The sequence below is a fragment of the Streptomyces kanasensis genome, from assembly GCF_043077165.1.
Lineage (GTDB): Bacteria > Actinomycetota > Actinomycetes > Streptomycetales > Streptomycetaceae > Streptomyces > Streptomyces changanensis.
Genome location: NZ_JBIBSF010000010.1, coordinates 77,162 through 133,281, shown reverse-complemented (window position 1 = coordinate 133,281; position 56,120 = coordinate 77,162). Strand labels below are relative to the sequence as shown.

The 56,120-nt window shown below is 75.2% G+C and carries 52 protein-coding genes and 1 pseudogene (1 of these 53 cut by a window edge); 38 read left to right on the top strand and 15 right to left on the bottom strand.

The window, feature by feature from the left end:
* Positions 1-638, top strand: the 3' portion of a protein-coding gene (gene prcA / locus ACF053_RS24150; protein WP_391955859.1) for a proteasome subunit alpha. 130 nt of this gene lie to the left of the window's left edge; the window shows 638 of its 768 coding nt (coding positions 131-768); the start codon falls outside the window, past its left edge; the stop codon is at positions 636-638.
* Positions 639-1,191: 553 nt separating this feature from the next.
* Here the strand turns inward: prcA and ACF053_RS24145 are convergent.
* Positions 1,192-2,217 (bottom strand): LacI family DNA-binding transcriptional regulator, encoded by a 1,026-nt coding sequence (locus tag ACF053_RS24145; protein ID WP_391955983.1) that lies wholly within the window; start codon positions 2,215-2,217, stop codon positions 1,192-1,194.
* Positions 2,218-2,371: 154 nt separating this feature from the next.
* Here ACF053_RS24145 and ACF053_RS24140 point away from each other — a divergent pair, with 154 nt between their 5' ends.
* From ACF053_RS24140 to ACF053_RS24090, 11 genes are all read left to right on the top strand, one after another.
* Entirely contained in the window at positions 2,372-3,655 is a 1,284-nt protein-coding gene (locus ACF053_RS24140) for an MFS transporter (protein ID WP_391955858.1), read from the top strand.
* Positions 3,656-3,664: 9 nt separating this feature from the next.
* Entirely contained in the window at positions 3,665-5,026 is a 1,362-nt protein-coding gene (gene pafA, locus ACF053_RS24135; protein WP_391955857.1) for a Pup--protein ligase, read from the top strand.
* 266 nt (positions 5,027-5,292) lie between these two features.
* The gene (locus tag ACF053_RS24130) at positions 5,293-6,276 is read left to right on the top strand and encodes an FKBP-type peptidyl-prolyl cis-trans isomerase (protein WP_391955856.1); all 984 of its coding nucleotides are present in this window, start codon (positions 5,293-5,295) and stop codon (positions 6,274-6,276) included.
* Positions 6,277-6,318: 42 nt separating this feature from the next.
* Complete coding sequence (locus ACF053_RS24125) at positions 6,319-6,690, top strand: FKBP-type peptidyl-prolyl cis-trans isomerase (protein WP_058941665.1); 372 nt, start codon at positions 6,319-6,321, stop codon at positions 6,688-6,690.
* Between the two features lie 207 nt (positions 6,691-6,897).
* Positions 6,898-7,884, top strand: coding sequence for a helix-turn-helix transcriptional regulator (locus ACF053_RS24120; protein ID WP_391955855.1), 987 nt, complete (start codon positions 6,898-6,900; stop codon positions 7,882-7,884).
* Positions 7,885-7,926: 42 nt separating this feature from the next.
* Positions 7,927-8,886 carry a helix-turn-helix transcriptional regulator gene (locus ACF053_RS24115; RefSeq protein ID WP_391955854.1) on the top strand — a complete coding sequence of 320 codons (960 nt, stop codon included), beginning with the start codon at positions 7,927-7,929 and terminating at the stop codon, positions 8,884-8,886.
* 65 nt (positions 8,887-8,951) lie between these two features.
* On the top strand, positions 8,952-9,224 hold the full coding sequence (locus ACF053_RS24110) for a hypothetical protein (RefSeq protein WP_391955853.1): 273 nt from the start codon (positions 8,952-8,954) through the stop codon (positions 9,222-9,224).
* A gap of 39 nt (positions 9,225-9,263) precedes the next feature.
* Entirely contained in the window at positions 9,264-9,467 is a 204-nt protein-coding gene (locus tag ACF053_RS24105) for a hypothetical protein (protein WP_391955852.1), read from the top strand.
* Between the two features lie 177 nt (positions 9,468-9,644).
* Complete coding sequence (gene tatA / locus ACF053_RS24100) at positions 9,645-9,917, top strand: Sec-independent protein translocase subunit TatA (protein WP_391955851.1); 273 nt, start codon at positions 9,645-9,647, stop codon at positions 9,915-9,917.
* A gap of 86 nt (positions 9,918-10,003) precedes the next feature.
* Positions 10,004-10,957: a twin-arginine translocase subunit TatC gene (gene tatC, locus ACF053_RS24095; RefSeq protein WP_391955850.1), complete on the top strand. Its 954-nt coding sequence runs from the start codon at positions 10,004-10,006 to the stop codon at positions 10,955-10,957.
* A gap of 223 nt (positions 10,958-11,180) precedes the next feature.
* Complete coding sequence (locus tag ACF053_RS24090; RefSeq protein WP_391955849.1) at positions 11,181-14,009, top strand: DEAD/DEAH box helicase; 2,829 nt, start codon at positions 11,181-11,183, stop codon at positions 14,007-14,009.
* Positions 14,010-14,538: 529 nt separating this feature from the next.
* On the opposite strand, the gene ACF053_RS24085 is transcribed toward ACF053_RS24090, so the two are convergent.
* Positions 14,539-15,600 carry a hypothetical protein gene (locus tag ACF053_RS24085; protein ID WP_391955982.1) on the bottom strand — a complete coding sequence of 354 codons (1,062 nt, stop codon included), beginning with the start codon at positions 15,598-15,600 and terminating at the stop codon, positions 14,539-14,541.
* A gap of 177 nt (positions 15,601-15,777) precedes the next feature.
* Between ACF053_RS24085 and ACF053_RS24080 the strand changes: the two genes are divergently transcribed.
* Entirely contained in the window at positions 15,778-16,419 is a 642-nt protein-coding gene (locus ACF053_RS24080; RefSeq protein WP_391955848.1) for a MerR family transcriptional regulator, read from the top strand.
* A gap of 211 nt (positions 16,420-16,630) precedes the next feature.
* On the opposite strand, the gene ACF053_RS24075 is transcribed toward ACF053_RS24080, so the two are convergent.
* Together ACF053_RS24075 and ACF053_RS24070 are read right to left on the bottom strand one after the other, a co-directional pair.
* On the bottom strand, positions 16,631-17,479 hold the full coding sequence (locus ACF053_RS24075) for a siderophore-interacting protein (RefSeq protein WP_391955847.1): 849 nt from the start codon (positions 17,477-17,479) through the stop codon (positions 16,631-16,633).
* A 47-nt stretch (positions 17,480-17,526) separates the two neighbouring features.
* The gene (locus ACF053_RS24070; protein ID WP_391955981.1) at positions 17,527-18,435 is read right to left on the bottom strand and encodes a 5'-3' exonuclease; all 909 of its coding nucleotides are present in this window, start codon (positions 18,433-18,435) and stop codon (positions 17,527-17,529) included.
* A 135-nt stretch (positions 18,436-18,570) separates the two neighbouring features.
* Between ACF053_RS24070 and ACF053_RS24065 the strand changes: the two genes are divergently transcribed.
* Both ACF053_RS24065 and ACF053_RS24060 read left to right on the top strand, forming a co-directional pair.
* On the top strand, positions 18,571-19,128 hold the full coding sequence (locus tag ACF053_RS24065; RefSeq protein ID WP_391955846.1) for a helix-turn-helix domain-containing protein: 558 nt from the start codon (positions 18,571-18,573) through the stop codon (positions 19,126-19,128).
* A gap of 40 nt (positions 19,129-19,168) precedes the next feature.
* A complete protein-coding gene (locus ACF053_RS24060) occupies positions 19,169-19,891 on the top strand; it encodes a helical backbone metal receptor (RefSeq protein ID WP_391955845.1) in 723 nt (240 codons plus the stop codon).
* On the opposite strand, the gene ACF053_RS24055 is transcribed toward ACF053_RS24060, so the two are convergent.
* Positions 19,818-20,924 (bottom strand): SLAC1 family transporter, encoded by a 1,107-nt coding sequence (locus tag ACF053_RS24055; protein WP_391955980.1) that lies wholly within the window; start codon positions 20,922-20,924, stop codon positions 19,818-19,820. The genes ACF053_RS24060 and ACF053_RS24055 overlap by 74 nt on opposite strands.
* A gap of 214 nt (positions 20,925-21,138) precedes the next feature.
* Here ACF053_RS24055 and ACF053_RS24050 point away from each other — a divergent pair, with 214 nt between their 5' ends.
* Positions 21,139-22,041 carry a LysR family transcriptional regulator gene (locus ACF053_RS24050; protein ID WP_391955844.1) on the top strand — a complete coding sequence of 301 codons (903 nt, stop codon included), beginning with the start codon at positions 21,139-21,141 and terminating at the stop codon, positions 22,039-22,041.
* Between the two features lie 127 nt (positions 22,042-22,168).
* Here ACF053_RS24050 and ACF053_RS24045 read toward each other — a convergent pair whose 3' ends face one another.
* The 3 genes from ACF053_RS24045 to ACF053_RS24035 form a co-directional block, all read right to left on the bottom strand.
* Positions 22,169-22,855, bottom strand: coding sequence for a gamma-glutamyl-gamma-aminobutyrate hydrolase family protein (locus ACF053_RS24045; RefSeq protein WP_391955843.1), 687 nt, complete (start codon positions 22,853-22,855; stop codon positions 22,169-22,171).
* A 58-nt stretch (positions 22,856-22,913) separates the two neighbouring features.
* Entirely contained in the window at positions 22,914-24,368 is a 1,455-nt protein-coding gene (eat, locus tag ACF053_RS24040; RefSeq protein ID WP_391955842.1) for an ethanolamine permease, read from the bottom strand.
* 99 nt (positions 24,369-24,467) lie between these two features.
* Entirely contained in the window at positions 24,468-25,193 is a 726-nt protein-coding gene (locus ACF053_RS24035) for a FadR/GntR family transcriptional regulator (protein WP_391955841.1), read from the bottom strand.
* 76 nt (positions 25,194-25,269) lie between these two features.
* Between ACF053_RS24035 and ACF053_RS24030 the strand changes: the two genes are divergently transcribed.
* From ACF053_RS24030 to ACF053_RS24015, 4 genes are all read left to right on the top strand, one after another.
* Positions 25,270-26,646 carry a glutamine synthetase family protein gene (locus ACF053_RS24030; protein ID WP_391955840.1) on the top strand — a complete coding sequence of 459 codons (1,377 nt, stop codon included), beginning with the start codon at positions 25,270-25,272 and terminating at the stop codon, positions 26,644-26,646.
* A gap of 73 nt (positions 26,647-26,719) precedes the next feature.
* Positions 26,720-28,072 carry an aldehyde dehydrogenase family protein gene (locus ACF053_RS24025; protein WP_391955979.1) on the top strand — a complete coding sequence of 451 codons (1,353 nt, stop codon included), beginning with the start codon at positions 26,720-26,722 and terminating at the stop codon, positions 28,070-28,072.
* A 4-nt stretch (positions 28,073-28,076) separates the two neighbouring features.
* Positions 28,077-28,868 (top strand): 3-oxoacyl-ACP reductase, encoded by a 792-nt coding sequence (locus ACF053_RS24020; RefSeq protein ID WP_391955839.1) that lies wholly within the window; start codon positions 28,077-28,079, stop codon positions 28,866-28,868.
* 20 nt (positions 28,869-28,888) lie between these two features.
* The gene (locus ACF053_RS24015; protein WP_391955838.1) at positions 28,889-29,830 is read left to right on the top strand and encodes a DUF2510 domain-containing protein; all 942 of its coding nucleotides are present in this window, start codon (positions 28,889-28,891) and stop codon (positions 29,828-29,830) included.
* A gap of 113 nt (positions 29,831-29,943) precedes the next feature.
* On the opposite strand, the gene ACF053_RS24010 is transcribed toward ACF053_RS24015, so the two are convergent.
* A complete protein-coding gene (locus ACF053_RS24010; protein ID WP_391955837.1) occupies positions 29,944-31,146 on the bottom strand; it encodes an alanine racemase in 1,203 nt (400 codons plus the stop codon).
* A 957-nt stretch (positions 31,147-32,103) separates the two neighbouring features.
* On the opposite strand from ACF053_RS24010, the gene ACF053_RS24005 reads away from it, so the two are divergent.
* From ACF053_RS24005 to ACF053_RS23995, 3 genes are all read left to right on the top strand, one after another.
* Complete coding sequence (locus tag ACF053_RS24005; protein ID WP_391955836.1) at positions 32,104-32,850, top strand: hypothetical protein; 747 nt, start codon at positions 32,104-32,106, stop codon at positions 32,848-32,850.
* Positions 32,847-34,028, top strand: a complete 1,182-nt coding sequence (gene mycP / locus ACF053_RS24000; protein WP_391955835.1) for a type VII secretion-associated serine protease mycosin — start codon at positions 32,847-32,849, stop codon at positions 34,026-34,028. Before ACF053_RS24005 ends, mycP begins: the two co-directional genes overlap by 4 nt.
* 145 nt (positions 34,029-34,173) lie before the next feature.
* Entirely contained in the window at positions 34,174-34,908 is a 735-nt protein-coding gene (locus ACF053_RS23995) for an SseB family protein (protein ID WP_391955834.1), read from the top strand.
* 134 nt (positions 34,909-35,042) lie between these two features.
* Here ACF053_RS23995 and ACF053_RS23990 read toward each other — a convergent pair whose 3' ends face one another.
* A complete protein-coding gene (locus ACF053_RS23990) occupies positions 35,043-35,405 on the bottom strand; it encodes a DUF1844 domain-containing protein (RefSeq protein WP_058944937.1) in 363 nt (120 codons plus the stop codon).
* 293 nt (positions 35,406-35,698) lie between these two features.
* Here ACF053_RS23990 and infC point away from each other — a divergent pair, with 293 nt between their 5' ends.
* The 10 genes from infC to ACF053_RS23940 all read left to right on the top strand — a co-directional run bounded on the left by infC (position 35,699) and on the right by ACF053_RS23940 (position 46,733).
* On the top strand, positions 35,699-36,421 hold the full coding sequence (gene infC / locus ACF053_RS23985) for a translation initiation factor IF-3 (protein ID WP_391955833.1): 723 nt from the start codon (positions 35,699-35,701) through the stop codon (positions 36,419-36,421).
* Positions 36,422-36,538: 117 nt separating this feature from the next.
* Positions 36,539-36,733, top strand: a complete 195-nt coding sequence (gene rpmI / locus ACF053_RS23980) for a 50S ribosomal protein L35 (protein WP_010476245.1) — start codon at positions 36,539-36,541, stop codon at positions 36,731-36,733.
* Between the two features lie 91 nt (positions 36,734-36,824).
* Positions 36,825-37,211, top strand: a complete 387-nt coding sequence (rplT, locus tag ACF053_RS23975; RefSeq protein WP_058944927.1) for a 50S ribosomal protein L20 — start codon at positions 36,825-36,827, stop codon at positions 37,209-37,211.
* A gap of 158 nt (positions 37,212-37,369) precedes the next feature.
* Positions 37,370-38,227 (top strand): TrmH family RNA methyltransferase, encoded by an 858-nt coding sequence (locus ACF053_RS23970; protein ID WP_058944938.1) that lies wholly within the window; start codon positions 37,370-37,372, stop codon positions 38,225-38,227.
* A 54-nt stretch (positions 38,228-38,281) separates the two neighbouring features.
* Positions 38,282-39,412 (top strand): sensor histidine kinase, encoded by a 1,131-nt coding sequence (locus tag ACF053_RS23965; protein WP_391955832.1) that lies wholly within the window; start codon positions 38,282-38,284, stop codon positions 39,410-39,412.
* Between the two features lie 140 nt (positions 39,413-39,552).
* A complete protein-coding gene (gene pheS, locus ACF053_RS23960) occupies positions 39,553-40,680 on the top strand; it encodes a phenylalanine--tRNA ligase subunit alpha (RefSeq protein WP_391955831.1) in 1,128 nt (375 codons plus the stop codon).
* Positions 40,680-43,208 (top strand): phenylalanine--tRNA ligase subunit beta, encoded by a 2,529-nt coding sequence (pheT, locus tag ACF053_RS23955; RefSeq protein WP_391955830.1) that lies wholly within the window; start codon positions 40,680-40,682, stop codon positions 43,206-43,208. Before pheS ends, pheT begins: the two co-directional genes overlap by 1 nt.
* Before the next feature lie 201 nt (positions 43,209-43,409).
* Positions 43,410-44,492 (top strand): PP2C family protein-serine/threonine phosphatase, encoded by a 1,083-nt coding sequence (locus tag ACF053_RS23950; RefSeq protein ID WP_391955829.1) that lies wholly within the window; start codon positions 43,410-43,412, stop codon positions 44,490-44,492.
* Between the two features lie 297 nt (positions 44,493-44,789).
* A complete protein-coding gene (locus ACF053_RS23945) occupies positions 44,790-46,142 on the top strand; it encodes a transcriptional regulator (RefSeq protein ID WP_391955828.1) in 1,353 nt (450 codons plus the stop codon).
* Positions 46,143-46,202: 60 nt separating this feature from the next.
* A complete protein-coding gene (locus ACF053_RS23940; RefSeq protein WP_391955827.1) occupies positions 46,203-46,733 on the top strand; it encodes an NUDIX domain-containing protein in 531 nt (176 codons plus the stop codon).
* 95 nt (positions 46,734-46,828) lie between these two features.
* On the opposite strand, the gene ACF053_RS23935 is transcribed toward ACF053_RS23940, so the two are convergent.
* The gene (locus ACF053_RS23935; RefSeq protein ID WP_391955826.1) at positions 46,829-47,689 is read right to left on the bottom strand and encodes a 3-hydroxybutyryl-CoA dehydrogenase; all 861 of its coding nucleotides are present in this window, start codon (positions 47,687-47,689) and stop codon (positions 46,829-46,831) included.
* A 244-nt stretch (positions 47,690-47,933) separates the two neighbouring features.
* Between ACF053_RS23935 and ACF053_RS23930 the strand changes: the two genes are divergently transcribed.
* On the top strand, positions 47,934-49,256 hold the full coding sequence (locus ACF053_RS23930; protein WP_391955825.1) for a glycoside hydrolase family 10 protein: 1,323 nt from the start codon (positions 47,934-47,936) through the stop codon (positions 49,254-49,256).
* A gap of 55 nt (positions 49,257-49,311) precedes the next feature.
* Here ACF053_RS23930 and ACF053_RS23925 read toward each other — a convergent pair whose 3' ends face one another.
* Together ACF053_RS23925 and ACF053_RS23920 are read right to left on the bottom strand one after the other, a co-directional pair.
* Positions 49,312-49,521: a DUF1918 domain-containing protein gene (locus tag ACF053_RS23925; protein WP_058944934.1), complete on the bottom strand. Its 210-nt coding sequence runs from the start codon at positions 49,519-49,521 to the stop codon at positions 49,312-49,314.
* Between the two features lie 113 nt (positions 49,522-49,634).
* A complete protein-coding gene (locus ACF053_RS23920) occupies positions 49,635-50,240 on the bottom strand; it encodes a DUF6461 domain-containing protein (RefSeq protein WP_391955824.1) in 606 nt (201 codons plus the stop codon).
* Between the two features lie 57 nt (positions 50,241-50,297).
* Here ACF053_RS23920 and ACF053_RS23915 point away from each other — a divergent pair, with 57 nt between their 5' ends.
* Both ACF053_RS23915 and ACF053_RS23910 read left to right on the top strand, forming a co-directional pair.
* Complete coding sequence (locus ACF053_RS23915; protein WP_391955823.1) at positions 50,298-50,732, top strand: GNAT family N-acetyltransferase; 435 nt, start codon at positions 50,298-50,300, stop codon at positions 50,730-50,732.
* Positions 50,733-50,952: 220 nt separating this feature from the next.
* Complete coding sequence (locus ACF053_RS23910) at positions 50,953-52,116, top strand: methyltransferase (RefSeq protein ID WP_391955822.1); 1,164 nt, start codon at positions 50,953-50,955, stop codon at positions 52,114-52,116.
* Between the two features lie 13 nt (positions 52,117-52,129).
* Here the strand turns inward: ACF053_RS23910 and ACF053_RS23905 are convergent, their stop codons facing one another.
* Positions 52,130-52,744 carry a CGNR zinc finger domain-containing protein gene (locus tag ACF053_RS23905; RefSeq protein WP_391955821.1) on the bottom strand — a complete coding sequence of 205 codons (615 nt, stop codon included), beginning with the start codon at positions 52,742-52,744 and terminating at the stop codon, positions 52,130-52,132.
* Between the two features lie 29 nt (positions 52,745-52,773).
* Here ACF053_RS23905 and ACF053_RS23900 point away from each other — a divergent pair.
* A pseudogene (locus ACF053_RS23900) lies at positions 52,774-53,916 on the top strand (MFS transporter); the annotation flags it as partial.
* A 142-nt stretch (positions 53,917-54,058) separates the two neighbouring features.
* Here ACF053_RS23900 and ACF053_RS30255 read toward each other — a convergent pair.
* A complete protein-coding gene (locus tag ACF053_RS30255; protein ID WP_449336541.1) occupies positions 54,059-54,520 on the bottom strand; it encodes a hypothetical protein in 462 nt (153 codons plus the stop codon).
* Positions 54,521-54,947: 427 nt separating this feature from the next.
* On the opposite strand from ACF053_RS30255, the gene ACF053_RS23895 reads away from it, so the two are divergent.
* The coding region (locus ACF053_RS23895; protein ID WP_391955819.1) for a trypsin-like serine protease at positions 54,948-56,120 on the top strand (1,173 nt) is incomplete at its 3' end.

Sequence of the window (56,120 nt, the reverse complement as noted above, 5' to 3'; positions counted from 1 at the left end):
AGAACCCGTCCCGCGCACTGCACAAGTTCAGCGAGATCTACGACCGGATCGGCTTCGCCGCGGCCGGCAAGTACAACGAGTACGAGAACCTCCGCATCGGCGGCGTCCGCTACGCCGACCTGCGCGGCTACACCTACGACCGGGACGACGTGACGGCCCGCGGCCTGGCGAACGTCTACGCGCAGACGCTCGGCACGATCTTCTCCAGCGCGGGGGAGAAGCCGTACGAGGTGGAGCTGGTCGTCGCCGAGGTGGGCACGTCCCCCGAGGGTGACCAGATCTACCGTCTGCCGCACGACGGGTCGATCGTCGACGAGCACGGGTCGGTCGCCGTCGGGGGCAACGCCGAGCAGATCAGCGGTTTCCTGGACCAGCGGCACCGCGACGGGATGTCCCTGGCGGAGGCGCTGAAGCTCGCCGTACAGGCGCTGTCCCGGGACACCAACGGCACCGAGCGGGAGATCCCCGCCGAGCGGCTGGAGGTGGCGGTGCTGGACCGGACGCGGCCGCAGTCGCGGAAGTTCAAGCGGATCGTGGGCCGGCAGCTGGCGCGGCTGCTGGCGGCGCAGGAGCCGGCGACGGCCCCGACGGACGCCGCCGGTGACGAGTCGGAGGGCCCCGAGGCCCCGCAGGAGTAGGAGCCCGCCCCGGCGCGCCCGCACGAACGCCCCGGTCCGCCCGCGAGGGAGGGCCGGGGCGCCGTCGTGTGCGCGGACGGCGGGGTCCCCGGCCGGGGTACGGCGCGGGGCGCGGGGCGGGGTCGGCTCCCCGCGGGGGGCGGGGCCCGGCGTGAGTCGCCTGTCGCGCTGCGCAGGCCGGGTGTGACCTGCCTGCCGCGCTCCGCGGGCGGGGCGTGACCTGCCTGCCGTACGCCGCGGGGCCGGGGGTGGGCTGCCTGCCGTACGGCGCGGGGCCGGGGCCGGGGCCGGTTTCCCGCGGGGGGCGGGGCCCGGCGTGAGTCGCCTGTCGCGCTCCGCAGGCCGGGCGTGAGCCGCCTGCCGCACGCCACGGGGCCGGGGGTGAGTCGCCTGCCGCGCCCCGCGGGGCCTCCACCCGGGCGGTTCGACGGACGCAACCGCGCCGTGCCCGACCTCCTCGCCCGGGGCCCCCGGGCCGGGCGGCAGCCGGCGTGAGCCGCCCGGGGCCCCGGGCGCCCCGGCCTGGTCCCGTGCGACGTCGACGCGGGCGTGGTCAGGTGGGCGGTGGGGCCGTGGAGGCGCGCACCCGGAGGGTGACGGGGAGGTCGGCGGCATCGGGCGTGCGGCCGTCCAGGACGGCGAGGAGGGCCTCCATGCCGCGCTCGCCGACCCGTTCGGCCGGGAGGGCGACGGTGGTCAGCTCCGGTTCGACGGCGGTCGCGAGGGCCAGGTCGTCGAACCCGGTGACGGAGACGTCCTCGGGGACGCGCAGGCCCAGGCGCCGTACGGCCTTGCAGGCGCCCGCGGCGATGAGGTCGTCGTCGCAGACCAGCGCGGTGGGCCGGGTGCCGGGCCCGGCGAGGGCCCGGGCGGCGGCCTCGCAGGCGCCCGCCACCTCCAGGGGGGCGGGCACGGTGCGGACCTCCACGTCCGGACGGACGGCGAGGGCCGAGGCCACGGCCCCCGCCCGGACGTCGAAGGTCCAGGAGGGAACCGCCGACGCCAGGTGCACGAAGCGGCGGTGGCCGAGGGCGAGCAGATGGTCCGTCACCTGCCGCATGCCGTCGGCGATGTCGAGGTTCACCTGGGCCGCGGAGCCGGGGTCCGCGGGATCGCTGTCGAGCATGACGAGCGGCAGGTCGGTGCCGCGGAACGCGGCGAGGGCGCCGGTGGCCATGGACGAGGCGATGACGCCGTCCAGTGAGGCGCGGGCCGAGGCGAACGGGTCCCTGGCGGGGCCCACGCCCTCGGGCGAGGGGTAGAGGACGACGCCGAAGTCGTGACGGGCGGCGACGGCGGCGGCACCGGTGTAGACGCGGGCGAAGAACTCGTTGGTGAGGGCGGGGACGACGAGGAGCGCGGTCCGGGTGCGGCCCAGGCGCAGGTTCCGGGCGGCGAGGTTGGGCCGGTACCCGAGCCGACCGGCGGCGTCGCGGACCAGGCCTGCGGTGCGCTCGGAGACGCGGCCGCGCCACTTGTCGCCGAGGACCAGGGAGACGGTCGCCTGCGAGACGCCGGCCTCCCGGGCGACGTCCCGGCTGGTGGGGCGGGTCCCGCCGAGCGGTTCGGGGGCCTTCACTCGCTTCCGCCTCCGTACGGTGCGCGTGACCGCGCCGGGGGTGCGGGCGGTCACCGTGGTGCCCGGGGTGGACCCCCGGCTGTCCGACATGGTACGTATGACGGGACGACGTTATACGTAAAACCTCGGCATGAGGCCGGGGGGAGGAGCAGGCATGGGCGCGGCAGGCGGCGGATACGCCGACATCTTCAGGGCTCCGCACGTCGTGCGGCTGCTCGTCGGCACGCTGGTCGGCAGGCTGCCCAACGGCACGGCCCACATCGCCATCGCCCTGTTCACCCGCGCCGAGGGCGGCAGCTACACGCTGGCCGGCGCCCTGGCCGCCGTGTACGGCCTCGCCACCGCCGCCGGGCAGCCGCTGCTGGGCCGCGCCGTCGACCTGTACGGCCAGCCGCGCGTACAGCTCCCCGCCGTGGTGGTCTCGGCGCTGGGCATGGCGTGGCTCGCCCTGGCCGGCACCGCCTCGCTGCCGGTGGCGTTCACGGCGGTGGTCGTGGCCGGGTTCTTCACCCCGCCCCTGGAGGGCGGGCTGCGGGCGCTCTGGCCGACCGTCCTCGGCCGGGGCGACCGGGTGCACCGGGCGTACGCGCTCGACGCCGTGGCGCAGGAGGTGATGTACACGGTCGGTCCGCTGCTGGTGACGCTGCTGGTGTGGCTCTGGTCGCCCGCCGCCGCGCTGCTCGTGATCAACGTCGCCGGTGTGGCGGGCGCCCTGGCGGTGGTCTCCTCGGCGCCGTCGCGTGCCTGGCGGTCCGAGCCGCGCGAGGCGCACTGGCTGGGCGCGCTGCGCTCGCGCGGGCTGCTGGCGCTGCTCGGCGCGTTCTTCTTCGTCGGCCTGGCGATGGGCTCCATCACGGTCGCCGCGCTGGCCTACGCGGACGGACACGGCGGCGACGGTGTGTACGGCCTGCTGATGGCCGCCCTCGGCCTCGGCGCGCTCGCCGGCGGCGTGGTGTACGGGGCCCGGCCCTGGGCGGGCGCGCCCGAGGCCCGGCTGCGGGTCCTGGTCGGCCTGCTGGCCCTGGGGTACCTGCCCCTCGTCCTCGTGCCGGACGTCGCGGCGATGACGGTGCTGGCCGCCGTGGCGGGCGTGTTCCTCGCGCCGGCCATCGCCTGCGCGTTCCTCGTCGTGGACCGGCACGCGCTGCGGGGGACGGTGACGGAGGCGTTCTCGTGGCTGGTGACCACCTTCGGTGTCGGCGCCGCGCTGGGATCCGCGGCGGCCGGCCCCGCGGTGGAGCTCGCGGGCGTGCCGTACGGGTTCGGGGTGGCCGGCGCCGGGGGAGCCGCGGCACTGCTGGTGCTGATGGCGACCCGGCGGGTCCTCGCCGCCGCGCCGCATTCCGGGCGTCCGGCCGTCGAAACCCCCGCGCACGTATCGGAAAATGATCGGAACGGTACCGTCGAACCCGGTTTCAGCACGGGCCGTCAGGCGTAATGTTCCTTCATGGACCGCCGCATTTTCGGGCTGGAGAACGAGTACGGCGTCACGTGCACGTTCAGGGGACAGCGCCGACTGTCTCCTGACGAAGTGGCGCGCTACCTCTTCCGCCGTGTCGTGTCATGGGGCCGCAGCAGCAACGTCTTCCTGCGGAACGGCGCCCGCCTCTACCTCGACGTGGGATCGCATCCGGAATACGCGACGCCGGAATGCGACAACGTGACCGAGCTGGTCACGCACGACAAGGCGGGCGAGCGCATTCTCGAAGGCCTTCTCGTGGACGCCGAACGCCGCCTGCACGAGGAGGGCATCGCGGGCGACGTCTACCTCTTCAAGAACAACACCGACTCGGCCGGGAACTCCTACGGCTGCCACGAGAACTACCTCGTCGCGCGGCACGGGGAGTTCTCGCGGCTCGCGGACATCCTCATCCCGTTCCTCGTCACCCGCCAGCTGCTGTGCGGCGCGGGCAAGGTGCTCCAGACCCCGCGCGGCGCCGTGTACTGCGTGAGCCAGCGGGCCGAGCACATCTGGGAGGGGGTCAGCTCCGCGACGACCCGCTCCCGCCCCATCATCAACACGCGCGACGAGCCGCACGCGGACGCCGAGCGCTACCGCCGCCTGCACGTCATCGTCGGCGACTCGAACATGTCGGAGACGACGATGCTGCTCAAGGTCGGCGCCACCGACCTCGTGCTGCGGATGATCGAGGCGGGCACCGTCATGCGGGACCTCACCCTGGAGAACCCGATCCGGGCGATCCGCGAGGTCAGCCACGACATCACCGGCCAGCGCAAGGTCCGCCTGGCGAACGGACGCGAGGCATCCGCCCTGGAGGTGCAGCGCGAGTACTACGAGAAGGCCGTCGACTTCGTCGACCGGCGCGGCATCCGCACCGGCACGGTCGCGCAGGTCCTGGAGCTGTGGGGGCGCACGCTCGACGCGATCGAGGCGGAGGACCTCGACCGCATCGGCACCGAGATCGACTGGGTCATGAAGTACAAGCTGCTGGAGCGGTACCGCGCCAAGCACAACATGACCATGTCGAACCCGCGCATCGCGCAGATAGACCTCGCCTACCACGACATCCACCGCCGGCGGGGGCTGTACTACCTGCTGGAGAAGAAGGGCCAGGCCGCCCGGATCTGCAACGACCTGAAGATCTTCGAGGGCAAGTCGGTGCCCCCGCAGACCACCCGGGCGAGGCTGCGCGGCGACTTCATCCGCCGCGCGCAGGAGCAGCGCCGGGACTTCACGGTGGACTGGGTCCACCTGAAGCTGAACGACCAGGCGCAGCGCACGGTCCTGTGCAAGGACCCCTTCCGGTCGGTCGACGACCGCGTGGAGAAGCTCATCGCCGGCATGTGAGCGCCCCGGCGCCCGCCGGTCCCCGGGCCCCGCACCGGACCACCGGTGCGGGGCCCGGGCGCGTCCGGCCCCGCCCGCGAGGGCGCCCGGGCCGCTCCCGCGCCCACCCGCCCCCGGCCGGCACACGGTGGCGTACGGGGCCGTGCGCGGTCGGGGGGAACGCGGGCGGCAGGGGCGCACGTTCCTCGTACGGCGCCTCTCGCACGCCGTAGAGTGGCGCGCACGCCAACCACAAGATCGATCCCCGACCAGATACGAGGCTTCCCGTGCGTCGTCGCTCCCTCCTCCTCGCTGTGCCCGCCGGCCTGCTCACCCTCTCGGCCTGCGGCGACGACAAGTCAGACCAGAAGAAGGACCAGGTCGGCGAGAGCCCGTCGGCCCCCCAGCCCAGCTCGTCCGCGAAGGTCGTCGACGGTCCGCTGCCCGCCATCACGGCCGGCACCAAGTTCGGCGAGAAGCCGACCGTCGCCAAGGGGTCGGGCCGGCCCTCCTCCGACCTCGCGGTGAAGACCGTCGTCGCGGGCTCCGGCACGGCCGTCGCCGAGGGCGACTACGTGCGGGCGCACTACCTGGGCCAGATCTGGGACACGGCGAAGGTCTTCGACAACTCCTACGACCGCAAGCAGCCGCTGGTCATCCAGCTCCAGCAGGGCGCGGTCATCGACGGCTGGCGGGTCGGCCTGGCCGGGCGCAAGGCCGGCAGCCGCGTCGAGATGGCCGTCCCGCCGGCCCTGGGCTACGGCTCCGAGGGCCGCGGCGACATCAAGGGCACCGACACGATGGTCTTCGTCATCGACATCGAGGAGACCTTCAACGGCAAGAGCTCCGCCAAGGGCAAGGAGGTCCCGCAGGACGACGCGGCCCTCCCCAAGGTCGGCACCAACACCGACGGCAAGGCGCCCACCGTCACCGTCCCGAAGACCGCCGCGCCCAAGAAGCTCGTCGCCGAGTACGTCCTGGAGGGTGACGGCGAGGAGGTGCAGGCCACCGACAAGCTGCTCCTCCAGTACAAGGGCGTGCTGTGGAACGGCGGCAAGGAGTTCGACTCCAGCTACTCGCGCCAGCAGCTCGCCGCCTTCCCGCTCCAGCAGCTGATCAAGGGCTGGCAGGAGGGCCTCGCCGGCAAGAAGGTCGGCAGCCGCGTCATGCTGGTCGTGCCGCCGGACCTGGGCTACGGCGCCGAGGCGTCCGGCGAGATCCCGGCGAACTCCACGCTGGTCTTCACGCTCGACATCCTGGCGAAGATGTAAGACTGTGCGGGTCGAAGACAAACGATCAACAGGAGCAGTGACGTGAGCATCGAGAAGCCCGAGGTCGACTTCCCGGGTGGCGAGCCGCCGGCGGAGCTGGAGGTCAAGGACATCTGGGTCGGCGAGGGCGCCGAGGCCAAGTCCGGCGACGTGGTGAAGGTCCACTACGTCGGTGTGTCCTTCTCCTCCGGCGAGGAGTTCGACGCGTCCTGGAACCGCGGCACCCCGCTGCAGTTCCAGCTCGGTGTCGGCCAGGTCATCCCCGGCTGGGACCAGGGCGTCCAGGGCATGAAGGTCGGCGGCCGCCGCCAGCTGATCATCCCGCCGCACCTGGCGTACGGCGACCGCGGCGCCGGTGGCAAGATCGGCCCGGGCGAGACGCTGATCTTCGTCTGCGACCTCGTCGCGGTCTGATCCCGTCCCCCGCCGCGCCCCGCGCGACGGGAACCACGGCCCCCGAGGGCCCGCGCCCCAGCGGCGCGGGCCCTCACCCGTGCGGTCCGCTTCCCCCCAGGCCACGACGGGTGTTCGACCGATCCGGGGGCGACTTTCGTCACGCCACCCCGGGGCGGTACGGTCATCGGGCGATAGTGACTCCATACGAAGAGGTGCTGGGCGTCGATGGCCATTGCCAAGGCCGAGCGGCTGATGAATCTCGCGTTGTGCCTGCTCGGCACGCGCCGGCCGCTCAGCAAGCGCGAGCTGCGCGGCTCCATCGAGGCGTACGTCGAGGCGTTCGGGCCCGGTGACGGCGGTGCCACGCCAGGTGACGACGCCTTCAACCGCATGTTCGAGCGCGACAAGGACGACCTGCGCGAACTCGGACTGGTCATCGAGACCGTCGAGAACCTCGACGGCGAGACCGGTTACCTCGCCCGTCGCGACTCCAACCGGCTGCCGGCCATCCAGCTGGACGCCGAGGAGGCCGCCGCGCTCACCCTCGCCGCCAGGGTCTGGCAGCAGGCCCGCCTCGCCGGCGCCGCGAGCGGCGCCCTGCAGAAGCTGCGCGCCGCCGGCATGCCCGAGGCGGACGACCCGTACGAGGACCGGCCCGGTGCGCTCGAACCGCGCATCCCGGTCCACGAGGCCGCCTTCGAACCCCTCATGCTGGCCTGCCGCGACCGGCGGCCCGTCGTCTTCGAGTACCGCAAGTCCAACTCCGCCCGCGCCGAGGCCCGGCAGGTCGAGCCATGGACGCTGGAGTGCTGGCGCGGCCACTGGTACCTCGCCGGCTGGGACCGCGACCGCGGGGCCGAGCGCGTCTTCCGGCTGTCCCGCATCACCGGCAAGGTCCGCTCCCGGGCCGGCGCCTTCACCGCGCCGGTGCCCGACGTCTCCACCGTCCGCGAGGCGGTCGAGCGGTGGGCCGGCGAGAGCGCCACCCGGACGGCGCTGATCCGGCTGCGCGCCGAGTGCGGCTACCCGCTGCGCGCCCGCGCCCTGTCCGTACGGGACTGCGGCGACGGCTGGGACGAGCTGGAGATCCCCTACGGGCACGGGCTGGACGCCTGGCTGGTCGAGTTCGGCCCCGATGTCGTCGTCACCGAGCCCGCCGACCTGCGCGCGGACGTCGTGGAGCGGCTGCACGCCGTCGCCGAGGGCTGCTGACCCCCGGGCTGCTGGAACAACGGACGGACGGACGAGCGAGCGATGGCCCCCAACGCGATCGACCAGACCAGGCGGATGCTCTCCCTGGTGACCTACCTGCGGGAACGACCCGGCGCACACGTCGGCGACGTGGCCCGCGCCTTCGGCATCACCGAGGCCGAGCTCATCGCCGACCTCGACGTCCTGCCCATGTGCGGCACGAGCTTCCGCGGCGGCGACCTGCTCGACATCGACACCGACGGCGAGCAGATCTGGTGGCACAACCCGGACGACGTGGCCGCCCCGCTGCGCATCGCCGCCGACGAGGCCACCGCCCTGCTGGTCGCCGCCCGCGCCGTCGCCACCCTGCCCGGCCTGCGCGAGAGCGACCGCGAGGCGCTGCTGCGGGCGACCGCCAAGCTGGAGGCGGCGGCCGGGGAGGCGGCCGGTGCCAGCTCCCGCCTGTCGGTGACCTTCGAGTCCGAGGGCGGCGTCTTCGCCGAGGTCGACCGGGCCATCTCCGAGCGGCGCAGGCTCTGGCTGCGCTACTACTCCCCGGCCCGCGACGAGCTGACGGAGCGTGAGGTGGACCCGATCCGGCTCTTCGCCGTCGGCCACACCTACATGGAGGCGTGGTGCCGCCTCTCCGAGGCGCGGCGGACCTTCCGGCTCGACCGCGTGGCCGAGATCCGCATCCTCGACGAACCGTCCGCGCCCCCCGAGGTCGAGCTGCGCGACCTCTCCGCGGGTCTGGTCCAGCCCTCCGCCGACGACCCCGAGGTCGTGGTCGAGGTGGGCCCCGGCGGACGCTGGGTCGCCGAGTACTACCCGCACGACAGCGCCGAGGAACTGCCCGACGGCGGGCTGCGCATCACCCTGCGCACCCCCGACCCGGCCTCCCTGCGACGGCTCGCGCTGCGCCTGGGGAGCGACGGGCGGATCGTCGCGCCCGCCGCGCTGGCCGACAGTGCGCGCCGCGCCGCCCAGGAGGCGCTCGCCGCCTACGACGGTCGGGACGCCTGACCGGCCCACCCGCCACGACAGGTCACGCCACACCACGCCACGTACGAGACGGGAAGGAAGACGTCATGGGGGACACGGGGGACACGCCGGTGCTGCCCGGCATCCCGGCGCAGCGCGGCCCCGTGCTCTTCAAGGCCGCCTGCCCCGAGTGCCGGGCCCGGTGCGAGCTGGCGGCCGGCTCCCTGCGCCTGGCCATCGGCGCCAGCCGGCGCACGACCTTCTACTCCTTCACCTGCCCCGAGTGCGGCCGCGCCGTGCGCAGGCCCGCCGGTGAGCGGATCGTCGAACTCCTCACCGGCGGAGGCGTCCGGACGCTGCGGCTCCACTCCACCGTCTGACCCCGTCCGCCACCGCCCACCACCGTCTAGGCTTCACCCATGTTCTGGCCCATGCTCGCCGTCGCCCTCGGGTTCCTCGGGATCGCCGTCCTCGGCGTCCTCGGTGTCCGGGTCTTCATCGAGGCCCAGCGCCTCGGCCGTCAAGTGACGCGCACCACACAGCGCATCAACCGCGCCGCCGAAGACCTGGAGGCCGCCGCCGCGGACCTCGCCCGCACCGGCGAGACGCTGCCCGGCCGGTGACGGGGCCGGCAGCGGCGCCGAACGCCCTCCCCCATACTCCGCGCACCGGAGGTACGCCGGGGGATTGCCCCGCGTTTACCGGTGAGGGTTACGATGAATGCCCGCGCGGGCGGTCTGAAGTCATGCGTCCGCACCGCTCCGGTACATGAGGACCTCGGTCTCAGAAGGTAGGGAAAAATGGGTCAGGTCGGCATCTGGCATCTGGCCATCGTCGTGGGGATCTTCGTGCTGCTCTTCGGCGCGAAGAAGCTGCCGGAGGTTGCCCGTTCGCTGGGCAAGTCCGCCCGCATCCTCAAGAGCGAGGCCGCAGCCATGAAGAACGACAGCCCCGCCAAGGACGACGCGCACCACTCCGACACGGCCGCGGCGCCCCGGACCATCCAGGCCGCCCCCGGTGACGTCGCGTCCGCTCGCCCTGTCGACGAGCCCAAGCGGACCACCCAGGGCTGACGCCCCGGCCACACGGTTCACGGTTCATCACAGGTACACGGGCGACCGCCCCCACGGTCGGTCGCTCTCCGAGATAAGGACGTGGGTTGCTCAAGTCTGCCCGCAAGAAGCCCAGGGACCCCGAGGGGCGGATGCCCCTCGTCGATCATCTGCGTGAGCTGCGCAACCGGCTGGTCAAGTCCCTGCTGGCGTTCATCCCGCTGATGATCGTGGCGCTGTTCTTCTCCAAGGACATCGCCGAGTTCCTGAGCTCCCCCGTGCCCCGGTGCCTGAGCGAGCTGGACCCCGCCGCGCGGGCGGGCAAGTGCGCCGTGCTCTCCCAGATCGGCATCACGTCCCCGTTCACCACCTACGTCAAGGTGGGCGTCATGGCCGGGATCGTCGCGTCCGCCCCGGTCTGGCTCTACCAGCTGTGGGCGTTCATCGCGCCCGGCCTGCACCGGAACGAGAAGAAGTACGCCGTCTCCACCGTGGCGGTCGGTACGCCGCTGTTCCTCGCGGGCGCCTACCTCGCGTACTGGGTCCTGCCGCACGCCGTGCCGCTGCTGCTCAGCTTCAGCGTCGACGGTTCGGTGAACTACATCACCGTCGACGACATGATCGGCATGACGATCAAGCTCGTCCTCGCCTTCGGGCTGGCCTTCCAGCTGCCGCTGATCCTCATGCTGCTCAACGTGGGCGGCGTCGTCAGCGGCGCGCGGATGCTCAGCTGGTGGCGCGGCATGGTCATGGGCATCGCGATCTTCGCCGCCATCGTCACGCCCACCGACCCGCTCTCCATGATCGTGATGCAGGTGCCGCTGACCGCGCTGTACTTCGCCGCGGTCGGCTTCTCCCTGGTGAACGACCGCCGCCGGCGCCGCGCCGCGGGGCCGGAGCTGGACGACGACGAGGCGGCCCCGCTCGACCTCAGGCCGGAGCCCGTCGGTCCGGTGGAGCCCGTGGCCGCGGCCCCCGCCCCGGTCCTCCCGGAACAGGCCGGCGTCGACGCCGACGGCACCCCGGTCCGGCGGGTCAACGGCTACGACGACGTGACCTGAGCACCTCCCACCCCCGGTCCCACCGCGGCCGGTCGCGCACACCGCGCGGCCGGCCGCTCACCGTGTGCGGCCGACCGCACGGGGCGGGGCGGCGCGGTGCGGGGCGACCGCGGGGCGGGGGAAGCCGGGGGAGGAGGGGCCGTGGCCCGGGGGCGAACGCCCGGCGAGGGTCGGACAAACGCCGAGCTGAGTGTCGGTCCCGCCGGGTAGTCTCGAAGACAAGATGACAGACGACCTCACACCAGCGGAAGCGTATGCGGCCGCCCGGCGCAGGGCCACCGAGGAGGCCACCGCGCTCCACGCCTTCCGTGCCCTGTACGACTTCGACCTGGACCCGTTCCAGATCGAGGCATGCCGCGCCCTGGAGACCGGCAAGGGCGTGCTCGTCGCAGCGCCGACCGGCTCCGGCAAGACCATCGTCGGCGAGTTCGCCGTCCACCTGGCCCTGGAGCAGGGCCGCAAGTGCTTCTACACGACGCCGATCAAGGCGCTGTCCAACCAGAAGTACACCGACCTCGTCAAGCGCTACGGCGCCGCCAAGGTCGGCCTCCTGACCGGCGACAACAGCGTCAACGCCGACGCGCCGGTGGTCGTGATGACCACCGAGGTGCTCCGGAACATGCTGTACGCGGGCTCCCAGTCGCTGCGCGGCCTCGGGTACGTGGTCATGGACGAGGTGCACTACCTCTCCGACCGCTTCCGGGGCGCCGTCTGGGAGGAGGTGATCATCCACCTCCCCGAGTCGGTGACCCTCGTCTCGCTCTCCGCGACCGTCTCCAACGCCGAGGAGTTCGGCGACTGGCTCGACACCGTCCGCGGCGACACCGAGGTGATCGTCTCCGAGAGCCGGCCCGTGCCGTTGTGGCAGCACGTCCTGGCCGGGCGCCGGATCTACGACCTCTTCGAGGAGGAGACCGACCACGGCGGCCGCGGAGTCACCCGCCGGGAGGTCAACCCCGACCTCGTCCGGCTGGCGCGCATGGAGAACTCGCGCACCTACAACCCGCGCGACCGGCGCCGCGGCAAGATGGTCCGCGAGGCCGACCGGGAGCGGGAGCGCCGCCAGCGGTCGCGCATCTGGACGCCGGCCCGCCCGGAGGTCATCGACCGGCTCGACGCCGAGGGCCTGCTGCCCGCGATCACCTTCGTCTTCAGCCGCGCCGGCTGCGAGGCGGCCGTCCAGCAGTGCCTCGTCGCCGGGCTGCGGCTCAACGACGAGGACGCCCGCCACCGCGTCCGCGAGCTCGTGGAGGAGCGCACGGCGTCCATCCCCTCCGAGGACCTGCACGTCCTGGGCTACTACGAGTGGCTGGAGGGGCTGGAGCGGGGCATCGCCGCGCACCACGCCGGAATGCTGCCGACGTTCAAGGAGGTCGTCGAGGAGCTCTTCGTCCGCGGCCTCGTCAAGGCGGTGTTCGCCACCGAGACGCTGGCGCTCGGCATCAACATGCCCGCCAGGTCGGTGGTGTTGGAGAAGCTCGTCAAGTGGAACGGCGAACAGCACGCCGACATCACCCCCGGCGAGTACACCCAGCTGACCGGCCGCGCGGGACGCCGCGGCATCGACGTCGAGGGCCACGCCGTGGTCCTGTGGCAGCGGGGCATGGACCCCACGCACCTCGCGGGCCTCGCCGGCACGCGCACCTACCCGCTGAAGTCCAGCTTCCGGCCCTCGTACAACATGGCGGTCAACCTCGTCGACCAGTTCGGCCGGCACCGCTCGCGCGAGTTGCTGGAGACCTCGTTCGCGCAGTTCCAGGCGGACCGGTCCGTCGTCGGCATCTCCCGGCAGGTCCAGCGCAACGAGGAGGGCCTGGACGGCTACCGGGAGGGCATGACCTGCCACCTCGGCGACTTCGAGGAGTACGCCCGGCTGCGCCGCGAGCTGAAGGACCGGGAGAACGAGCTCGCCAAGCAGGGCGCGGTGCAGCGGCGCGCCGCCGCCGCCACCTCCCTGGAGCGGCTCAAGCCGGGTGACGTCATCCACGTGCCGACCGGCAAGTTCGCCGGGCTGGCGCTGGTGCTCGACCCCGGGCTGCCGGCCGGCCGGTCCAACGGCCACCGCGGGTTCGAGCAGCACGACGGGCCCCGGCCGCTGGTCCTGACGGCGGAGCGGCAGGTCAAGCGGCTGGGCGCGATCGACTTCCCGGTGCCGGTGGAGCCGTTGGAGCGGATGCGGATCCCGCGCTCGTTCAACCCGCGCTCGCCGCAGTCGCGCCGCGACCTGGCGTCGGCGCTGCGCACGAAGGCCGGCCACATCGTGCCGGACCGGCACCGAAGGGAGCGGTCCGCCGCCGTCGACGACCGCGAGATCGCCCGGCTGCGCACCGCCCTGCGCGCGCACCCGTGCCACGGCTGCGACGAGCGGGAGGACCACGCCCGCTGGGCGGAGCGGTACCACCGGCTCCAGCGGGACACGCGGCAGCTGGAGCGTCGCATCGAAGGCCGGACGAACACCATCGCCCGCACCTTCGACCGCATCGTGGCACTGCTGACGGAGCTGGACTACCTGCGGGCCGACGAGGTCACCGAGCACGGCAAGCGGCTCGCCCGCCTCTACGGCGAGTTGGACCTGCTCGCGAGCGAGTGCCTGCGCGAGCGGGTCTGGGAGGGCCTCGGCCCGGCCGAACTCGCCGCGTGCGTGTCGGCGTTGGTGTACGAGTCCCGCCAGGCGGACGACGCGGTCGCGCCGAAGGTGCCGTCCGGCAAGGCGAAGGCCGCGCTGGGCGACATGGTCCGCATCTGGGGCCGTCTCGACGCGCTGGAGGAGGAGTTCCGGGTCAACCAGGCGGAGGGCGTCGGGCAGCGCGAGCCGGACCTCGGCTTCGCCTGGGCGGCGCACCAGTGGGCGTCCGGCAAGGGGCTCGACGAGGTGCTGCGCGAGGCGGAGATGCCGGCCGGCGACTTCGTCCGCTGGTGCAAGCAGGTCATCGACGTGCTGGGCCAGATCGCCGCGGCGGCGCCGCGGGAGGACAGCACGGTCGCGAAGAGCGCCCGCAAGGCGGTCGACGGGCTGCTGCGGGGTGTCGTCGCGTACAGCTCGGTGGGCTGACGCCCCCTCACCCCGGCCGACACGGGGTGGACACCTTCGGGAGGGCCCGGCCGGATCGATCCGGCCGGGCCCTCCCGGCGTCGGGGGCGTGGGCGCCGGGAGGGGTGGCGTCCCCGGTGCCGGGAGCCCACCGCCGCCCGCAGGGGCAGGAAGAGGAGCAGGGCCGGCGGCGACAGCAGGACCGCCGGCATCAGCAGCAGGCCCGTCACCAGCGGGTGGAGACCGAGCCTGCGGGACTCCGGGAACGCCCACTGCCGATCAACAGGTCCCAGGCGACGACCTGGGCCCGGATGGCGCCGGCCCCGTCGCGAGGGCGGTGAGCGCCCGGAAGGTCTCCAGGTCCGGCTCCCGGACGGCGGTCCACACCTCCGGTACCACGGAGGCGGCGAGCCCCGGGTGGACCAGGAGGACCGGTACGACGGTCAGCGGGGACGCGCCGACGCGGGCCGTCCACGACCGGCCGGGGTGAGGACCCTCAGCAGCCGGACCGGCGCGGCGAGGAAGAACGCCGGCTCGAAGAGGACGACGGTCACCGGACGGACTCCCGCGCCTGCCGCGGGGCGGCCGCCCGCTCCGGTTCCGGGGCGGTCGTCCGCTCGTGGTTCGGCCCGATGGCCCCGGCCCCGGCCCCGGTCCCGGTGTCGGGTGCGGTCCCGGGTGCGGTCCCGGTCCTGGTCCCGGCGGTCGCCGACCGGGGGCCGGCGGGTGGGGCGGGTGTCCGGGCGGGGCGGATCAGCAGGGTCACCGCGGCGCCGGCGGCCGTGAGCACCGCGGTGACCGCCGCCGCGGTGAGCGTGGCCGCGTCGGGGCCGAGCAGCGGCTGACCGCGCAGGGCCTGCCAGGAGACCAGGGCGAGGACCGCCGCGTACGCACCGGAGGCGACGGCCATGAGGCGGAACCGGACCCGCGGGTCGCCCAGCCGGGCGAAGCGCGGGGCCAGGGCGATCAGGACCAACAGGACCAGGGGGAGCAACTGCAGGGCGTGCATGCCGACGAAGTGCGGGACGCGCAGGTCCCCGGCGGTGGTCGACCAGCCGGTGAGCGCCGTACCGGCACCGCCGTCGGGCCCGCCGACACTGTGCGCGCCGACCATGTCGGAGACGCCGCGCTGCTGGCCGGGCGCCGGTCGGGTCATGACCGCGCCGAACGCCGCGCCGACGAGGGCGAGGACCGCGCTCGCCCGGACGGTCAGGGCGGCGGCGCGGTCGGCGAGGGGGGCGCGGAAGAGCAGGACGGCGATGACGAGGCCGGCGAACCAGAGCACCGCCGCCGTCGCGCCCATCGCGCCGTACACCGCGGCGTCGAACGGGGTCGCCTGGTTGAAGTGGCTGCGTCTGCCGCGGGCGGCCTGGCCGACGATGAGGAACATCTCGACCGCGCAGGCCGCCGCGAGGACCGTCCCCGCCACCCGGGCGGTGCGCCGCCCGGCCCGGCCCCGGTCGGGGAGGAGGGACAGCATCCAGGCGAAGGAGAGGCAGTAGGCGGCGAACGACACGGCGAACTTGAACGGCTTCGCCCAGATCGGCGCGCCGGCGAGCACGCGGTCGTCGACGACCAGCCCGACCGCGCAGACCACGGCCAGGACGGCCATGGCGCCGGAGACCACGACGAGCGGTCGGTGCAGCCCGGGCAGACGGCGGAGTGGTAACGGCATGTGGGACCCCCAGATGGAGCGGATAGTGGCACTGTCCACTATCTGATAGCGACACTATCTATAATGGAGACGGCCCTGGCAAGTGACGGGGCGTCAAGTGGAGGGTGACCAGGCATGCGCGTGGGCGAGTTGAGCCGCAGGACCGGTGTCTCGGTGCCGACGATCAAGTACTACGTCCGGGAGGGGCTGCTGCGCGCCGGGGAGCTGAGCAGCCCCAACCAGGCCAGGTACGACGAGGCACACGTCCGCCGGCTCCGGCTGGTCCGGGCGCTGATCGACGTCGGCGGGCTTTCCGTCGCCGCCATCAAGGACGTGCTGGAGGCGGTCGAGGACCCCGGGCGTTCCGTGCACACGGTCCTGGGAGCGGCGCACGACCACATCGCGCCGCGCCAGGGCGGGCCGGAGGACGCCGCGCGGGACGCGGCGCGGCGGCGGGTCACCGAGCTGATCGCCCGCCGGGGGTGGGAGGTGGGGGACGCCAACCCGGCCGCCCGCTCACTGGCCGACGCGCTCGCCGCGCTGAGCCGGCTGGGGCACGACCGGTTCGCCGAGGTGTCGCTGGAGGCGTACGCGGACGCGGCGGAGCGCATCGCCGAGACGGACGTGGCCTACGTGGCCAGTGAGGTCGCGCGTGAGGACGTCGTGGAGAGCGCCGTCGTCGGCACGGTGCTGGGCGACGTGGTTTTCGCGTCCCTCCGCCGCCTGGCCCAGGTCGACGCGTCGTCCCGTACGTACGACCCGGAGCGGGGACGGTAGGGCGGAGGGGGAGCGGTAGGGCGGGGCCGGCGAGGACGGCGGGCCCCGTGCCCCGGCCCCGGGCCCGTGGTCGCGCGTGACGGGCGGACGGCGCCGGCGGGTGTCGTCGCTGTCCGGGCGGCCCCCGGGCTGTCACTGCGCGCAGACGGGCCGGGACGCCGGCCACCGGACCCGGCCGCGCAGCGGGCCCGGCAGCGCGGCCCGCCGGGTGTCAGGCCGCGGTCCCGGCCTGCTCCTCGCTCTCCACCTGGGCGTTCCACTCGCGCTTGACCGCGCGCCATGCCTCGTCCGTCTTGCCGAGGCGCCAGTACCCGGAGATGGACAGCCGGTCCAGCGGGATGCCGCGCTCCGTGCGCAGGTGGCGGCGCAGCTCCTTCACCGCGCCCGCCTCGCCGTGCACGAAGGCGTGCACGGTGCCCTCGGGGAAGACCAGGCCGCGCACCGCCTCCACCAGCGGCTCGCCGACCGGGCGGCCGCGCCGCGGCAGCCAGCGGACCTCGACGCCCGCCGGAGCGGTGACCTTCAGCTCGTCGTCGGGCTCCTCGACCTCCACGAAGGCGTGCGCCACCGCGCCGTCGGGCAGCCGCTCCAACGCCGCGGCGATGGCCGGCAGGGCGCTCTCGTCACCGGCCAGCAGGTGCCAGTCGGCCTCCGGGTCGGGCGCGTACGCACCGCCCGGGCCGAGGAAGCGGACCGTCTCGCCGACCCGCGCCCGGGCCGCCCAGGGGCCGGCCAGGCCCTCGTCGCCGTGGACCACGAAGTCCACCGTCAGCTCCCGCAGCCCGGCGTCCCAGGTCCGCACGGTGTACGTGCGCTGGGCGGGCCACTGGTCGCGCGGCAGCTCCTCGCGGATCCGCTCCAGGTCGAACGGCTCCGGGTAGGTCACGCCCTCCGGGGCGAGGAGGATCTTGATGTAGTGGTCCGTGAAGCCGCTCGTGGCGAAGGAGGCCAGCCCCTCGCCGCCGAGGACGATCCGCACCATGTGCGGAGCGATCCACTCGGTGCGCACCACCTGTGCCTGATGGGCCTTCGGTGTCCTGCGGGCCGGCTGTTCCGCCACGGCGTCTCCCCGGAAAGTGGTTGCTTAGGTATACCTAAGCTAACACCTCATCGATCGAGGACGGTGAGGAGTCGCTCCAGGGAACCCCCGAGCCCCCACTTTTGCGCCAGCGCCCGCAGTGCCTCCGGGTCGGCGGGGGCGCTCGGCAGCGCCGGGTCGAACGGGGGCAGCGGAACGTCGTCCGCGACCCGCACGACCTGCGGCGCGACCGCCACGTAGGCCCGCGCCTCGTCCAGCCGGCGGCGCTGCGCGGGAGTCAGCGGCGCCCGGGGGTCGTCCACCGCCGCCATGATCCCGGCCAGATCGCCGAAGGCGTCCAGGAGCTTCGCCGCGGTCTTCTCGCCGACGCCCGGCACCCCCGGCAGGCCGTCGCTCGGGTCGCCGCGCAGGGCGGCCAGGTCGGCGTACCCCGGCCCGTCCACGCCGTACTTGCCGCGCAGCCACTCCTCGTCCACGGCCTGGAGCGTGCCGACGCCCTTGATCGGGTACAGCACCCGCACCCCGCGGGCGTCGTCGACCAGCTGGTACAGGTCGCGGTCGCCCGTCACGATGTCGACCGGGCCCGGCGCGCGGGCGGACAGGGTGCCGATCACGTCGTCCGCCTCGTACCCGGCGACGCCCACGCGGGCCACGCCCAGCGCGTCCAGCACCGCCTCGATCACCGGGACCTGCGGCGACAGCGTGTCCGGCACCTCCTCCTCGTCCGGCACGCCCGCGGCGGTCTCCGCGGCGACCCGGTGCGCCTTGTACGACGGGATCAGCTCCACCCGCCAGGCCGGCCGCCAGTCCGCGTCCATGCACGCCACCAGGTCGTCCGGGCGGTGGTCCTGCACCAGGCGGGCGATGAAGTCCAGCAGCCCGCGCACGGCGTTCACCGGGGTGCCGTCCGGGGCGCGCACCGAGTCGGGGACCCCGAAGTAGGCCCGGAAGTACAGGGATGCGGTGTCGAGGAGCATCAGGCGTCGCGTCACACTCGCATGATGCCGTACGGCACCGACAGGGCCGGCGCCCGGACGCTTCCGTCGTTTGCGCTACTCGGGCGTACCCGCGCTGCGTAAGGTGGTCGGAGAGGGAGGGAAGGGAGGGAAGACATGGACGACAAGGAAACGCCCCGGGTCGGCGCGGCCGTGCGCAGGAGGCGCCGCGCGCTGTCGCTGACCCTCGCCGCCGTCGCCGAGCGCAGCGGCCTGTCCGTGCCCTTTCTCAGCCAGATCGAGAACGAGCGCGCCCGCCCCAGCACCCGGTCGCTGGAGTGCATCGCGGACGCGTTGAAGACCACCGCCGTCGAGCTGCTCGACGCGGGCGACGCCACCCGCACGGTCGACGTCGTCCGGGCGGCGGCCCGCGGTGACGACCCGGCCGCGCCGCCCGGCGTGCGCCCGCTGGTGCGCGGCGAGCACCAGATGCACGCCGACGAGTTCACCGGCGACCACGACGCGGGCCGCGAGCTGGTCCTGCGCAACGACGCGCTGCTGTACGTCGCCGACGGCACCGTGGAGGTCGAGGCGGAGGGCCGCGCCTACCGGCTGGAGCGCGGCGACACGCTGTACCTGTCCGGCGGGGTGCGCCACCGCTGGCGGGCCTCCTCCGGGGAGGCCACCCGGGTGCTCGTCGTCTCCGTGGCCCCCCACATGGGGACGGCCGAGTGACGCGCGTGGCGGCCCCCGCACCCGGCACGGGAGCGGCCGGATGACGCGCGTGGTGTCGCTGGTGCCGTCCCTCACCGAGGCCGTCGCCGTGACCGCGCCCGGGGCGCTCGTGGCGTGCACCGAGTGGTGCACCCACCCCGCCGCCCTCGACGTCCCCCGCGTCGGCGGCACCAAGAACCCCGCCGTGGCCGCCGTCGTCGCGCTGCGGCCCGACCTCGTCGTCGCCAACGAGGAGGAGAACCGCCCCGCCGACCTCGCCGCCCTGCGCGCCGCGGGCCTCGACGTCCTGGTCACCGAGATCCGCGACCTCGACCAGGCCCTGACCGAGCTGGACCGCGTCCTGCGGGCCTGCGGCGTACGGTCCCGGCCGCGCTGGCTGGACGACGCCGAGGCCGCCTGGAGCGCCGCCGCGCCCGCGGGGCCGCCCCGCACGGCCGTCGTACCCGTCTGGCGGCGGCCCTGGATGGTCCTGGGCCGCGACACCTTCGCCGGCGACCTCCTCGCCCGCCTCGGCGTGGCCAACGCGTACGCCGGCCACGCCGAGCGCTACCCCCGGGTCCCGCTGGAGGAATTGCGCGCCCGCGGCGCCGACCTCGTCGTCCTGCCGGACGAGCCGTACCGGTTCACCGCCGACGACGGGCCCGAGGCGTTCCCCGGCGTGCCCGCCGCGCTCGTCGACGGGCGGTACCTCACCTGGTACGGCCCGTCCCTGGTCCGGGCGCCCGAGGTGCTGGGCCGGGCCCTGCGAGCAGCGTCCCGCTGAGCAGTCCCCGTACCGTCCCCGCCGCGGCGGCCAGCCACCCCGCGACGAGCAGGCCGTACAGGGCGACCGCCGCCGCGCCGAACACCGCGAGGCCCGTGTGGCCCGCCAGCCCCTCCAGTCCCGTGACGCACGTCCCGACGGGGAAGGTGAACGCCCACCACGTCAGCGCGAAGCGCATCCCGCGCCGCCGGGCCCGCACCACCAGCGCCCCGGCCAGCGCGAGCCACAGCAGGGCGAAGCCCGTCACGGGCACCCCGTACAGCACCGCCAGCGCCACCGCGTACGGCACGCCAGGCCCGGCCGCGTCCGCGAGGGCGTTCGCCGCCGTCACCGACTGGCCCAGCGGGCCCAGGACCAGCAGCAGCGCGGGCGTCGCCGCGGCCGGGGGCGGACCGCCGGTCACCAGCCGGCCGAAGACCAGCGGCACCACCAGCAGCGTGGCCAGCAGGCTCACCCCGCACATGCCGAGGCACACCGCCAGCAGCGTCCCGCGCGCCTCACCGGCCGGGAGGTGGGCGGCGAACAGCGGGCCCTGCGCCGCCGACACCATCGGTGCCACCACCGGCAGCAGCCACAGCGGGGACGGTTCCTCGACCCGGTGCCGCACCACCATCAGGTACGGCACCACGGCCGCGGTCGCGAGCCCGGCCAGCGTGCCCGCCGTGTAGAGGACCGCGCCCAGGGCCAGCGCCGCGCCCGCACCGAGCCAGTCCCGGCCGAGGAGCAGCGAGCCCCCGCCGACGGAGGCCAGCGCCATGGCGGCGCACCCGTGGAACGGGGCGACCGCCGGGTCCAGCAGGTGTGCCCGCGCCTGGTCGCGGTGGTGCGTCCAGTGCGCGGCCCGCGCGACCACCAGCACGACGAGCGCGAGCAGCGACAGCGCCCACATCGCGGTGCAGGCCGTCCGCACCCCCGGCACGCGCACCGGCAGGGCCGCGCCCGCGCTGCCGACGATCGCCGTGCCCATGACGGCCGCGTACCACTGCGGGCCCAGGTGGCGGACGGCGGTGGCCCGGGGGCGGGCGCCGGGCAGCGGGGCCCGGCGCGGGCGGGGGAGCGGTCCCGACCGCGGCCGGGGGGCGGCTCCCGGCGGCGGGCCGGCGGTGGCTCCCGGTGGGTGGGGGAGGGGTCCGGGGTGGGCTGCGGGAAGGGGGAGGGGCCGGGCGGGGGATGCCATGGTTCCAGCCTGGTGTCCCCCACCACCCCCGACCAGGGACCTTGCGGCTATGACCCCATAAGCTGGTCTTATGAGTCTCTCCCACCGCGTGCCCGACCTCGGAGCCCTGGAACTGCTCATCGCCGTGGCCCGGCACGGCAGCCTGGGCCGGGCGGCCCGCGAGGTCGGCATCACGCAGCCGGCGGCGAGCAGTCGGATCCGCTCCATGGAGAAGCAGCTGGGCGTCGCCCTCGTCGACCGCTCGCCCCGGGGCTCGCGCCTCACCGACGCGGGCGCCCTCGTGACGGACTGGGCGCGGCGGGTGGTCGAGGCGGCGGAGGCGTTCGACGCGGGCGCCCAGGCGCTGCGCGACCGGCGTGACTCGCGGCTGCGCGTCGCCGCGTCCATGACCATCGCCGAGTACCTGCTCCCCGGCTGGCTGATCGCCCTGCACGCGGACCTGCCCGACACGGCCGTGTCGCTGCGCGCCGGGAACTCCGCGGCGGTCGCCGCGCTCCTGCTGGCGGGCGAGGCCGACCTCGGGTACGTGGAGGGCCTCGCCGTGCCCGACGGGCTGAACGGCGTGGTCGTCGCCCACGACCGGCTCGTCGTCGTCGCGGCCCCGTCCCACCGGTGGGCCCGCCGCCGGGCCGCGGTCACCCCCGCCGAGCTCGCGGCGACCCCGCTGGTCCTGCGCGAGTACGGCTCGGGCACCCGCCAGGTGCTGGACTCGGCCCTGGCGGCGCACGGCGGCCTCGCCGCGCCGCTGATGGAGCTCGCGTCGACGACCGCGGTGAAGTCCGCGGCCGTGAGCGGTGCGGGACCCGCCGTCCTCAGTGAGCTCGCGGTGACCGAGGAGCTGGCCTCCCGCCGGCTGGCGGAGGTCCCGGTGGAGGGCGTCGACCTGCGCCGCGCCCTGCGGGCCGTCTGGCCCCGCGGCCCGCGCCCGACCGGCCCCGCGCGCGACCTGCTGTCCCTGTCCCGGGCCCGCTGACGCCCGGGTGGCACGGGCGACGCCCCGGCGGCACCCGGCAGCGCTCCGGCGGCACCCGGCCGCACCCGGCGACGCCCCGGCCCGCCGTCGGCGACCAGGTGGCCGTGGACCGGCGGGGGCGTACCGCTCAGGCGGCGCGGGCGGCGTGGACCAGCCCCCGCATGACGCGCGAGTCGTGTCCCGCCTCCGGGTGCCACTGCACGCCGACGACCCAGGCGCCGGTCCCGTACGACTCCACCGCCTCGACCGTGCCGTCCTCGGCGTACGCGGACGCGACGAGCCCGGCGCCGAGGCGGTCGACGGCCTGGTGGTGGTACGTCGGCACCTCGACGGCCTCCGGCACCAGCGTGCCGTAGCGGGTGCCCGGCACCGGCTTGACGGTGTGCCGGGCGAACCGGCCCGCCTCCCGCACGTGCCCGTCCAGGTGCTGCACCAGCGTCCCGCCGAGGGCGACGTTCAGCAGTTGCATGCCGCGGCAGACGCCCAGGACCGGGGTGCCCGCCGCCAGTGCGGCGTCGAGCAGCGCCAGCTCCCAGGCGTCCCGCTCCGGCGCGGGCGGGCCGGTCCTCGGGTCGCGCGGGGCGCCGTACCGCGCGGGGTCCACGTCCGGGCCGCCCGCGACGACGAGCGCGTCGACCCGGGAGACCGCCGCCGCTGCGGCGTCCGGCGCGTCCGGCGGGAGCATGGCGGCGATCCCGCCCGCCGCCTGCACCAGCCGCGGGTACGCGGCCGGGAGCAGCGCCGCGGGCATCTCCCACACGCCCCAGCGCGCGGCGTCGAGGTAGGTCGTCACTCCGATGAGGGGCCTGGTCACGCGTACCGCTCCTTCCACTCCCGCCACCGCCGTCACCCGGCGCCGTCCCGGGCACCCGTCAACCGCGGTCCAGTTCTGCCTCCGCCGCCGCCAGTGCCGCGAACTCCTCCTCCGGCGCGCTCGCGACGAGACGGTGCCGACTGTAGAGGGCGAAGTACGCGAGGGCGACGACGTACACCCCGAGCGCCATGAGCGCGGCGTCCGCGTCCACCAGGAAGGTCGCCACCAGCGCGCAGAGGGCGAGCACGAGGGCGACCGACGACGTCACCACGCCGCCCGGCGTGCGGTACGGGCGCTCCAGCAGCGGCTCGCGGCGGCGCAGCACGATGTGGGAGAGCGCCATCAGGGCGTACGAGATGGTGGCGCCGAACACCGCGATGTTCAGCATCCGCGCCCCGTCGCCCGTGCCGGCCGCCAGCGCGAAGCCGATCGCCCCCGGGACGAGCAGCCCGAGCCACGGTGCCTTGCGGCGGCTGGTGAGCGACAGGAACCGGGGCAGGTACCCGGCCCGGGAGAGTGCGAACAGCTGCCGGGACCCGGCGTAGATGAGCGAGAAGAACGACGCCACGAGCCCGGCCAGCCCCGCGTAGTTGACGAACCGGCTGAGCGCCGTCGGTCCGCCGTCCCCCTCCAGGGCCACCACGAGGGGGTTGCCGGCGTGCTGGACGGCCGCCGCGCCCCGTGCCCCGGTCGCCGCGAGGAGGGTCACCGCGGCCAGCAGCACCAGCACGCCCATCGACAGCGCCATCGCCCGCGGCATCGACCGGACCGGGTCCTTCGCCTCCTCGGCGGCGAGCGGCACGCCCTCCACGCCCAGGAAGAACCACATGCCGAACGGGAACGCCGCCCAGATGCCGAGCAGCCCGTACGGCAGCCAGCTGCTCGCGCCGAACGCCCCGGGGTCCACCGGGATGTCGTCCAGCGAGTCCGCCCGGAACTCCGTGAACGCGCCGACCGCGAAGACCAGCAGCGCGGCGACCGCGACGGCCGTCACGACGAGGCTGAAGCGCAGTGCCTCGCCCACCCCCCACAGGTGGATGCCGACGAAGACGGCGAAGCACGCCAGGTGGACGGGCCACCCGGACTCCAGGCCGAACAGGCCCAGCGACTCGACGTAGTCCCCGATGAAGATCGAGATCGCGGCGGGGGCGAGGACGTACTCGATGAGGATCGCCGTGCCGGTGAGGAAGCCGCCCCACGTGCCGAGCGCGCGCCGGGCGAAGCCGTAGCCGCCGCCGGCGGCGGGCAGGACGGCGGAGAGCTCGGCCAGGGCGAGGACCAGGCAGGCGTACATCGTGCCCATGAGGAGCGTGGCCACCGCGAGCCCGCCGAAGCCGCCCTTCGCGAGGCCGATGTTCCAACCGGAGTAGTCCCCGGAGACGACGTAGCCGACGCCGAGCCCCGTGAGCAGCAGCCAGCCCGCGCTGCCGCGTCGCAGGGCGCGGCGCCGGAGGTAGTCGTCGGCCGGTGGGGCGCCGGGCGGCGCGGTGTCGGGTTTCTCGTCCAGGGTCATGGCAGCGTCAGCTCCCCGCCTCGGTCCAGCCCAATGGGATGGCCCCATACCTTTGCGGTGGTCGGGGATCGGCGCAAGCCCCCCGGCGGGACTCCGCCGTCACGCCAGGAAGCCGCGCAGCAGCGCCGCCGTCCCCGCGCAGTGCTCCCGGGCGACCTCCCGCGCCCCGTCGGCGTCGCCCTCCAGGACCGCCTCCACCAGCGCGTCGTGCTGGTGCTGGGCGTGCTCCAGGTTCCGCACGAGCAGCGGTATGCAGTCGAGCAGGTCGTTGACCGTCGCCCGGACGGCCGCGTACCGCTCCGCCAGCGTCGGCGAGCCGGACAGCCCGGCGAGCGTCAGGTGCAGCAGCGTGTCCCGGCGGCGGTAGTCCTCCAGCGGCGCGTCGTGCGTGGCCCGCAGCGCCGCGCGCAGCCGGGCGGCGTCCGCGCCGGCCAGTCCGCGCGCGGCGCACAGCCCGGCCGCCCCGGTCTCCAGCACCTCACGGAAGAGCAGGACGTCCGCGAGGTCGACCGCCGCCGTGCGCCGCCGCAGCTCCTCCCCGCCCGGCCGGACCTCCCGGCGCAGGACGAACGTGCCGCCGTACCGGCCGCGCCGGCTCTCCACCAGGCCCTGCTCCTGGAGCACCCGCAGCGCCTCGCGCAGGGTGACCCGGCTGATCCCCATCCGCTCCGCGAGCTCCCGCTCGGCGGGCAGCCGTTCCCCGGCGGGCACCAGGCCGAGCCGCACCACCTGGAGGAGCTGCTCCAGCGCCTCCTCGAACCCGCTGCCCGCGCGCACCGGCCTCAGCACCGGCGTGAGCCGATCGGGCGCCTGCTCCGTCGCCATGTGTCCGCCCCCTTCCCAATCAAAGGTCCACGGCAATACCTTATGGCTCCCGGCTGACCCAAGGAGGACCCACCCCGTGGCAGACCGCACACCCCCGCTCTCCGTCGACGACCTCCGCGCGCTCGTCGCGGACGGCGAGATCGACACCGTCGTCCTGGCCTTCCCCGACATGCAGGGCCGGCTCCAGGGCAAGCGGTTCGCCGCCCCCTTCTTCCTCGACGAGGTGCTGGAGCACGGCGCCGAGGGCTGCGACTACCTGCTGGCCGTCGACCCCGAGATGAACACCGTCGACGGCTACGCCGCCTCCTCCTGGTCCACCGGGTACGGGGACTTCGCCCTGCGCCCCGACCCGGCCACCCTCCGCCGCGTCCCCTGGCACCCCGGCACCGCGCTGCTCCTCGCCGACCTCGCCCTGCGCGACGGCTCCCCGGTCGGCGTCGCGCCCCGCGGGATCCTCCGCCGCCAGCTGGAACGGCTCGCCGCCCTCGGCTACACCGCCCACGTCGGCACGGAGCTGGAGTTCATCGTCTTCAAGGACACCTATGAACAGGCCTGGGACGCCGGCTACCGCGGCCTCACCCCGGTCAACCAGTACAACGTCGACTACTCGATCCTGGGCACCGGCCGGGTCGAACCCCTCCTGCGCCGCATCCGCACGGGGATGGCCGGGGCCGGCATGACCGTCGAGTCCGCCAAGGGGGAGTGCAACCCCGGACAGCACGAGATCGCCTTCCGCTACGACGAGGCGCTCACCACCTGCGACCACCACGCCGTCTACAAGACCGGCGCCAAGGAGATCGCGGCCCAGGAGGGCGTCTCCCTCACCTTCATGGCGAAGTACAACGACCGCGAGGGCAACTCCTGCCACATCCACCTCTCCCTCCAGGACGCCGACGGCCGCAACCCCTTCGCCGGCGAGGGCCCACCGGGCAGCCCCGACTCCCTGTCACCCGTGATGCGCCACTTCCTGGCCGGGCAACTCGCCGCGCTCCGCGAGTTCTCCCTCCTCCACGCCCCCAACATCAACTCCTACAAGCGGTTCCAACCCGGCTCCTTCGCCCCCACCGCCGTCGCCTGGGGCCACGACAACCGCACCTGCGCCCTGCGCGTCGTCGGGCACGGCCCCTCCCTCCGCTTCGAGAACCGCCTCCCCGGCGGCGACGTCAACCCCTACCTCGCCGTGGCCGCGCTCGTCGCCGCCGGCATCCACGGCATCGAGCAGCGGCTCGAACTCCCCGACCCGTGCACCGGCAACGCCTACGCCGGCGACCACGACCACGTCCCCACGACCCTGCGCGAGGCCGCCGAGCTGTGGGAGGGCAGCGCCCTGGCCCGGGCCGCCTTCGGGGAGGACGTCGTCGCCCACTACCTCAACATGGCCCGCGTCGAACTGGCCGCCTACGACGCCGCCGTGACCGACTGGGAGCTGCGCCGCTCCTTCGAACGCCTGTGAGGCCGCGTTGACCACCGCCCGCCCCGCCCCGGACCCCGCCACCGAGAGCCCCGCCCCGGACCCCGCCACCGAGCTGCACGTCCTGAACCCCGCCACCGAGGAACACGTCGCCACCGTCGCGGCCACCAGTGCCGCGGGCGTCGACGCCGCCGTCGCCCGCGCCGCACGCGCCCAGCGGGTCTGGGCCGCCGCCGCCCCCGGCGACCGCGCCCGGCTGCTGCGCCGCTTCGCCGCCGTCGTCGACGACCACGTCGAGGAGCTGGCCCTGCTGGAGGTCCGCGAGGCGGGCCACACCCTCGGCAACGCCCGCTGGGAGGCGGGCAACGTCCGCGACCTCCTCGACTACGCCGCTGGTGGCGTCGAGCGCCTGACCGGCCGCCAGATCCCGGTGGCGGGCGGCGTCGACGTCACCTTCCTCGAACCGCTCGGCGTGGTCGGCGTCATCGTGCCCTGGAACTTCCCGATGCCGATCGCCGCCTGGGGCGCGGCCCCCGCCCTCGCCGCCGGCAACGCCGTCCTCCTCAAGCCCGCGGAGGCCACCCCGCTCACCGCCCTGCGCCTGGCCGAACTCGCCCTGGAGGCCGGCCTGCCCGAGCACCTCCTGCAGGTGATCCCCGGCGAGGGCCCCGTGGCGGGCGCCGCCCTCGTCGGACACCCCGGCGTCGCCAAGATCGTCTTCACCGGATCGGCCCGCGTCGGCAAGGGCGTCATGGCCACCTGCGCCGACCGCCTCGCGCGCGTCACCCTCGAACTGGGCGGCAAGAGCCCCAACGTCGTCTTCGCCGACGCCGACCTGGAGGCCGCCGCCCTCGCCGCGCCCATGTCCTTCCTCGACAACGCCGGCCAGGACTGCTGCGCCCGCACCCGCATCCTCGTCCAGCGCACCGTCCACGACCGCTTCCTGGAACTCCTCGCCCCCGCCGTCGAGGACGTCGTCGTGGGAGACCCGGCCGACGGGCGCACCCAGATGGGGCCCCTCATCTCCCGCGCCCAGCTCGACCGCGTGCGCTCCTACGTCCCCGAGGGCGCCGAGGCGCTCCGCGGCAGCGCGCCCCGCGGCCCCGGCTTCTGGTACCCGCCGACGGTCCTGACCGGCGTCGACCCCGACGCGCCGGTCGCCACGGAGGAGGTCTTCGGCCCCGTCGCCGTCGTCCTGCCCTTCGACGACGAGGCCGACGCCGTACGCCTCGCCAACGCCACCGACCACGGCCTCTCCGGCTCCCTGTGGACCCGTGACGTCGGCCGCGCCCTGCGCGTCTCCCGCGCGGTCCAGGCCGGCAACCTCTCCGTCAACTCCCACTCCAGCGTCCGCTACTGGACCCCCTTCGGCGGCTTCAAGCAGTCCGGCATCGGCCGCGAACTGGGGCCCGACGCCCTCACCTCCTTCACCGAGACCAAGAACGTCTTCATCAGCACGGAAGGCTGACCCCATGACCGAGAGCACGGACACCGCCGTCTGCCGCCGCCTCGTCGGCCGTACCGCCGTCGTCACCGGCGCCGGCAGCGGCATCGGCCTCGCCACCGCCCGCCGCCTCGCGTCCGAGGGGGCGCACGTGGTGTGCGGCGACATCGACGAGAGGGCGGGCAAGGCCGCGGCGGACGGGGTCGGCGGCCTCTTCGTCCGCGTGGACGTCACCGACCCCGAGCAGGTCGAGGCGCTCTTCCGGGCCGCGGACGACACCTACGGCGGCGTCGACGTCGCCTTCAACAACGCCGGCATCTCGCCGCCCGACGACGACTCGATCCTGGAGACCGGCCTGGATGCGTGGAAGCGGGTCCAGGAGGTCAACCTCACCTCCGTCTACCTGTGCTGCAAGGCCGCCATCCCCTACATGCGCCGCCAGGGCCGGGGCTCCATCATCAACACGGCCTCCTTCGTGGCCCGCATGGGCGCCGCGACCTCGCAGATCTCGTACACCGCCTCCAAGGGCGGCGTCCTCGCCATGTCCCGGGAGCTGGGCGTGCAGTTCGCCCGCGAGGGCATCCGCGTCAACGCCCTGTGTCCCGGCCCCGTCAACACACCGCTGCTGCGCGAGCTGTTCGCCAAGGACCCGGAGCGGGCCGCGCGCCGCCTCGTGCACGTGCCGGTCGGCCGGTTCGCCGAGGCCGAGGAGATCGCCGCCGCGGTCGCCTTCCTGGCCAGCGACGACGCGTCGTTCGTCAACGCCACCGACTTCCTGGTCGACGGCGGGATCGCGGGAGCGTACGTCACCCCGCTCTGAGCGCTGGCTACCCTGACCGCATGAGCATGACGACACCGCCGGGCTGGTACCCGGATCCGTCCGTCCCCGCCGTGGAGCGCTGGTGGGACGGGACCGCGTGGAGCGCGCACACCCGCCCCGCGGGCGGGGGCGCGCCCCCGGCGGTGGCCGCCGTACCCGCGCGGCCGGCGTCCGGCGGGCGCGGGGTGCGGATCGCGGTGGCGGCGGCCGTGGTCGCCGCGGTCGCGGTCACCGCCGTGATCGTCCTGCGGCCGGACGACGCCGTGACGCCCGGCGCGCGGCCGCCGGCCGCCGCCTCCGGGCCCGCCGCGGCGACCGGCTCCCCGGGCGCGGCGACGCCCACCCCGCCCACCCCGTCCACGCCGGCCGCCCCGTCCGCCACCGAGGAGGACGCCACGGTCCTCCGCGACCAGCTCAACGGCATCGACCTCCCCATCCCGCAGGGCTGGTCGAAGGCGGAGATCGGCATCGACCAGGCGCCGACGATGGTCACGATCGGCGACGCGCAGTGCCCGAACTCCACGCGCCTGTGCAAGCCCGGCCGGGTCCTGTCCCGCACGCTGACCTCCACCGCGACGACCCACCGCGCCATGGCCGAGCAGGACGTCGTGGACGCCGCCGAGCAGATGTACGGCGAAGACGGGCTCGGCAACCAGCACTACGGCGGCGTCACCGGCCACACCGTGGTCGCCGCGCGCCAGGCCGTCGTCGCCGGGCGCACGGGCTACCTCGTCCGCTGGCGGGTCACCACCGGCAAGGGGCCGGGCGGCCACGTCCAGTCGCTGGTCTTCCCGTCGCCCAGCGGCGTCGAGCAGCCCGTCGCCGTGCGGTTCGCCTTCGACGCCGGGCCGGACGGGCCGCCGCTCGCCCTGATGGACCGCATCGCGCGGGGCATCCGCCCCATCGGCAGCGCCACGGGAGGCGGCGTGGGCAGCAGCCTCGCACCGGGCGGCACCCGGTAGGCGGTGCCGTCGGACGTGCGGTGCGGGGGACGTACGGCAGCAGGACGCACGGCGGGAGGGCGGAGCCGGGGGAGCGGGCGCCGGGGAAGCGGGCGCTCGGGCTCGCGGGGTGGCTAGAGGAACGTCCGTCCCTCGCCGCGGTACGTCGGCACGACCGCCGTCACCCGGTCCCCCTCGACCAGGTGGAGCCGGTCGAACCGCTCGCACAACTCGCCCGCCTTCGCGTGCCGGAACCACACCTTGTCGCCGATCAGCAGGTCGTCGGCGGGCGGCCCGACCAGCGGCGTCTGCACCTCGCCGGGCCCCTCCCGCGCGTCGTAGCGCAGCCCCTCCGGCAGGTACGGCACCGGCAGCCGGTCGCGGCCCGGGGCGCCCGACGCCGGGTAGCCGCCGCCCAGCACCGTCACGACGCCCACGCCCGGCCGGCGCACCACCGGCTGCGCGAAGAGCGCGGCGGGCCGGCCGGCGAAGGAGGAGAAGTCGTCGAACAGCCGCGGCACGTACAGCCCTGAGCCGGCGGCGACCTCCGTGACCGCGTCCTCCGCGACCGTGTACTGCACGCTGCCCGTGCCGCCGCCGTTCACGAACTCCAGCTCCGGGGCCACCCCCCGCACGGCCGCCACCACGGCCGCCCGGCGCGCGGCCAGCTCGCGCCGCGCCACCGACTGCATCAGCCGCACCGCCCGCGACCGCAGCGGCCGCCCGGCGACCGCGTCACCGACCCCGGCCACGTGCCCCTCGTACGCCATCAGCCCCACGAGCCGGAACCCCGGCCGCCGGGCCACCGAGCGGGCCAGCTCGGCGAGTTGGGCGGGCTCGCGCAGCGGCGACCGCAACGCGCCGATCCGCACCCGCCCGCCGAGCAGGCGCAGCGACGTGTCCAGCTCCAGACAGACGCGCACCTCCTCCCGCCCGTCCCCGCGTGCGGCGTCGACGAGGTCCAGCTGCGCCGGGTCGTCCACCATCACGGTGACGGCGGCGGCCAGTTCGGCGTCCCGGGCCAGCTCCGCGAAGCCGGCGCGGTCCACCGACGGGTAGGCCAGCAGCACGTCGCGGAACCCGGACCGCGCCAGCCACAGCGACTCCTCCAGGGTGAACGCCATCACCCCCGTGAACCCCGGCCGCGCCAGCACCCGTTCGAGGAGTGCCCGGCAGCGCAGCGACTTGCTCGCGACGCGCACCGGCTTGCCGGCGGCACGGGCCACGAGGCCGTCGGCGTTGGCGTCGAAGGCGTCGAGGTCCACCACGGCGAGCGGGGCGTCGAGATGGGCGGTGGCCCGGTCGTACCGGGCGCGGTCGGCGGCACGGGGAGTCATGGCCCGAGCGTGCCAGACGGGGCTACCGGGGGGTAGGGGTGATCGAGGGGACGTTCCGGTCAGATCCGCCCCGACCTGCGGCCTCGTTCCCGCGACCGTCCGGCCAGCCCTTAGAGTGACGCCTGCACGCTGACGCCTGCACGCCGACGAACGGGCCTGCCCGGAGGCGTCCGGGTACGACGACGAGGGGGGCGGATGAGCACCGAGGCACGGCGCCCGGAGCCGCCCGGCACACCGGCCCCGCGCCGCCCCGCAACGGATCCCGGGACGGACACGGAGACCACCACCCGCCTCCGCCCCGTACCCTCCTCCTCCCCGCGGCCCCCCGCCGCGCGCGACCCGCGCCCCGGCACCCCCACCCCCCGCCCCGGCACCCACCCGGCACCAACGGCCGGTACGCCGACGGAGCCCGCCGGCACGCAGGCAAGCTCGTCCGGCACACCGGCGGGCCCCTCCGGCCGCCCCGTGCCGCCCGCTGCGCCCCGGCAGCCCGCCGCCCCCACCCGTCGGCCGGCGGCCCCCACGGCGTCCGCGGACGCCGTGGGGACCGGGCCGGACCCGCGCACCACGCCCCCACGGCCCGTCCGCGCCCCCGGAGCGACCACGGACGCGCGCCCGGGCACCCACACCGGCGCCGGCGCCGTGACGACCCCGCCCGGTGTCCCCCGGCAGCCCGCCCCCGGCCGGACGCCGGCCGCACCCGCTGCGCCGGCCCCGCCCGCCACCGCCCCGCGGCCGTACCCGGACCCCGCGCCACCGCACCCCGCGCGACCGCCGCACACCGCACGGGCCCACGCCGCACCGCCCCGCACCGGGCCGGCCTCCCCCTCCGGGGCGGCGTCCCCCACCGCGCCGGCGCACCCCTCCGCGCCGCCGCACTGGCCGCCGCCCGAGGCGCCCAACGAGACCACCACGCGGCTGCGCCCCGTCCCCGCCCCGCGCCCGGCGCGGACCGCCGTGGCCATCGCCTGCCTGGTGCTCGGGCTCGGGCTGGTCGGCGGCGCCGGGGTCGGCGCCTGGGTCCTGCGCGACCCCGGCACCACCACCGAGCGCACCGCCTACACCGAGACCGCCACCCTCTGGCACAGCACCCCGGTCGACACGCTCTTCCCGCGCAGCCTCAGGGGCGCCGGCGCGGGGCCCGGCGGCGCCGACCGCACCTGGACCCGCGTGGCCGTCGCCCCCGACGCGCCCTGCGCCACCGTCCTCCAGCCGCGGCTCGCCGCCGCCCTGCGCCCGGCCGGCTGCCTGCGGGTCCTGCGCGCCACGTACACGGACGCCACCTCGACCCACGTCACCACCGTCGGACTGGCCTTCATGCGGACCGACGCCGCGGGCATGACCGCCCTGCACGGCCGCTTCACCACCGGCGGTCTCGACCGGAACCCCGAGTTGATACCGCCCGCCCTCGCCGCCCCCGGCACCGTCGCCGCGGGCTTCGGCAACGCCCAGCGCGCCAGCTGGCACGTCAGCGTCCTCACCGAGGTCCCCGCGGTCGTCTTCGCCGTCTCCGGCTTCGCCGACGGCCGCGCCGTGACCCAGCCCCAACCCGCCCCCCAGGCCATGGCCAAGGGCCAGTCGACCACCGCCGCGCAGGCCGGACTCGGCCACGAGTCGCGCGGCGTCGCCGACCGCGTGGAGCAGCAACTGCGCTCCGCGGTCACCCGGGCGACCGAAGGCCCCGCGACGAAGGGGGAGCGGTGAAGCACACCCCCGGCGCCCGCCGCGTCCGTCTCCTGCTGGCCGCCCTCACCGCCACGGCCTTCGCCGTCCTCCCCGCCGCCCCCGCCCGCGCGGACGCCATCCGGGCCCGGCAGTGGGGCAACGAGGCGCTCAACGCCGAGCAGGCGTGGCGCACCACCAAGGGCGCGGGCGTCACCGTCGCGGTCCTCGACACCGGCGTCGACGACAGCCACCCGGACCTCGCGGGCAACGTCCTGCCCGGCAAGGACCTCGTCGGCTTCGGAGCCCGGCGCGGCGACCGCTCCTGGGCCCGTCACGGCACCGCCATGGCCGGCATCATCGCCGGCCACGGGCACGGCCCGGGCAACGGCGACGGCGTCCTCGGCGTCGCGCCCGAGGCGAGGATCCTGCCCGTCCGGGTCATCCTGGAGGGCAGCGACAAGGCCCGCGCCCGCGCCCGCCACACCCGGGGCAACGCCCTCGCCCAGGGCATCCGCTGGGCCGCCGACCAGGGCGCCGACGTGATCAACCTCTCGCTCGGCGACGACAGCGAGTCCGCGCACCCCGAGCCCGCCGAGGACGCCGCCGTCCAGTACGCCCTCGCCAAGGGCTCCGTCGTGGTCGCCTCCGCCGGCAACGGCGGCGAGAAGGGCGACCGGGTCTCCTACCCGGCCGCCTACCCCGGCGTGATCGCCGTGACCGCCGTGGACCGCTTCGGCACCCACGCCTCCTTCTCCACCAGCCGCTGGTACGCCACGGTCAGCGCGCCGGGCGTCGACGTCGTCATCGCCGACCCCGACCGCAAGTACTACGAGGGCTGGGGCACCAGCGCCGCCTCCGCGTTCGTCTCCGGCGCCGCCGCGCTCGTCCGCGCGGCCCACCCGGACCTCACGCCCTCCCAGATCCGCAAGCTGCTCTCCGACACCGCCCGCGACCGGCCCGCCGGCGGCCGCGACGACGACAAGGGGTACGGGACGGTCGACCCGGCCGCCGCGATCGAGGCGGGCGCGAAGCTGCGCCCGGCCGACCTCAAGGCGGCGAGCGCCGGCTACGCGGGCCGTTACTTCGGGTCGGGGCCCCGGCCGGTGGCCGTAGCCGACGGCTCCGCGGGGCTCGTCGCCCCCGTCGCGGGCGGCGCCGGCGCGCTCCTCCTGGCGGTCGCCTGCGTCCTGTGGCGCGCGGGCCGCCGTACCGGCTGAGCACCGCGCCGCACGAGGCGGGCGAGCGGGAGCGGGCGCCGCCGGGCCGGCCGCGCGCCGTACGCGAGGGACGGGAGCCGCGCGCCGTACGCGGTGGCCGGGGCGCCGTACGGGGCGGGCCGCCCGCCCGGATAGGCTCGGCGGCGTGGCGCTCAAGAACATCCCCGATCCCGGTTTCTCCGACGACGACGGCTCCGCCGATCCCCGGCTCGCCGAGGCGCTCGCCGCCTGGGCCGAGGACCGCGCGGCCGAACCGCGCGTCCTGGAAGCCCTCCAGGGGGCCCGCCTCCTCGTCCCGGTCGTCGCGGTGCTCGGCGAGGTCGAGGTGGACGAGAACGGGCTGCGCCGCGAGAAGACCAGCGACATGGCCGTGCCGACGCTCACCGCGGGCGACCGCCGCGCGCTGCCCGCGTTCACGTCCACCGAGGCGCTGGCCCGCTGGGACCCGACCGCCCGGCCCGTCGCCGTACCGCTGCACCAGGCGCTCCAGGCGCTCGCCCACGAGAAGGCCGACACGCTCGTGCTCGACATGGCGGGGCCCGTGCCGTTCCAGCTGACCGGCCGGACGCTGCTCGCCGCCGCCGAGGGCCGCACGAGCACCGATCCGCTCGCCGACCCGGCAGTGACGGCCGCCGTGCGGGCGCTCCTCGCCGCCGAGCCCGCCGTCCTGCGCGCCCACCTCGGCCGGGGCGGGGACGCGGACGGCACCCTCGCCCTGGTCCTGGCCCCGGACGCCGCTCCCGCGGAGGCGGCCCGCCGGGTCGCGACGGCCATGGCGGCCGACGAGACACTGAGGGCCCGCCTGGTGCGGGGCCTCGACCTGGCACTGCTGCCGGCCGGGGCCGCCACGCCGGGCGAGCCCTTCTACGAACGGGGATAGCCCCCGGGGCAGGGGGCAAGGGGCTGCGGGCCGGGGACCGGGGATCAGGCACCGGTGGTCGGGTACCGGGGATCCGGGACCGGGGGCCCGGGCCGCAGGCCGGGGGAGGGGCGGCGCGGACGCCGCCCGCCGCCTCAGCCGTAGACCGGGCCGGTGTACTTCTCGCCCGGGCCCTGGCCCGGCTCGTCCGGCACCAGCGACGCCTCGCGGAACGCCAGCTGCAGGGACTTCAGCCCGTCCCGCAGCGGCGCCGCGTGGAAGGAGCTGATCTCGGTCGCGCCCGCGTCCAGGAGGCCCGCCAGGGCGTGGACGAGCTTGCGGGCCTCGTCGAGGTCCTTGTGCGCCTCGCCCTCCTCGGTCAGCCCGAGCTTCACCGCTGCGGCGCTCATCAGGTTGACGGCGACCGTGACGATCACCTCGACCGCCGGGACCTCCGCGATGTCGCGGGTCAGGGCGTCGAAGTCGGGCTGGGACGGGCTGGGCGTGGCGTCACTCATGACCCACACGATAGGCGGTCCCCGCCGGGGCGGACGCCGCCCGCCCGGTTGGGCCCACCCCCGGGCAGCTGGTAGCCTGGTGTGACGACCGGCCGGAACCAATGAGCTCCGGCCCACAAGTGGAGGCTCCGCTCTCCCACCTGGCTGCCCTCAGGGTGGCGGGTCACCGGTCAGGCGGTGCCCATCGTTCCGTACGGACGATGGAACCCGCCCGATGTGCGCCCCGCGGTACGCCGTGTCGGTGCTCCGGTATGACAAGGAGCCCCGCCTGTGTCCCGTCCGGGGCGTTTTTCATGCGCCGGCGCGGTTGGTCACACAACAGACGTTACGCGTCCGTCCGCCAGGCGGTCGCGTGGTGCTACCGAGGAGGATCCATCAGCGCCGAGCCCCGCATCAACGACCGGATTCGCGTTCCCGAGGTGCGACTTGTCGGTCCCAGCGGCGAGCAGGTCGGGATTGTTCCGCTTGCCAAGGCCCTGGAGCTTGCACAGGAGTACGACCTCGATCTCGTCGAGGTCGCGGCGACCGCCCGTCCGCCGGTCTGCAAGCTCATGGACTACGGGAAGTTCAAGTACGAGTCGGCCATGAAGGCCCGTGAGGCGCGCAAGAACCAGGCGCACACGGTCATCAAGGAGATGAAGCTCCGGCCGAAGATCGACCCGCACGACTACGACACCAAGAAGGGTCACGTCGTCCGGTTCCTCAAGCAGGGTGACAAGGTCAAGATCACGATCATGTTCCGTGGTCGCGAGCAGTCCCGGCCGGAGCTCGGCTTCCGGCTGCTGCAGCGGCTCGCGGAGGACGTCCAGGACCTCGGTTTCGTCGAGTCGAACCCGAAGCAGGACGGCCGCAACATGATCATGGTTCTCGGTCCGCACAAGAAGAAGACCGAGGCCATGGCCGAAGCCCGCGAGGCGCAGGCCGCCCGCAAGGCGGAGCGCCAGGGCCAGCCCGCCCAGGCGGACGAGACCGCCGAGGCGGAGCAGCCCGCCGACGCGGAGCAGTCCGCCGAGTAGCCCACAAGGCCGTGTCCGGGGCAACACCGCCCAGGACTCGCAACGATCCAACTGACGCTCCCGAGCGCCGGTCCCCGGACCGGCTGGGAGCGCCACTGACGAGGAGATAACGGCGCTATGCCGAAGAACAAGACGCACAGCGGTGCCAAGAAGCGCTTCAAGATCACCGGCTCGGGCAAGGTGCTCCGCGAGCGCGCCGGCAAGCGCCACCTGCTCGAGCACAAGTCGTCCAAGCTGACGCGCCGCCTCACTGGCAACGCCGAGATGGCCCCGGGTGACAGCGCCAAGATCAAGAAGATGCTGGGCATCTGACCCCGATCGTCTGATCAAGCCCCCGATACCGGGACCCATTCGTTTCCGGGCCGTGTGAACCCCCCACGGCCCCGCTACAAGGAGTCAACAAGTGGCACGCGTCAAGCGCGCAGTCAACGCTCACAAGAAGCGCCGTGCGATCCTCGAGCAGGCCAGCGGTTACCGCGGCCAGCGCTCCCGCCTGTACCGCAAGGCCAAGGAGCAGGTCACCCACTCGCTGGTCTACAACTACAACGACCGCAAGAAGCGCAAGGGCGACTTCCGTCAGCTGTGGATCCAGCGCATCAACGCCGCTGCCCGCGCCAACGGCATCACGTACAACCGCTTCATCCAGGGTCTGAAGGCCGCCAACATCGAGGTGGACCGCAAGATCCTCGCCGAGCTCGCGGTCAACGACGCGGGTGCGTTCGCCGCCCTCGTCGAGGCCGCCCAGAAGGCGCTCCCGAGCGACGTCAACGCCCCGAAGGCCGCCGCCTGATCGCCCAGGCCGCGTACTTCCCACCGGACCCGCAGGCGCCGTGAGCGCCTGCGGGTCCGGTGCGTTCGCCGTCCACCGCACCGCCCCCGGCCCGCCGGACCCCGTCCGCCACGCCGCCCCCGACCCCCGTCCGCCGCCAGAAAGAGTCGCCGAGCACCATGGGCACCCCCGAGCTGATCTCCTCGCGTTCCCCGCGCGTCGCCGCCGCGAGGCGACTCGCCAAGCGGAACTTCCGGGGCAAGGACCGCCGGTTCATCGCCGAGGGGCCGCAGGCCGTCCGCGAGGCCGTCGCCCACCGCGGGCCCGACGGCGAGCCGACCCTCGTCGAGCTGTTCGCCACCCCCGAGGCCGCCACCCGGTACGCCGGCATCGTCGAGGCCGCCCACGCCGCCGGCGCCCGCGTCCACCTCGCCCCCGACACCGTCCTCGCCGAGGTCTCCCAGACGGTCACCCCCCAGGGCATCGTCGGCGTGTGCCGCTTCCTCGACTCGCCGTTCGAGGACGTCCTGCGCGCCCGCCCCCGGCTGGTCGCCGTCCTCGCCCACGTGCGCGACCCCGGCAACGCCGGCACCGTGCTGCGCTGCGCCGACGCGGCCGGCGCCGACGCCGTCGTCCTCACCGACGCCTCCGTCGACCTGTACAACCCCAAGTCCGTGCGCGCCTCGGTGGGCTCCCTCTTCCACCTGCCCGTCGCCGTCGGCGTCCCCGTCCGGCAGGCCGTCGCCGGGCTGCAGGAGGCCGGGGTGCGGATTCTCGCCGCCGACGGGGCCGGCGAGGACGACCTCGACGCCGAGCTCGACGCCGGGACCATGGGCGGCCCCACGGCCTGGATCTTCGGCAACGAGGCGTGGGGCCTGCCCGAGGAGACCCGCGCCCTCGCCGACGCCGTCGTCCGCGTCCCCATCCACGGCAAGGCCGAGAGCCTGAACCTGGCGACCGCCGCCGCCGTATGCCTCTACGCCTCCGCCCGTGCGCAGCGTGCTGCGGGAGGGTGCCGCTCCGTCACCCCGAGCTAGTAGGGTGACGGGCTCGGGGGCCCGTCGCGCAGCACTGAGGGGTGGGGTACGGGGATGACGCTCGGCACGAGCAGCCACGCGGAGGACCGCGGCGCCTTAACGCGCCCGGCGGCCCACCACGGCGTCCCCGGGTACGACCCCGACGACCTGCCCGACGGGCTCGTCGTCGCGGACGCGCGCGGCCGGGTCGTCTGCTTCAACGCGCAGGCCGCGCGGATCACCGCCGTCCCCCGCGACCGGGCGCTCGGCCGCCCCCTGGAGGAGGCCCTCCCGCTGGAGGACCTCAAGGGCCGGCGCTGGTGGGCGCTGACCGACCCGTACGGCGGCCTCGCCACGCGCACCGGCCAGCCCGAGCGCAACCTCCTCCTGCCCGGCGGCCGCGAGGTGCTCGTCGCCGCCCGGTACGTACGGGACCGGCCCCTCGGCCCCGTGGACCGCGTGGTGGTCACCCTGCGCGGCACCGAGGCGCGGCGCCGGACCGAGCGCAGCCACGCCGAGCTGATCGCCACGGTCGCGCACGAGCTGCGCTCGCCGCTCACCTCCGTCAAGGGCTTCACGGCCACGCTCCTCGCCAAGTGGGAGCGGTTCACCGACGACCAGAAGCGGCTGATGCTGGAGACGGTCGACGCCGACGCCAACCGCGTCACGCGCCTGATCACCGAGCTGCTCGACATCTCCCGCATCGACTCCGGGCGCCTGGAACTGCGCCGCCAGCCCGTCGACATCGCCGCCGCCGTCGACCGCCACCTCCAGGCGCACACCGCGCGCGGCCAGGCACCCGACCGCTTCTCCGTCCGCGTCCTCGGCCCGCTGCCCGACCTGTGGGCCGACCCCGACAAGGTCGACCAGGTCCTGTCCAACCTGCTGGAAAACGCGGTGCGGCACGGCGAGGGAACCGTCACCATCGAGGTGGCCCCCACCGGCCCGCAGGACGACGAGAAAGGAACGGCGGTCACCGTGAGCGACGAAGGACCCGGCATCCCCGAGGAGTCGATGGGCCGGGTCTTCACCCGCTTCTGGCGGGGCAGCACCCGCGGTGGCACGGGCCTCGGCCTGTACATCGTCAAGGGGATCGTCGAGGCCCACGGGGGCACCATCACCGTCGGCCGCGGCCCCGCCGGGGGCGCGGAGTTCCGCTTCACCCTGCCCGTGGCGGCCCCGGCCTACCTGACCCAGGGCTTCTGACCCGCCGGCCCGCATCCGGCGCCACCCCGGGCGGACTCATCCGGGTCCGCCCCGCCCCGTTAGACTCGTCCTTTGGCACCTTTGCGTCCTCGGTCGTCGAGCGGGGGCTCCAGCCAGCCCATTCGGAAGCACGGGAAGAGATGTCCGCACCCAACAAGTCGTATGACCCAGTCGAGGTCGAGGCACTGAAACCGGAAGAGATCGAGCGCATGCGGGACGAGGCGCTCGCCGCCTTCGCGGCCGCGGGCGACCTCGAGGAGCTCGCCCACGCGAAGGTCGCCCACACCGGCGGCACCTCGCCCCTCGCCCTCGCCAACCGCGAGATCGGCGCTCTGCCCCCGCAGGCCAAGGCCGAGGCCGGCAAGCGCGTCGGCCAGGCGCGCGGCGCCGTCTCCAAGGCCCTCGCCGCCCGCCAGGCCGAGCTGGAGGCCGAGCGCGACGCCCGTGTGCTGGTCGAGGAGGCGGTGGACGTCACCCTCCCCCACGACCGCACCCCGGCCGGCGCCCGGCACCCGCTGACCACCCTCATGGAGCGCGTCGCCGACGTCTTCGTCTCCATGGGCTACGAGGTGGCCGAGGGCCCCGAGGTCGAGGCGGAGTGGTTCAACTTCGACGCCCTGAACTTCGTCCCGGACCACCCGGCCCGCCAGATGCAGGACACCTTCTTCGTCCAGGGCCCCGAGGGCACGAGGGGCGACGAGTCCGGCATCGTGCTGCGCACCCACACCTCCCCGGTGCAGGCGCGCACGCTCGTCGACCGCGAGCCGCCCGTGTACGTCGTCTGCCCCGGCCGCGTCTACCGCACCGACGAGCTGGACGCCACGCACACCCCGGTCTTCCACCAGATCGAGCTGCTCGCCGTGGACGAGGGCCTCACCATGGCCGACCTCAAGGGCACCCTCGACCACATGGTCCAGGCGCTTTTCGGCCCGGACATGAAGACCCGGCTGCGGCCGAACTTCTTCCCGTTCACCGAGCCGTCCGCCGAGATGGACATGCTCTGCTACGTCTGCCGCGGCGAGTCCGTCGGCGACGCCGACCGGCCCTGCCGCACCTGCGGCAGCGAGGGCTGGATCGAGCTGGGCGGCTGCGGCATGGTCAACCCGAAGGTGCTCGTCGCCTGCGGTGTCGACCCGGAGCGGTACAGCGGGTTCGCCTTCGGGTTCGGCATCGAGCGGATGCTGATGTTCCGGCACAACGTGGAAGACATGCGAGACATGGTCGAGGGTGACGTCCGGTTCACCCGGCCGTTCGGGATGGAGATCTGATGCGGGTCCCGCTTTCGTGGCTGCGGGAGTACGTCGACCTGCCGGCGTCGGAGACCGGCCGTGACGTACAGGCCAAGCTGGTGTCCGCCGGGCTGGAGGTCGAGACCGTCGAGCGGCTCGGCGCCGGCCTGACGGGCCCGCTGGTGGTGGGCAAGGTCCTCACCATCGAGGAGCTCACCGAGTTCAAGAAGCCGATCCGCTTCTGCACCGTCGACGTCGGCCCGGCCAACGGCACGGGCGAGCCGCAGGAGATCATCTGCGGCGCCCGGAACTTCGCCGAGGGCGACAAGGTCGTCGTCGCCCTCCCCGGCGCCGTCCTGCCCGGCGACTTCCGCATCGCCGAGCGCAAGACCTACGGCCGCGTCTCCCGCGGCATGATCTGCTCCGGCGACGAGCTCGGCATGGGCGACGACGGCACGCACGGCATCATCGTGCTGCCGCCGGAGCACGAGGTCGGCACCGACGCGACCGCCCTGCTCGAGCTGTACGACGAGGTCCTCGACATCGCCGTCACGCCCGACCGCGGCTACTGCCTGTCGATGCGCGGCGTCGCCCGCGAGACCGCCACCGCGTACGGCCTGCCGCTGCGCGACCCGGCGCTCCTCGACGTGCCCGCGCCGAACTCCTACGGCCACCCCGTCCAGGTCTCCGACCCGATCGGCTGCTCCCGCTTCACCGCGCGCACCGTCGTCGGCCTGGACCCGGAGGCCCGCTCCCCGATCTGGCTCCGGCGCCGCCTCCAGAAGGCCGGGATGCGCCCGATCTCCCTCGCCGTCGACGTCACCAACTACGTGATGCTCGAACTGGGCCAGCCGCTGCACGCCTACGACCGCGCCCGCCTCGAGGGCGCGATCGGCGTGCGCCGCGCCGAGCCCGGTGAGAAGATCACCACCCTCGACGGCACGGTCCGCGCCCTCGACCCGGCCGACCTCGTCATCACCGACGACCGCGGCCCCATCGGCATCGCGGGCGTCATGGGCGGCGCCAACACCGAGATCGCCGACGCCCAGACCGACCCGGAGACGGGCCAGGTCCGCGGCACCACCGAGGTCGTCATCGAGGCCGCGCACTTCGACGCGATCTCCGTCGCCCGCACCGCCCGCCGCCACAAGCTCTCCTCCGAGGCGTCGAAGCGGTTCGAGCGCGGCGTCGACCCGCAGGCCGCGGCCGCCGCCGCGCAGCGCACCGTCGACCTGCTGGTCCTCCTCGCGGGCGGCACCGCCGAGGCCGGCGTCACCGAGGTCATCGCGCCGAGCGCCCCCCGGACGGTCGCCATGCGCGCCGACCACCCCGACCGCGTCGCGGGCGTCGCCTACGGCCGGGAGACCGTCGTGCGCCGCCTCCAGGAGGTCGGCTGCGACGTCTACGGGCAGGACGAGCTCGTCGTCACCGTCCCGTCCTGGCGCCCCGACCTGAACGAGCCCAACGACCTCGCCGAGGAGGTCATCCGGCTGGAGGGGTACGAGAACCTCCCCTCCACGCTGCCCCGGCCGCCGGCCGGACGCGGGCTCACCGAGCGCCAGCGCACCCACCGCCGCGTGGGCCGCGCCCTCGCGGGGGCCGGGTACGTCGAGGCGCTGAACTACCCGTTCATCGGGGAGCAGGTCCTCGACCAGCTCGACATCCCGGCCGACGACCCCGGCCGCGCGGTGGTCCGGCTCGTCAACCCGCTCTCCGACGAGGAACCGGTGCTGCGCACCACGCTGCTCCCCGGCCTCCTCGCCGCGCTGCGCCGCAACGACGGCCGCGGCAGCCACGACCTGGCCCTCTTCGAGACCGGCCTCGTCTTCCGCCTCCCGGCGGAGCCCGGCGTCGCGGTGCGGCTGCCCGTCGACCGCCGCCCGACCGACGCGGAGATCGCCGGCGTCGACGCCGTCCTGCCCGAGCAGCCGCGGCACGCCGCCGTGGTCCTCGCCGGGGCGCGCGAGCAGGCCGGCTGGTGGGGCGCGGGCCGCCCGTCCGACTGGGCCGACGCGGTCGAGGCCGCCCGGACCGTCGCCCGCGAGGCCGGCGCCGAGCTCGTCGTCCGCCAAGGCCAGTACGGGCCGTGGCACCCGGGCCGGTGCGCCGAGCTGGTCGTCGTCGTGGACGGCGCCGAGCGGACCGTCGGCCACGCGGGCGAGCTGCACCCGCGGGTCGTCAAGGCGCTCGGGCTGCCCGCCCGCACCTGCGCCATGGAGCTCGACCTCGACCTCGTCGAGCGGGCCTCCGCGGGCCCCGTGCGGGCGCCCCGGATCTCGGCCTTCCCGGTGGCCACGCAGGACGTCGCCCTGGTCGTCGACGCGTCCGTGCCGGCCGCGGAGGTCGAGCGGGCGCTGCGCGAGGGCGCGGGCGAGCTGCTGGAGTCCCTCCGGCTGTTCGACACGTTCACCGGCGAGCAGATCGGCGAGGGCCGCAAGTCCCTCGCGTACGCGCTGCGGTTCCGCGCCGGTGACCGCACGCTCACCGTCGACGAGGCGTCCGCCGCCCGTGACGCCGCGGTGGCGCTCGCCGCCGAGCGCACCGGCGCGGTGCTGCGCGGCGCCTGACGCGATCGACCGTCACCCCCACGGAGGGGCGCACCCGGACCACCGGGTGCGCCCCTCCCGGCGCGTCCGCCCCCTGGTTCTGGGGCGCGCGCACGGTTGCTCACTCATTCGGGTGAGAACCCTGGTGACGTTCCCCGCGAGCCGGGACGATCGACAGAATCGTCCCGACCGCGACAAGGGGCCTGAAGAAGGGCGGTCCGCATGATCCGTTGGTGGTCCCGGCGACCCCGGGCTCGCGGACGCGCACCGCTCGCCCCCCTCGCACCGCCGGTGCTCTGGGCCGCCGTCGCCCTCGTCTGGGAGATGGCCAGCCCGCTGGCCCGGCGGGCCGACACGCCCACCCGGCTCGTCACCAGCGCCGTCTTCTGCGTCGTCGGCGTCGCCCTGGCCCTCGGCGCCTTCCAGCGGCTGCGGCGCGAGCTGCGGCAGATCCACGCCGTCGCCGAGGCCGCCCAGCAGGTGCTGCTGCGGCCGCTGCCGCACCGCCTCGACGGCCTCTCCGTCGCCGGGGTCCAGCTGCCCGCCGTACCCGGAGCGGCCGTCGGCGGCGACCTGTACGAGGCGGTGGCCACCCCGTACGGCGTGCGCGTGATCATCGGTGACGTACGCGGCCACGGGCTGGCCGCGCTCGGTGCCGTCGCCGCCGTCCTCGGCAGCTTCCGCGAGGCGGCACACGAGGAGCCCGGCCTCGGCGGCCTCCTGCGGCGGCTGGAGCGGGCACTCCAGCGGTACGTGGGGGAGCGGGTGCGCGACGAGGGGGTGCTCGGGGCCGCCGGGAGCCCGTCGGCGGAGGAGTTCGTCACGGTGCTGCTGCTCGATCTCCACCCCAACGGCGACGTCCTGGTCCTCAACTGCGGCCACCCCTGGCCCTACCGGATCGGCGACGGGGCGGAGCCGCTCGCCGCCGGGGAGCCGCTGCCGCCGCTCGGCGCGTTCCCCCTGCCGGACACGCTGCCGGTCCGACGGTGCGCGCGGCTGCTGCCCGGCGAGGCGCTGTTCCTCCACACCGACGGCGCCGAGGAGGCCCGCGACGCCGCCGGGCGGTTCTTCCCGCTGGACGCCGTACTGGCCGACGTCGCCGGACCGCCGCGGTCACCCGCGGACGTCATCCACCACGTGCGCACGGCGCTGCTGGCGCACACCGGGGGACGCCTCACCGACGACGTGGCGTTCGTCGTCGTGCGGGACGACCGGGTCCCGGCGGCTGCGCCGTGCGCCCGGGTCCCGGGGCAGACCGACCGGGGCGGCCCGCGGCCCGCCCGGACCGCACCGTCCTCCCGATAGCGGCTGGACACGGACGGTGCGGCCGGCGCCACCCGCCCCTCCCCGGGGAGCACGTCCCCGGGGAGCTCCCAGGCGCGTCGGGCGGACCGGCGTGACGGGTGGCGGGCGAACGGGCCGCCGCACTGTACGAGGGGGGAGCCGGCGGCCCGGCCGTCTCCTGGGAGGCACCAAGTCAACCGGGACCCCGCGCATGCCGACAGAGCGCGTGGGGCACGGATACGGACACTTCATTCACACCCCGTGCGAACCGGGCACCACCGCGCCTGGCCCGGCGGAGACACGGCACCGGAGGCGCACATGCAGCCCAACACCCTGCCCAACACGCTGCTCGACGCCCTGCTCGACGAAGCGGGGATGTCCCACGCGGGCCTCGCGGCCCACGTCAACCAGGCGGGTCGCGTGCGCGGACTGGCGCTGCGGTACGAACACACCGCCGTCGCCCGCTGGTTGAAGGGCCAACGGCCGCGCGGCCAGGTGCCGGACCTGATCTGCGAGGTGCTCGGCGCGCGGCTGCGCCGCCCGGTCGCCCTCGACGACATCGGGCTCGGCGTGCCGGGGGACACCGCGGTGCCGCACGGGACGCCGCTCTCGGGGTTCGTGGAGCGCGCGACGGCCCTGTGGCGGTCGGACGAGCAGAACCGCCCGCACCTGATGGGCGTGGCGGCGGTGACCGGGACGCCCGCGGTGATGCCCGTCTGGGAGTGGGAGAACCCCCCCGAGGACGCCGACGTGTCGCGCGGCGGCCGGACGCGGGTCGGGACGGGTGACATCGAGACCCTGCGCGCCGCGCGGGCGCACTACGAGCTGATGTACCGCAGGGCCGGTGGCATCGCGACCCGTTCGCGGATCGTCGGCTTCCTCAACGCGGAGGCCGCCCCCCTGCTGCGCGGCGCGTACGGCGACGCGGTGGGCCGCCAACTGCACCGGGCCGCGGGCGGGCTCGTCGCGGTGGCGGGCATCTGCGCGTACGACTCCGACGCCCTCGGGCTCGCCCAGCGCTACTTCCACCAGGCACTGCGACTGGCCAAGGCGAGCGGCGACCGCGGACTGGGCGCCTACGTGATCGCGCTCCTCGTCAACCAGGCGCTGTTCATGGGGGAGCACCGGCAGGCGGTGGCGTTCGCGGAGGCGGCGCTGCGGGCGGCCCGGCGGGAGATCACCCCTGCGCTCGCCGCCGACCTGTACGCGATGCAGGCGAAGGCGTACGCGCACCTCGGTGACGCGACGGCGGCGCTGCGGTGCATCCACCGCGCCGAGGCGGAGGCGGAACGGATCAGCCCGGGGCGCGAGCCGGACGAGACGGGGTACGTCCAGCCCGGTCTGGTCAACGTGCGGGCCGCGGAGGCGCTGCTGCGTCTGGGGGACCTCGTCGGGGCGCGGGAGAACGCGGCGGCCGCGGTGCGGACGCCGACGCACGACCGCGGCCGGGTGCACCGGCTGGCGATTCTCAGCCAGATCCAGCTGCGGCAGGGAGAGGCGGACGGGGCGGCGCGGACGGCGGTCGAGATGGCCGAGGGGGTGCGGGGAATGGAGTCACAGCGGCTCAGGGACCGTCTGCGTGAGGTGCGCGGGCACCTGGTGGCCAGTGGTTCGGGTGACGCCGAAGAGGCGGCGGATCTCATCGAGGCGGCATTGCGCGTTCCGCTCTGACCGGGCGCCTGCTGCGATATTGCCCCCTACACGACCTACACGTCGGAAGGTGGCAGAGCAGTGCGGTGGACCAACTTGAGTGAGACGACCGTGTACGAGAACCGCTGGTTCAAGGTGAACCTGGCCGATGTCGCCCTCCCGGACGGACGGCACCTCGACCACTTCCTCATCCGGCTGCGGCCGGTCGCGGCGGCCACCGCGGTCAACGAGGCCAACGAGGTGCTGCTGCTGTGGCGGCACCGCTTCATCACCGACACCTGGGGCTGGGAGCTGGCCGCCGGCGTCGTCGAGGACGGGGAGGACGTCGAGGCGGCCGCGGCCCGTGAGATGGAGGAGGAGACCGGCTGGCGCCCCGGTCCGCTGCGGCACCTGCTGAGCGTCGAACCGTCCAACGGGCTCACCGACGCGCGCCACCACCTGTACTGGTCGGAGGAGGCCACGTACACCGGTGAGCCGCAGGACGGGTTCGAGTCCACCCGCCGCGAGTGGATACCGCTCAAGCTCGTCCCCGACCTCGTCGCGCGCGGCGAGATCCCGGCCGCGAACATGGCGGCCGGTCTGCTGATGCTGCATCACCTGCGGCTCGGCTGAGCGGTGCTGCGGGCGGGGACCGGGGTGTCCGGTCCGGCCGGGGTGGTGGGGGCGGGGGCCGCGGCGTCCGGTCCGGCCCCCGTTCCCGTGCGGTGTCAGGCGTAGGGGTAGAAGCCCGAGCCCGTCTTGCGGCCCAGGCGGCCGGCGTCCACCATCCGCTGGAGCAGCGGCGGCGCGGCGTACAGCGGCTCCTTGTACTCGGCGTACATCGAGTCGGCGACCGAGGCGACGGTGTCCAGGCCGATCAGGTCGGAGAGCTTCAGCGGGCCCATCGGGTGGGCGCAGCCCATCTCCATGCCGTTGTCGATGTCCTCGCGGCTGGCGATGCCCGACTCGAACATCCGGATGGCCGACAGCAGGTACGGGATCAGCAGCGCGTTCACCACGAAGCCGGACCGGTCCTGGGCACGGATCGCGTGCTTGCCGAGCACCTTCTCGACCAGCGCCTGGGCCCGGCTGATGGTGCCCTCGGAGGTGGTGAGCGCCGGAATCAGCTCGACGAGCTGCTGCACGGGGGCGGGGTTGAAGAAGTGGATGCCGATGACCTGGTCGGGGCGGGAGGTCGCGACGGCCAGCTTCACCAGCGGGATGGAGGAGGTGTTGGAGGCCAGGATGGCGTCCTGACGCGTCACGACCTGGTCGAGGACCTGGAAGATCTCCGTCTTGACCTGCTCGTTCTCCACGACGGCCTCGATGACGAGGTCGCGGTCGGCGAACTCCCCGAGGTCGGTCGTGAAGCTCAGCCGGGCGAGCGTCGCGTCTCGCTCCGCCTCGCTGATCTTGCCGCGCTGGGCCGCCTTGCCGAGCGAGTTGTACAGCCGGGTACGGCCGATCTCCAGGGCCTCGCCGGTGGTCTCGGCCACCTTCACCTCGAGGCCGCTGCGGGCACACACTTCCGCGATGCCCGCGCCCATCTGGCCGCAGCCCACCACTCCCACGCGTGCAATGTCGGCCATGGAGTCCGTCACCTCGTGCCTTTCGATGATCTTCGGGTGGCGGCGGCCGTATGGTTCCGGCACTCCCGCCTCGACCCCACGACGTTACTCCGTGCGCGAGGGTCGTCGACCTCCCGGGCCGGGCATCCTCCACGCGGGAGCCGGACCGTCCGGAGCACCCGGTTCGGGCGCATAGAGTACTCAAGGTGCAAAACGGCCGAAACGATCACGGTGTCGGCGGACGAGGAACGACTGGGGCGGCAGCATGAGGCACACGGGCGGCGGCGTCGGGCGGCGCGGGGTGGTCGCGGCGGCGACCGGACTGCTGGCATCCCTGCTGGTGTCGGGCGATGCCACCGGCGTCTCCGGCGCCTTCGGGCAGCGGCGGCACGACGGGGACGGCGGGCGCGGAGGGCACGGTCGGGACGGCAAGTCCCGGCGGGACCCGCGAGGCAGGCGGACGGAGGAGTTCCGCGGCATGTGGGTGGCGACCGTCACCAACCGCGACTGGCCCTCCCGGCCCGGGCTGACCCCGGCCGAGCAGCGCGCGGAACTCCTCGCCCTGCTCGACCGCGCCGTCGAGCGGCGGTTGAACGCCGTGATCCTCCAGGTCCGGCCGAGCGCCGACGCCCTGTGGCCCTCGTCGTACGAGCCGTGGGCCCAGTGCCTCACCGGCACCCAGGGCAAGGACCCCGGCTGGGACCCGCTGGGCACGGCCGTCGAGGAGGCCCACCGGCGCGGCCTGGAGCTGCACGCGTGGTTCAACCCGTACCGCGTCGCCACGCACGCCGACCCCACGCGCCTCGCGTCGTGGCACCCGGCGCGCCGCAACCCCGACTGGGTGGTCACGTACGGCGGCAAGCTGTACTACAACCCCGGTCTGCCCGAGGTCCGGCGCTTCGTCGAGGACGCCATGCTGGACGCCGTCCGCCGCTACGCCGTCGACGCCGTCCACTTCGACGACTACTTCTACCCGTACCCGCTCGCCGGGCAGGTCTTCGACGACGACGCGGCCTTCGCGGCGTACGGCGGCGGCTTCCCGGACCGGGCGGCGTGGCGGCGGGACGGCATCGACCGCCTCGTCCGCGAGATGTCCGAGCGCATCGCGCAGACCAGACCCGGTGTGCGGTTCGGCATCAGCCCCTTCGGGATCTGGCGCAACGCCACGACCGACCCGCTCGGCTCCGACTCCCGTGGCCTGCAGACCTACGACGACCTGCACGCCGACACCCGCAAGTGGGTCAAGGAGCGGTGGATCGACTACGTCGCCCCGCAGCTGTACTGGCACATCGGCTTCGCCGCCGCCGACTACGCCAAGCTGCTGCCCTGGTGGAACGAGGTCGTCCGCGGTACGGGGGTCCACCTGTACGTGGGGGAGGCCCTGTACCGCGCCGGCGATCCGGCGGCGCCCGCGCCGTGGCAGGACCCGGCCGAGCTCTCCCGGCACCTCAGCCTCGCGCACGAGTGCGACCACGTGCTGGGCCACGCGTTCTTCGGTGCCCGGGACGTGGTCACGGACCGGATCGGGGCGATGGCCAGGGTCGTGGCCGACCACTACCCGACCCAGGTGCGCCCGCCGGGCCGGTGAGCCGCGGCGGGACCCGCCGCGGCTCGGAATCGGGGGATCGGGGGCCGGGGGCTCGTCAGGGGCCCAGGGGCTTGTCGAACGGGTCCCGGTGGCGCACGACGGAGTCGGGGCCGGGGGACATGACGGCCTCGTGCCCGTCGTCGAAGCGGACCCGGTACGGCGGGTGGCCCCCGTCGCCCAGGACCTCAAGGATCTCGGCCTTGCGGTCGTGCTGCCCGACCACCCGGCCGTGCACCAGCAGCTGGTCGCCCACGGTTGCTTCCATCGGGAGTGCCCTCCTCGCACTGGATGTCCGTATGTGGGAGTCTACGTCCGCATGTGTGGTCCGCGTCACCCGAAGGCGGCCGGGGGGCGGACCCGAGGGCGGCCGGGGCCGGATCAGAAGGCCGGCGCCGACCCGCTGAGCCACTCCGCCGCGTCCAGCACCTCCGGTGTCAGCCGCACCCCGGTCAGCCGCTCCGCCAGGGCGAACGCCGCCTCCGTCGCCGTGCCGATGTCCGCGCCGTCCCGCCGCGGGTCGAACCCGACGTCCCGCAGCAGGGCGGTCACCCCGCCCGGATCGGCGCCCTCCCGGGTGTGCGGGGACAGGGGCTCGACGCGCAGCCGCAGCGCGCCGTCCACGTACCGACTGAACTGGTCCACCGCGTTCACGTTCCGGAAGTGGGTCACGAGCTCCGTGCCCCGCGACAGCTCGGCCGCCGTCTCGTGCAGGCTGCCCAGGTAGCCGTTGGGCTCGATCACCACGCTCCAGCCGTCGACGGGGGCCACCGCGAGGAAGTGCCGGTCGCCACCGGAGGCCCGCCACGCTTCCCGCCCCGCGTCGACCAGTGCGCGCACGCCGGTGACCCGGCCCTCCGGGCGGGCGCCGAGCCGGCCCAGGACCTCCCGCGGCGCCACGGCGTGGACCAGCGTGACGCAGTAGGCCTCGATCAGCTCCGGGCAGTGGTCGTCGAGCCAGCGGTAGTCGGCGGCGGTCGCGTTCATGCCCCGATCGTGGCACCCGCCACTGACAACAAGCCCCCTCCCTGCGAACGTTCGACCATGAACGAGACGATCACTTTCGGCAGGTACGAGATCTCGACCGACCCTGCCCGACTCGACCGCGCTCTGGTGCACCGCTGGCTCTCCACCGACGCGTACTGGGCGCGGGGCCGCGAGCGTGGGAAGCAGGACCGCGCCATCGACGGATCGCTGAACTTCGGCGCGTACGACGGCGAGACGGGTGCCCAGGCCGCGTACGCCCGCGTCGTCACCGACCTCGCGACCTTCGCCTGGCTCTGCGACGTGTACGTCCACCCCGCCGCCCGCGGTGACGGCCTGGGCAGCGGCCTCGTGGGGGCGGTCCGCGACCACCTCGCCCCGTACGGCCTCACGCGCGTCCTGCTCGCCACCGAGGACGCGCACGGTCTCTACGCCAAGCTCGGCTTCGAGCCGCTGGCCGACCCCGACCGCTGGATGTCCCTGGCCCCGCGGTAGGACGGCGGGTCCGGGCGGACGCCGCGGTCCGGCCAGCGTGCCGCGGCCCCGCGGCCACCCCGGCGGCCGGCCCCGGCGCGGTGACCCGGCCCCTGCGGTGCGGCCCGGCCCCGGCCCCTGCGGTGCGGCCCACGACCGGCCCCGGCCCCGGACCGTGCGGCGCGGTCCGTCCCGGCGCCGTGCGGGACGCCGCCCGGGGACCGGCTAGCCTGAACCCACGATGAACCGTCTGACCACGTCATGGGGCGAGTACGCGCTCACCCGCTTCCCCGAGCACACCCGCGATCCGCTGCGCGCCTGGGACGCCGCCGACGAGTACCTGCTGCGGCACCTCGCCGCTCCGGACGCCCCCGTCCTCACCGGCCGCGTGGCCGTCGTCGGCGACCGGTGGGGAGCCCTCGTCACCGCCCTGGCCGGCCACCCGGGCCCCGACGAGCTGGTCCAGATCACCGACTCGTACCTCGGCCGCGAGGCCACCCGCGCCAACCTCGCCCGGGCCGGGCACGCCGAGGGCGGCGCGGTGCGCCTGCTCACCACGCAGGACGCGCCACCGGACCGCGTCGACGTGCTCCTGGTCCGCGTCCCGAAGAGCCTGGCCCTGCTGGAGGACCAGTTGCACCGGCTCGCGCCGGCGCTGCACGCGGGGACGGTCGTCGTCGGCACCGGCATGGTCAAGGAGATCCACACCTCGACCCTGCGGCTCTTCGAGCAGCTCGTCGGCCCGACGCGCACCTCCCTCGCGGTGCGGAAGGCCCGGCTCGTCCACAGCGCCCCCGACCCGGACCTGGAGCGGCCGGCCAACCCGTGGCCGCTGCGGTACGGGCTGCCGAAGGACGCCGCGACGGTGGCCGGACTGACCGTCGTCAACCACGCCGGCGTCTTCTGCGCGGACCGGCTGGACATCGGCACCCGCCTCTTCCTGCGGCACCTGCCGGACGGTCTCGACGGCCGCCGCGTCCTGGACCTGGGGTGCGGCAACGGTGTGGTGGGTCTCGCCGTCGCCGTCGCCGCCCCGGGCGCCGAGGTGGTCCTCACCGACGAGTCGTACCAGGCGGTCGCCTCCGCCGAGGAGACCTTCCGGGCCTCCGCGCCGGCCGGGGTGGAGGCGCGCTTCGCGGTCGGTGACGCGACGGCCGACGTCCCGGACGGCTCGGTCGACGTGGTCCTGAACAACCCGCCCTTCCACAGCCACCAGGCGGTCAGCGACGCCGCCGCGCGCCGCATGTTCACCGCCGCCCGCCGCGCCCTGCGCCCGGGCGGGGAGCTCCGCGTCGTCGCCAACCGCCACCTCGGCCATCACCTGACGCTGCGCCGCCTCTTCGGCGACTGCGAGGTGGTCGGCAGCGACCCGAAGTTCGTGGTCCTGCGCGCCGTGAAGCGCTGACGGGCGGCTCCGGTCAGCAGCGGTCGGCGCCGCCCGGCCCCCCGCCCGGGAGGGCCCTGGCCCGCCGGTGGGCGGCCACCCGCTCGCGGGTCGCGCACCGCCGCGAGCAGTAGCGGCGCGGTACGCCGCTGCCGAGGGTGACGTAGACGGCGCCGCAGCCCGGCGCGGCGCACAGCCCGCCCGGCGGTCGCTGCCGCTCCCACAGCAGGACCGTCAGGCACAGGCACGACGACGCGAGGAACCACTCCCCCCAGGGGGCGTCGTCCGCCCGGTCGAGGTGCGGGTGCCACGGGCTGTCGCCGCCGTGCGAGGTGAGCCGCAGCGGGCCGGTCCCGCGCGCGAGGAGCCGGTTCAGGGCCGCGGCGGCCGTGTCCGTACCGGTGGCAGCGAAGACCTCCCGCAGGGCCAGCGCGGCCGTCCGCAGCTCCGCCACGTCGCCGGGGCCCACGGTCAGCGGCTCGCTCTCGCCGTGCTCGCGCAGCAGCCGGGCCACCTCCTCCGGTGCCGGGCCGTCCGGGCCGCCTCCGGTGAGCGCGTTCACGAGGGCCTCGGTGCGGCGGGCGACGGCGTGCACGGAATGCCGGGTCGACCGGCCGTCGGGAGCGGACACCCGGCGAATGTAACGCATCTGGCGCGGTTTTCCGTTACCCCCGTACCGTGCCGGGCGTGAAGAACCGTCCCTCCCTGGCCCGGTACACCGTCGGCGCCGCCCTCGCCCGCACGGGCGACGAGGCGGCAGGCCCCGCGTTGCTGCTCGCCGGACTCGCGGCGACCGGCTCGTCCGCCCGCGCCTCCGCCCTGCTCGCCGCGGGCACGGCGGCAGCGGCGCTCGGCGGCCCGGTCGTCGGGGCGCTCCTGGACCGCTCGCCACGGCCGGGCCGGCTGCTGGCGGGGGCGCTCGCCGGGTACGCGGCCACCCTCGTCGCGGTGCTGCTGTGCCTCGGGCGCACGCCGTACGCCGTGCCGCTGCTGGTCGCGGCCGCCTCGGGACTCCTCGCCCCGGCGCTGTCGGGCGGCTGGACCGCGCAGCTGCCCCACGTCGCGGGCCCGGCCGCGCTGCCGCGGGCCACCGCCCTCGACGCGATGACCTTCCACGCGGCGGCCCTTGCCGGCCCGGCCCTGGCGGGCGGCGCCGCCGCCCTGTACGGCGCCCCAGCGGGGGTGGTGGCCGCGGCCGCCCTGATCGGCGCGGTCGCCCCCCTGGCGTGGACGCTCCCACCCGGCGCGGGCGCACCCCTCTCCGGCACGTCACGGGACCGGGACGGCGCGCCGGTACCGCGCGGGGGCTGCGCTCCGGTACCGCGCCGGGACGTCGCGCCACAGGGGGTGCCGCAGCGCGTGCCGAGCCGGCCGGTGCGGGGTGTCGCCGGGGTGGCCGCGGGCGTCGCCGAGGGGTGCCGCGCGCTCGTCCGGAGTCGGGTGCTGGGCCGGGTGACCGCCGCGTCCGTGCTGTCCTGCGCGGGGCAGGGCGTCCTCGTCGCCTGCGCGCCCCTGCTGGGCGCGCGGTACCTCGGCGGACCCGGTCAGGGGGCGCTGCTCCTCGCCGGGGCCGCCGGCGCGGCCCTCGCCGCCAACGCCGCGCTGGCCCGTACGCGCCGCCCGCCCGGCCCGGAGGCCGTCTTCCGCGGGGCGACCCTCGTCCAGGCAGCCGCCCTGCTCGTCCTGGCGGCGGGCGCCGCCGGCGCGGCCGGGGGGCACCCCGCCGTCGTGGTGGGGGCCGTGCTCCTGGTCGGCGCGGGGGAGGGGCCGCAGCTGACGGCCCTGCTCGCGCTCCGCCACCGGGAGTCGCCGGACGGACTGCGCGGCCAGATCCAGACGACCGGCGCCAGCCTCAAGATCACCGGCTTCGCGTGCGGCGCGGCCGTGGCGGGACCGCTCGCGTCCGTCTCCCCGCCGGGCGCGCTGCTGGCGGCCGCCGCCGCGCACGCCGTGGCCGTCGCGGTCAGCCCTCGGGGAGCCGGTGCCCGCACCGGCCGCAGAACCGCACGTCGGCCCCCTCGGGCGCCAGCCGTCCGCACTCCGGGCACACCCGGTCCAGCAGGCAGGCCGGCTCACCGCCCGTCCGCTCCGCACCCGCCGCGCGACCGATCGTCATGCCGGGGCGACGGCGGTGCACGGTGAGGTAGTCGAGTCCGTGCGGTCCGGCGGACAGGCCGCGGCGGGAGCCGCGCGGCAGCCAGATCACGCACCCGGTCTCCAGCGGTTCGGCCCCGTCCCCGGTCGACAGCTCGCCGTGGCCGTTCACCACGAACACCAGGACGTCGAGGTCCGGTTCCACGTGGACGGCGACGCCCGCGCCCGGGGCGAGTCGCACCACGTTCGCGTCGAGCTGCCGGTCCGCCGTGGCGAGCCGCCACAGGGCGCCGCCCCGCTCGGCCGGCATCGCGCGTACGAGATCGGCCATCCGGGTGAGCACGCCGGCTGTCGGGGACGGGGACGGGGACGGGGACGAAGGCGGAGGTGAGGAGGGGGGCGGGGTCGGGGACACGTGTCCTCCCGAGGGGCGCGAACAGGGGGCGAGGAACAGCAGGGTGGAGGCCCGGAATCCTAACGAGCCGCACCGCCGGAGGCTCCGGGCGGCACGGGCACCGCCCAGGGGCCCGAAAACTTCCGGCCAACGTAGGCGCAAAAGTGCTGCAACCGAACCATCTCGCGCGGAGTTCGGGGCGTCCCTGTGCGATATTCCGGTGTCAACGCGAGTTGATCTTCTTTCTGCCCGTCAGCGCTCGTCACCGCCCGGGGCGACGGCCGCTGCCCGGCGCGGCGCCGACCGCCGCCCGCCCCTCGGGGCCGGGCGGGTGGCGGGCCCCTCACGTGAGGACCGCACACACGTGCTCGGTACACCGTTCAGGACCAGACGCCCCCGCGGGACGGCCGTCGCCCTCGTCTGCGCCGTCGCCGCCGGACTGCTGACCGCGGCGCCCGCCGCCCACGCCGTGAGCGGGACGCCCGCGGCGGACGGAGCCCACGCCTTCACCGCGCAGCTGCGCATGGGCGGGGACGCCGCCACCACGGCCGCGCGCGGCTGCTCCGGCGTCCTGGTCCACCAGCAGTGGCTGCTCACCGCCGCCAGCTGCTTCACCGACACCCCGGGCTCCACCGTCCCCGCGGGCCGGCCCGCCGCGAAGACCACCGCGACGCTCGGCGGTCAGACCGTCGACGTCGTCGAGGTCGTACCGCGCACGGACCGGGACGTCGCCCTGGCCCGTCTCGCCCGCCCCGTCACCGGTGTCACCCCGATCGCCCCGGCCGCCTCCGCCGCGGTCGCGGGCGAGACCCTGACCGGCGCCGGCTTCGGCCGGACGAAGACCTCCTGGGTCCCCGACCGCCTCCACACCGGCGACTTCCGGGTCGACGCGGTGGATGCCACCACCGTCTCCCTCACGGGGCAGGACGGCGTGTCCGTCTGCATGGGCGACACCGGCGGCCCCGCGCTCCGCCAGAAGGACGGCGGGGTCGAACTGGTCGCCCTGCACAGCCGGTCCTGGCAGGGAGGCTGCTACGGCGCCCCCGCCTCGGAGGTCCGCACCGGTGCCGTCGACTCCCGCGTCGACGATCTCGGGGGCTGGATCAAGGAGGTCCGCAACCGCGACCGGATCGCCCCCGCCGACGTCGACGGCGACGGCAAGGACGACCTCGTCGTCCAGCACACCAACGGCGACGTCGTCGTCCACCGCAACCTCGGCGCCCGCTTCGACGCCGGCCGGGTGTGGAGCACCGGTTGGGGCCGTTTCGTGGACGGCAAGGACATGGGGCGGCTGTACTTCGCCGACATCACCGGTGACGGCAAGGCGGACCTGGTCGTGCACGGTACGGACGGGAACATCGCCGTGCGCAGGAACATGGGCACGTACTTCGACGGCGGTACGCACTGGAGCGCCGGTTGGGGCCGTTTCGTGGACGGCAGCGACATGGGGCGGCTGTACTTCGCCGACATCACCGGTGACGGCAAGGCGGACCTGGTCGTGCACGGCACGGACGGCAACATCGCCGTGCGCAGGAAC

What these genes read in the sequence shown, in the direction of transcription:
- ACF053_RS24140 (WP_391955858.1), top strand. Translation starts at nt 2,372, where the DNA reads ATGGGCGCGGCAGGCGGCGGATACGCCGACATCTTCAGGGCTCCGCAC.
- pafA (WP_391955857.1), top strand. Translation starts at nt 3,665, where the DNA reads ATGGACCGCCGCATTTTCGGGCTGGAGAACGAGTACGGCGTCACGTGC.
- ACF053_RS24120 (WP_391955855.1), top strand. Translation starts at nt 6,898, where the DNA reads ATGGCCATTGCCAAGGCCGAGCGGCTGATGAATCTCGCGTTGTGCCTG.
- ACF053_RS24115 (WP_391955854.1), top strand. Translation starts at nt 7,927, where the DNA reads ATGGCCCCCAACGCGATCGACCAGACCAGGCGGATGCTCTCCCTGGTG.
- ACF053_RS24110 (WP_391955853.1), top strand. Translation starts at nt 8,952, where the DNA reads ATGGGGGACACGGGGGACACGCCGGTGCTGCCCGGCATCCCGGCGCAG.
- ACF053_RS24105 (WP_391955852.1), top strand. Translation starts at nt 9,264, where the DNA reads ATGTTCTGGCCCATGCTCGCCGTCGCCCTCGGGTTCCTCGGGATCGCC.
- tatA (WP_391955851.1), top strand. Translation starts at nt 9,645, where the DNA reads ATGGGTCAGGTCGGCATCTGGCATCTGGCCATCGTCGTGGGGATCTTC.
- ACF053_RS24090 (WP_391955849.1), top strand. Translation starts at nt 11,181, where the DNA reads ATGACAGACGACCTCACACCAGCGGAAGCGTATGCGGCCGCCCGGCGC.
- ACF053_RS24085 (WP_391955982.1), bottom strand. Translation starts at nt 15,600, where the DNA reads ATGGCCGTCCTGGCCGTGGTCTGCGCGGTCGGGCTGGTCGTCGACGAC.
- ACF053_RS24080 (WP_391955848.1), top strand. Translation starts at nt 15,778, where the DNA reads ATGCGCGTGGGCGAGTTGAGCCGCAGGACCGGTGTCTCGGTGCCGACG.
- ACF053_RS24070 (WP_391955981.1), bottom strand. Translation starts at nt 18,435, where the DNA reads ATGCTCCTCGACACCGCATCCCTGTACTTCCGGGCCTACTTCGGGGTC.
- ACF053_RS24065 (WP_391955846.1), top strand. Translation starts at nt 18,571, where the DNA reads ATGGACGACAAGGAAACGCCCCGGGTCGGCGCGGCCGTGCGCAGGAGG.
- ACF053_RS24060 (WP_391955845.1), top strand. Translation starts at nt 19,169, where the DNA reads ATGACGCGCGTGGTGTCGCTGGTGCCGTCCCTCACCGAGGCCGTCGCC.
- ACF053_RS24050 (WP_391955844.1), top strand. Translation starts at nt 21,139, where the DNA reads ATGAGTCTCTCCCACCGCGTGCCCGACCTCGGAGCCCTGGAACTGCTC.
- eat (WP_391955842.1), bottom strand. Translation starts at nt 24,368, where the DNA reads ATGACCCTGGACGAGAAACCCGACACCGCGCCGCCCGGCGCCCCACCG.
- ACF053_RS24035 (WP_391955841.1), bottom strand. Translation starts at nt 25,193, where the DNA reads ATGGCGACGGAGCAGGCGCCCGATCGGCTCACGCCGGTGCTGAGGCCG.
- ACF053_RS24020 (WP_391955839.1), top strand. Translation starts at nt 28,077, where the DNA reads ATGACCGAGAGCACGGACACCGCCGTCTGCCGCCGCCTCGTCGGCCGT.
- ACF053_RS24015 (WP_391955838.1), top strand. Translation starts at nt 28,889, where the DNA reads ATGAGCATGACGACACCGCCGGGCTGGTACCCGGATCCGTCCGTCCCC.
- ACF053_RS24010 (WP_391955837.1), bottom strand. Translation starts at nt 31,146, where the DNA reads ATGACTCCCCGTGCCGCCGACCGCGCCCGGTACGACCGGGCCACCGCC.
- ACF053_RS23990 (WP_058944937.1), bottom strand. Translation starts at nt 35,405, where the DNA reads ATGAGTGACGCCACGCCCAGCCCGTCCCAGCCCGACTTCGACGCCCTG.
- infC (WP_391955833.1), top strand. Translation starts at nt 35,699, where the DNA reads ATGCGCCGGCGCGGTTGGTCACACAACAGACGTTACGCGTCCGTCCGC.
- rpmI (WP_010476245.1), top strand. Translation starts at nt 36,539, where the DNA reads ATGCCGAAGAACAAGACGCACAGCGGTGCCAAGAAGCGCTTCAAGATC.
- ACF053_RS23970 (WP_058944938.1), top strand. Translation starts at nt 37,370, where the DNA reads ATGGGCACCCCCGAGCTGATCTCCTCGCGTTCCCCGCGCGTCGCCGCC.
- ACF053_RS23965 (WP_391955832.1), top strand. Translation starts at nt 38,282, where the DNA reads ATGACGCTCGGCACGAGCAGCCACGCGGAGGACCGCGGCGCCTTAACG.
- pheS (WP_391955831.1), top strand. Translation starts at nt 39,553, where the DNA reads ATGTCCGCACCCAACAAGTCGTATGACCCAGTCGAGGTCGAGGCACTG.
- pheT (WP_391955830.1), top strand. Translation starts at nt 40,680, where the DNA reads ATGCGGGTCCCGCTTTCGTGGCTGCGGGAGTACGTCGACCTGCCGGCG.
- ACF053_RS23950 (WP_391955829.1), top strand. Translation starts at nt 43,410, where the DNA reads ATGATCCGTTGGTGGTCCCGGCGACCCCGGGCTCGCGGACGCGCACCG.
- ACF053_RS23945 (WP_391955828.1), top strand. Translation starts at nt 44,790, where the DNA reads ATGCAGCCCAACACCCTGCCCAACACGCTGCTCGACGCCCTGCTCGAC.
- ACF053_RS23935 (WP_391955826.1), bottom strand. Translation starts at nt 47,689, where the DNA reads ATGGCCGACATTGCACGCGTGGGAGTGGTGGGCTGCGGCCAGATGGGC.
- ACF053_RS23930 (WP_391955825.1), top strand. Translation starts at nt 47,934, where the DNA reads ATGAGGCACACGGGCGGCGGCGTCGGGCGGCGCGGGGTGGTCGCGGCG.
- ACF053_RS23925 (WP_058944934.1), bottom strand. Translation starts at nt 49,521, where the DNA reads ATGGAAGCAACCGTGGGCGACCAGCTGCTGGTGCACGGCCGGGTGGTC.
- ACF053_RS23920 (WP_391955824.1), bottom strand. Translation starts at nt 50,240, where the DNA reads ATGAACGCGACCGCCGCCGACTACCGCTGGCTCGACGACCACTGCCCG.
- ACF053_RS23915 (WP_391955823.1), top strand. Translation starts at nt 50,298, where the DNA reads ATGAACGAGACGATCACTTTCGGCAGGTACGAGATCTCGACCGACCCT.
- ACF053_RS23910 (WP_391955822.1), top strand. Translation starts at nt 50,953, where the DNA reads ATGAACCGTCTGACCACGTCATGGGGCGAGTACGCGCTCACCCGCTTC.
- ACF053_RS23905 (WP_391955821.1), bottom strand. Translation starts at nt 52,744, where the DNA reads ATGCGTTACATTCGCCGGGTGTCCGCTCCCGACGGCCGGTCGACCCGG.
- ACF053_RS30255 (WP_449336541.1), bottom strand. Translation starts at nt 54,520, where the DNA reads ATGGCCGATCTCGTACGCGCGATGCCGGCCGAGCGGGGCGGCGCCCTG.